Origin of the sequence: Mariprofundus ferrooxydans PV-1, assembly GCF_000153765.1 — a bacterium.
GTDB classification, from domain to species: domain Bacteria; phylum Pseudomonadota; class Zetaproteobacteria; order Mariprofundales; family Mariprofundaceae; genus Mariprofundus; species Mariprofundus ferrooxydans.
The window spans coordinates 1,414,121-1,460,048 of record NZ_DS022294.1; the positions used below are offsets into that span (position 1 = coordinate 1,414,121).

At 54.9% G+C, this 45,928-nt stretch carries 44 protein-coding genes and 1 riboswitch (1 of these 45 only partly in view); of the genes, 23 read left to right on the forward strand and 21 right to left on the reverse strand.

Annotated elements, in window-relative coordinates; genetic code table 11:
- Window positions 1–52, reverse strand: partial view of a M48 family metallopeptidase gene (locus SPV1_RS14510; protein ID WP_009850340.1) — the start only. The gene continues 290 nt to the left of window position 1, outside the view; only the first 52 of its 342 coding nucleotides appear in the window; it begins with the start codon at window positions 50–52; its stop codon lies off the left edge, out of view.
- Between the two features lie 96 nt (window positions 53–148).
- Here SPV1_RS14510 and lon point away from each other — a divergent pair, with 96 nt between their 5' ends.
- Entirely contained in the window at window positions 149–2,659 is a 2,511-nt protein-coding gene (gene lon / locus SPV1_RS06475) for an endopeptidase La (protein ID WP_009850341.1), read from the forward strand.
- Between the two features lie 83 nt (window positions 2,660–2,742).
- Here lon and SPV1_RS06480 read toward each other — a convergent pair whose 3' ends face one another.
- The 3 genes from SPV1_RS06480 to lspA form a co-directional block, all read right to left on the reverse strand.
- Window positions 2,743–3,444: a DUF47 domain-containing protein gene (locus SPV1_RS06480; protein WP_018294043.1), complete on the reverse strand. Its 702-nt coding sequence runs from the start codon at window positions 3,442–3,444 to the stop codon at window positions 2,743–2,745.
- A 1-nt stretch (window position 3,445) separates the two neighbouring features.
- The gene (locus SPV1_RS06485; protein ID WP_009850343.1) at window positions 3,446–4,498 is read right to left on the reverse strand and encodes an inorganic phosphate transporter; all 1,053 of its coding nucleotides are present in this window, start codon (window positions 4,496–4,498) and stop codon (window positions 3,446–3,448) included.
- Window positions 4,499–4,622: 124 nt separating this feature from the next.
- Window positions 4,623–5,099, reverse strand: a complete 477-nt coding sequence (gene lspA, locus SPV1_RS06490) for a signal peptidase II (protein WP_026195377.1) — start codon at window positions 5,097–5,099, stop codon at window positions 4,623–4,625.
- Window positions 5,100–5,264: 165 nt separating this feature from the next.
- On the opposite strand from lspA, the gene SPV1_RS06495 reads away from it, so the two are divergent.
- The 7 genes from SPV1_RS06495 (at window position 5,265) to SPV1_RS06525 (ending at window position 14,101) form a co-directional block, all read left to right on the forward strand.
- Window positions 5,265–6,686, forward strand: coding sequence for a TrkH family potassium uptake protein (locus tag SPV1_RS06495; protein ID WP_231288309.1), 1,422 nt, complete (start codon window positions 5,265–5,267; stop codon window positions 6,684–6,686).
- 96 nt (window positions 6,687–6,782) lie between these two features.
- A complete protein-coding gene (gene mutS, locus SPV1_RS06500) occupies window positions 6,783–9,371 on the forward strand; it encodes a DNA mismatch repair protein MutS (protein WP_231288310.1) in 2,589 nt (862 codons plus the stop codon).
- Between the two features lie 2 nt (window positions 9,372–9,373).
- Window positions 9,374–9,691, forward strand: a complete 318-nt coding sequence (locus SPV1_RS06505) for a DUF4156 domain-containing protein (protein WP_009850347.1) — start codon at window positions 9,374–9,376, stop codon at window positions 9,689–9,691.
- On the forward strand, window positions 9,669–12,257 hold the full coding sequence (gene glnD, locus SPV1_RS06510) for a [protein-PII] uridylyltransferase (protein ID WP_040881531.1): 2,589 nt from the start codon (window positions 9,669–9,671) through the stop codon (window positions 12,255–12,257). Before SPV1_RS06505 ends, glnD begins: the two co-directional genes overlap by 23 nt.
- 250 nt (window positions 12,258–12,507) lie before the next feature.
- Window positions 12,508–13,218, forward strand: a complete 711-nt coding sequence (locus SPV1_RS06515) for a nucleotidyltransferase family protein (RefSeq protein ID WP_009850349.1) — start codon at window positions 12,508–12,510, stop codon at window positions 13,216–13,218.
- 2 nt (window positions 13,219–13,220) lie between these two features.
- Window positions 13,221–13,679 carry a YaiI/YqxD family protein gene (locus tag SPV1_RS06520; protein ID WP_009850350.1) on the forward strand — a complete coding sequence of 153 codons (459 nt, stop codon included), beginning with the start codon at window positions 13,221–13,223 and terminating at the stop codon, window positions 13,677–13,679.
- The gene (locus SPV1_RS06525; protein WP_009850351.1) at window positions 13,676–14,101 is read left to right on the forward strand and encodes an HIT family protein; all 426 of its coding nucleotides are present in this window, start codon (window positions 13,676–13,678) and stop codon (window positions 14,099–14,101) included. The genes SPV1_RS06520 and SPV1_RS06525 overlap by 4 nt, the downstream gene beginning before the upstream one ends.
- A gap of 166 nt (window positions 14,102–14,267) precedes the next feature.
- Here SPV1_RS06525 and SPV1_RS06530 read toward each other — a convergent pair whose 3' ends face one another.
- Window positions 14,268–15,035 (reverse strand): TonB family protein, encoded by a 768-nt coding sequence (locus tag SPV1_RS06530; protein ID WP_231288311.1) that lies wholly within the window; start codon window positions 15,033–15,035, stop codon window positions 14,268–14,270.
- 38 nt (window positions 15,036–15,073) lie between these two features.
- Complete coding sequence (locus tag SPV1_RS14725) at window positions 15,074–15,199, reverse strand: hypothetical protein (RefSeq protein WP_268766532.1); 126 nt, start codon at window positions 15,197–15,199, stop codon at window positions 15,074–15,076.
- Between the two features lie 147 nt (window positions 15,200–15,346).
- Here SPV1_RS14725 and SPV1_RS06535 point away from each other — a divergent pair, with 147 nt between their 5' ends.
- Window positions 15,347–16,630, forward strand: coding sequence for an ATP-binding protein (locus tag SPV1_RS06535; RefSeq protein ID WP_231288312.1), 1,284 nt, complete (start codon window positions 15,347–15,349; stop codon window positions 16,628–16,630).
- A complete protein-coding gene (locus SPV1_RS06540; protein WP_009850355.1) occupies window positions 16,630–17,166 on the forward strand; it encodes a response regulator transcription factor in 537 nt (178 codons plus the stop codon). Before SPV1_RS06535 ends, SPV1_RS06540 begins: the two co-directional genes overlap by 1 nt.
- Here SPV1_RS06540 and SPV1_RS06545 read toward each other — a convergent pair whose 3' ends face one another.
- Window positions 17,167–17,391: a sulfurtransferase TusA family protein gene (locus tag SPV1_RS06545; protein WP_018294047.1), complete on the reverse strand. Its 225-nt coding sequence runs from the start codon at window positions 17,389–17,391 to the stop codon at window positions 17,167–17,169.
- Between the two features lie 83 nt (window positions 17,392–17,474).
- Complete coding sequence (locus tag SPV1_RS06550) at window positions 17,475–17,963, reverse strand: DsrE/DsrF/DrsH-like family protein (protein ID WP_009850357.1); 489 nt, start codon at window positions 17,961–17,963, stop codon at window positions 17,475–17,477.
- A gap of 250 nt (window positions 17,964–18,213) precedes the next feature.
- Between SPV1_RS06550 and SPV1_RS06555 the strand changes: the two genes are divergently transcribed.
- Both SPV1_RS06555 and SPV1_RS06560 read left to right on the forward strand, forming a co-directional pair.
- The gene (locus SPV1_RS06555) at window positions 18,214–18,753 is read left to right on the forward strand and encodes a YqhA family protein (protein ID WP_009850358.1); all 540 of its coding nucleotides are present in this window, start codon (window positions 18,214–18,216) and stop codon (window positions 18,751–18,753) included.
- A gap of 102 nt (window positions 18,754–18,855) precedes the next feature.
- Entirely contained in the window at window positions 18,856–19,455 is a 600-nt protein-coding gene (locus SPV1_RS06560; RefSeq protein WP_009850359.1) for a YqhA family protein, read from the forward strand.
- Window positions 19,456–19,588: 133 nt separating this feature from the next.
- Here SPV1_RS06560 and apbC read toward each other — a convergent pair whose 3' ends face one another.
- On the reverse strand, window positions 19,589–20,665 hold the full coding sequence (gene apbC, locus SPV1_RS06565; RefSeq protein ID WP_009850360.1) for an iron-sulfur cluster carrier protein ApbC: 1,077 nt from the start codon (window positions 20,663–20,665) through the stop codon (window positions 19,589–19,591).
- 49 nt (window positions 20,666–20,714) lie between these two features.
- A complete protein-coding gene (locus SPV1_RS06570; RefSeq protein WP_009850361.1) occupies window positions 20,715–21,434 on the reverse strand; it encodes a DUF1722 domain-containing protein in 720 nt (239 codons plus the stop codon).
- A gap of 242 nt (window positions 21,435–21,676) precedes the next feature.
- Window positions 21,677–21,807: riboswitch (SAM riboswitch) on the forward strand.
- A gap of 103 nt (window positions 21,808–21,910) precedes the next feature.
- Between SPV1_RS06570 and thrC the strand changes: the two genes are divergently transcribed.
- The 11 genes from thrC (at window position 21,911) to SPV1_RS06625 (ending at window position 34,787) form a co-directional block, all read left to right on the forward strand.
- Window positions 21,911–23,149, forward strand: coding sequence for a threonine synthase (gene thrC, locus SPV1_RS06575; RefSeq protein ID WP_026195379.1), 1,239 nt, complete (start codon window positions 21,911–21,913; stop codon window positions 23,147–23,149).
- A gap of 58 nt (window positions 23,150–23,207) precedes the next feature.
- Entirely contained in the window at window positions 23,208–23,486 is a 279-nt protein-coding gene (locus SPV1_RS06580) for a ubiquitin-like small modifier protein 1 (RefSeq protein ID WP_009850363.1), read from the forward strand.
- Between the two features lie 91 nt (window positions 23,487–23,577).
- A complete protein-coding gene (locus SPV1_RS06585; protein WP_009850364.1) occupies window positions 23,578–23,817 on the forward strand; it encodes an NIL domain-containing protein in 240 nt (79 codons plus the stop codon).
- Between the two features lie 181 nt (window positions 23,818–23,998).
- Window positions 23,999–24,931: a cysteine synthase A gene (gene cysK / locus SPV1_RS06590; RefSeq protein WP_026195380.1), complete on the forward strand. Its 933-nt coding sequence runs from the start codon at window positions 23,999–24,001 to the stop codon at window positions 24,929–24,931.
- Window positions 24,932–25,142: 211 nt separating this feature from the next.
- Window positions 25,143–25,964 (forward strand): molybdopterin-synthase adenylyltransferase MoeB, encoded by an 822-nt coding sequence (gene moeB / locus SPV1_RS06595; RefSeq protein WP_009850366.1) that lies wholly within the window; start codon window positions 25,143–25,145, stop codon window positions 25,962–25,964.
- Window positions 25,965–26,059: 95 nt separating this feature from the next.
- Window positions 26,060–28,405: a sulfurtransferase TusA family protein gene (locus SPV1_RS06600; protein ID WP_009850367.1), complete on the forward strand. Its 2,346-nt coding sequence runs from the start codon at window positions 26,060–26,062 to the stop codon at window positions 28,403–28,405.
- A complete protein-coding gene (locus SPV1_RS06605) occupies window positions 28,405–31,053 on the forward strand; it encodes a DASS family sodium-coupled anion symporter (protein ID WP_009850368.1) in 2,649 nt (882 codons plus the stop codon). The genes SPV1_RS06600 and SPV1_RS06605 overlap by 1 nt, the downstream gene beginning before the upstream one ends.
- Window positions 31,050–31,787: a phosphoadenylyl-sulfate reductase gene (locus SPV1_RS06610; protein WP_009850369.1), complete on the forward strand. Its 738-nt coding sequence runs from the start codon at window positions 31,050–31,052 to the stop codon at window positions 31,785–31,787. Before SPV1_RS06605 ends, SPV1_RS06610 begins: the two co-directional genes overlap by 4 nt.
- Before the next feature lie 62 nt (window positions 31,788–31,849).
- On the forward strand, window positions 31,850–32,758 hold the full coding sequence (gene cysD, locus SPV1_RS06615; RefSeq protein WP_009850370.1) for a sulfate adenylyltransferase subunit CysD: 909 nt from the start codon (window positions 31,850–31,852) through the stop codon (window positions 32,756–32,758).
- Entirely contained in the window at window positions 32,758–34,038 is a 1,281-nt protein-coding gene (locus SPV1_RS06620) for a sulfate adenylyltransferase subunit 1 (protein ID WP_009850371.1), read from the forward strand. The genes cysD and SPV1_RS06620 overlap by 1 nt, the downstream gene beginning before the upstream one ends.
- A 26-nt stretch (window positions 34,039–34,064) precedes the next feature.
- Window positions 34,065–34,787, forward strand: a complete 723-nt coding sequence (locus SPV1_RS06625) for an HPP family protein (RefSeq protein WP_009850372.1) — start codon at window positions 34,065–34,067, stop codon at window positions 34,785–34,787.
- A gap of 18 nt (window positions 34,788–34,805) precedes the next feature.
- On the opposite strand, the gene SPV1_RS06630 is transcribed toward SPV1_RS06625, so the two are convergent.
- The 11 genes from SPV1_RS06630 to alr form a co-directional block, all read right to left on the reverse strand.
- On the reverse strand, window positions 34,806–35,981 hold the full coding sequence (locus SPV1_RS06630) for an NAD(P)/FAD-dependent oxidoreductase (protein WP_009850373.1): 1,176 nt from the start codon (window positions 35,979–35,981) through the stop codon (window positions 34,806–34,808).
- An 81-nt stretch (window positions 35,982–36,062) separates the two neighbouring features.
- The gene (locus SPV1_RS06635) at window positions 36,063–37,175 is read right to left on the reverse strand and encodes an AI-2E family transporter (RefSeq protein ID WP_009850374.1); all 1,113 of its coding nucleotides are present in this window, start codon (window positions 37,173–37,175) and stop codon (window positions 36,063–36,065) included.
- The gene (locus tag SPV1_RS06640; protein ID WP_009850375.1) at window positions 37,165–37,689 is read right to left on the reverse strand and encodes a cyclic nucleotide-binding domain-containing protein; all 525 of its coding nucleotides are present in this window, start codon (window positions 37,687–37,689) and stop codon (window positions 37,165–37,167) included. Before SPV1_RS06640 ends, SPV1_RS06635 begins: the two co-directional genes overlap by 11 nt.
- 10 nt (window positions 37,690–37,699) lie before the next feature.
- Window positions 37,700–38,641 (reverse strand): PLP-dependent cysteine synthase family protein, encoded by a 942-nt coding sequence (locus tag SPV1_RS06645; protein WP_009850376.1) that lies wholly within the window; start codon window positions 38,639–38,641, stop codon window positions 37,700–37,702.
- Between the two features lie 39 nt (window positions 38,642–38,680).
- The gene (gene gluQRS / locus SPV1_RS06650; protein ID WP_231288313.1) at window positions 38,681–39,577 is read right to left on the reverse strand and encodes a tRNA glutamyl-Q(34) synthetase GluQRS; all 897 of its coding nucleotides are present in this window, start codon (window positions 39,575–39,577) and stop codon (window positions 38,681–38,683) included.
- Between the two features lie 19 nt (window positions 39,578–39,596).
- Window positions 39,597–41,453, reverse strand: coding sequence for a cation:proton antiporter domain-containing protein (locus tag SPV1_RS06655; RefSeq protein WP_009850378.1), 1,857 nt, complete (start codon window positions 41,451–41,453; stop codon window positions 39,597–39,599).
- Between the two features lie 73 nt (window positions 41,454–41,526).
- Complete coding sequence (locus tag SPV1_RS06660) at window positions 41,527–42,321, reverse strand: tetratricopeptide repeat protein (protein ID WP_009850379.1); 795 nt, start codon at window positions 42,319–42,321, stop codon at window positions 41,527–41,529.
- A gap of 1 nt (window position 42,322) precedes the next feature.
- Entirely contained in the window at window positions 42,323–43,231 is a 909-nt protein-coding gene (locus SPV1_RS06665; RefSeq protein WP_009850380.1) for an MlaD family protein, read from the reverse strand.
- Window positions 43,228–44,031, reverse strand: a complete 804-nt coding sequence (locus tag SPV1_RS06670) for an ABC transporter ATP-binding protein (protein WP_009850381.1) — start codon at window positions 44,029–44,031, stop codon at window positions 43,228–43,230. The genes SPV1_RS06665 and SPV1_RS06670 overlap by 4 nt, the downstream gene beginning before the upstream one ends.
- Window positions 44,028–44,801, reverse strand: a complete 774-nt coding sequence (locus SPV1_RS06675) for an MlaE family ABC transporter permease (protein WP_009850382.1) — start codon at window positions 44,799–44,801, stop codon at window positions 44,028–44,030. The genes SPV1_RS06670 and SPV1_RS06675 overlap by 4 nt, the downstream gene beginning before the upstream one ends.
- Entirely contained in the window at window positions 44,798–45,874 is a 1,077-nt protein-coding gene (gene alr, locus SPV1_RS06680) for an alanine racemase (RefSeq protein ID WP_009850383.1), read from the reverse strand. The genes SPV1_RS06675 and alr overlap by 4 nt, the downstream gene beginning before the upstream one ends.
- Window positions 45,875–45,928: the final 54 nt, after the last annotated feature.

Consider the following 45,928-nt stretch of genomic DNA (forward strand, 5'->3'; position numbering starts at 1 on the left):
ATACCAGTAAATTGGTGATAATCAGCATGAACAGGCCTTTAAAGCTTCGCATGAATCCTCCGGATTGTTACTATAGGTGCAAATGTGGAGGCGATATGCTGACTTTTCAAGCCTTGAAAATAGATGATTGTAGCCTTAAGTACCGTTCATGAATTCAGATACCATACACTCCCCCGAATCCCTTGATGCAGCCGCGGCTGCAGATGCGGAGAGCAATCATACAAATGACAGTGCTGCCGGCCCTGACACAGCGAAAGAAGGGACGCTGGTGCGTTCCGATGAGGTACTTCCGAAACAGTTGACCCTGCTGCCGCTGTCCAACAGGCCCCTGTTCCCGGGTCTGGTTGTGCCGCTGATCTATGAAGGCGGAGAGATGGGCAAGGTGGTGCGCGCGCTGGCCGATAGTCATGAGCAGTATGTCGGCCTGGTATTGGTGCGCGATGAGGGTGAGCCCTATGCGCCGCAGAACCTGTTTGAAGTCGGTGTTGTCGCCCGTATTGCCAAAGCGGTGGAGATCGAGGGGCACGGGTTGCATCTGGTGGTCGAATGCATGCGTCGATTCAGCATCGACGGCTTCATCACCAGTGAAAATCCGATCCGGGTAGCTGCCAGCTATCGTCCTGAAACTGCGTATGATGATAACATTGAACTGCGTGCCTATACGGTGGCAGTGATCAATACGATCAAGGAGTTGCTCAAACACAACCCGATGTATGAGGAAGAGTTGCGCCTGTTTGCCTCGCGTTTTGATGTCAATGAGCCGAACAGACTTGCCGATTTCGCTGCCAGCCTGACTACCGCCAGCAGGGAGGATTTGCAGGATATTCTGGAAACATACCCTATTTTCGATCGTCTGAAAAAAGTGGTGTCACTGCTGAACCGTGAACTCAATGTTAGCAAGGTGCAGACCCGGATACGCGAGAATATTGATGAGCGTATTTCCGAGCAGCAGCGCCATTTCTTTTTGCAGGAGCAGTTGCAGGAAATTCAGCGCGAACTGGGTATGAATGAAGATCCTCAGGAAAAAGTGCTGGATGACTTCCGTAAAAAGGCAAAAAAGTTGGATTTCAGCACAGAGGCCGGGAAAGCTTTTGACGAGGAGATGAACAGGCTGTCGATGCTCGATAGTACATCACCCGAATATAATGTAACCCGTAGCTATCTGGAGTGGCTGACATGGTTGCCGTGGGGCAAGTATTGCCGCGAACGCTATAATCTGAAAACCGCGTCGCGCGCCCTGAACAAGCATCACTCCGGCCTGGATGATGTAAAGGATCGTATCCTTGAGTTTATTGCAGTCGGCGCCCGCAAGAAAGCGGTGGGCGGCTCGATTATTCTGTTTGTCGGCCCGCCGGGTGTCGGTAAGACGTCGCTGGGTAAGGCGATTGCCGAGGCAGTGAACCGGCCGTTCTTTCGCTTTTCTGTCGGCGGTATGCGCGATGAAGCGGAAATCAAGGGGCATCGGCGCACCTATATCGGCGCGATGCCGGGCAAAATTGTGCAGGCGCTCAAGCGTGTGGAGGTCTCCAACCCGGTCATCATGATTGATGAAGTGGATAAAATCGGTTCCGATTTCCGCGGTGACCCGGCTTCAGCATTGCTGGAGGTGCTCGATCCGGAACAGAATTCGGATTTTATGGATCACTATCTCGATGTCCGGTTTGACCTGTCGCAGGTGCTGTTCCTGCTGACAGCCAATCAGCTTGATACCGTGCCGGGGCCGCTGCTGGATCGTGCCGAGATCATCCGACTGCCGGGCTATATGGCCAGCGAGAAGGTGGAGATTGCCCGCAAACACCTGTGGCCGAACCAGCTGAAAGAGCATGCGCTGGATCGTCAGGATGTCTCTGTCACGAGTTCTGTATTCCGTCATCTGGTTGAAGATTATGCCCGTGAGCCGGGCGTGCGCCGTCTGGAAGGGCTGATGAAAAAGATTCTGCGCAAGCTCTCGAGAAATCTGGCGGAAGAGAAGCTAGAGCTGCCGGTACGCATTGGCGTGTCCGACATCAAGGATTATATCGGTTTGCCGCGCTTTCGCGAACAGGCCATCAAGGAGGGAGTGGGCCTGGCAACAGGGCTGGCCTGGACCGCGATGGGGGGCACGACGTTGACGCTGGAGGCGGCGGTCATCCATCATGACCAGCGCGGCATGAAAATTACCGGTCAGCTGGGCAAGGTGATGCAGGAGTCATCCGATATCGCCTACTCCTATATATCAGCCAACCTGGAGCGTTTTGGCGCGCCGGCAGACTTCTTCGACAAGGCTTTTGTGCATATGCATGTGCCGGAAGGTGCTGTGCCCAAGGATGGTCCGAGCGCAGGCATTACCATGGCGACGGCATTGCTCTCGCTGGCACTCGGCAAGGCACCGGCTCACATTGCGATGACCGGCGAAATGACGCTGGTCGGCGAAGTGCTGCCGATTGGTGGTGAGCGCGAGAAGCTGCTGGCGGTCAAGCGCCTTGGCATTACCGAGGTGATTCTGCCTGTCGGCAATAAAGTGGATGTGGACGAGTTGCCTGAGTCGGTGCGTGAAGGCATTACCATCCATTATGCCCGCCACTTCAGTGATGTGGCCCGGTTGATGTTCGGTATCCGCATGAAGCCGGCAACACGGCGAAAGACGGCAATAGCGAAACAGCCCGAGGCTGCTTCCTGAGGTAATGAACCAACGTTGTTCAGTCGGGCTACCCGGGTTTTACGGCGTTTGACCATGGGGTGAATGGTTTTTGTTGCGACGTATCAGGAGATCTTGACGATGATATCGTTGAGCTTGTCTGCGGCATGGGCCAGTCGATCCGCTCCGTTGGACATGTGACGGTATATTTCGCGATGTTTGAAAATATCAATGATTGCCAGTGCCAGCAGTTGGTGTCCGTCGCCGTTGTTATCGCCGGGTATTTTTTGCAGCATGGCTTCAGTCTGAAACAGTTCGGCGATGGAGTGGCGATAGACGTTTTCAACCTTGCGTTCGGCTTTGCGCGCGGCCATTGCATCATGCTCGGCATGGGCCGGGTTGGTCGAGAGCTTGGCAAAACCGCGTTGCAGCGCTTCACTGCCTGCCCGTAATTCGATCGCCATTTCGAGCATGTGCCGATCCGGCTCCAGGCTCAGTACCTCCAGCTCGCGTATGGTGCTTTTTGCATAATTGATGATCTCATCAATACTGGTAATCGCATCATAGATGTCCTCACGATCCATCGGTGTCGTGAATGCCTTGTCGAGCACGTGATTGTTGCGTCGTTTGAGTTTGTCCCCCTGTTTTTCCAGGTGGCGGATTTCAGCTGCGGTATCGGCATCGCCCCGCTCCATATGGCTGACGAATACGGTCATCGTTTGTACGCACAGGTCACACTGCTCATTGATTAGTGAGAAAAAATCCGGCATCGGAGGGATTACCCTGTCGATCAGTCGTTTCAGAAAAGTTCCGATTGACGTGCTCATATCACCCGCCTCCTGTGTTTATGTTCAGTCCGTAGTTCAACAGCAGATAACCCGCCGCCGCGATCAATGCCGCGCCCGGAATGGTGATGATCCATGTGCTGACAATATCACCGGCTTTTCTCCAGCGAACCGAGCGGGGGCGCTCTGATGCGCCGATGCCCATGATGGATGAGGAGACCACGTGCGTGGTGGATACAGGCCCGCCCAACAGGGCTGCGGAAAAAATTACTACACCGGCCGTGATCTGAGCGTTTACGGCATGTAATGGTCTGATTTTGTATATACCGAAGCCTACCGTTCGCACAATGCGCCAGCCGCCGGACATGATGCCCAGCGTGATCGCCACGGCACAGAGCAATACGACCCAGAACGGCACGGCAAACTGAGGTATAAAACCGCCCAACAGCAAGACCAGCGTGATTACGCCCATGCTCTTCTGGGCATCATTGGCGCCATGGGCAAAGGCCAAAGCTGCGGTGGTAAGGAATTGCATGCGCCTGAGTGTGTGATTTACCTGCAGAGGTGCACTGCGCAGCAGCCATCCAACCCAGCGATGGATCAGAAAACCGCCCCAGAAGCCGATAATCGGGCTGATTAACAGTGCCAGCAACACCTTGAATACGCCGATAAGATGGCCATCGGCCAACTCTCTCACGCCCCATACGATATGCTCACTGCCTGCAGATACCAGGACAGCACCTACCAGACCGCCAACCAGGGCATGCGAGGAGGAGGATGGGATGCCAAAACGCCAAGTGATGATATTCCAGGTTACAGCAGCGCTTACGCCGCATAAAATAATGACCATGGCCGGCATGGCCTGCAACTCGGAAATGTCGACAAAGCTGCCGATGGTATCGGCGACGGCCGTGCCGCCAAGCAGGGGGCCGAGGAACTCAAAAAAGCCGACGATGAGCACGGCCTGTAGCGGCGTCATGGCGCGTGAGGCAATCGAGGTGGCAATGATGTTGGATGCATCATGAAAGCCGTTGGTATAGTCAAACACCACCAGCACGACCACCGTCACCGTCGCGATCACGATCAGACTATCCAACGTGCTCACCTCCTGCCCGAAGGCTGATCATACTCTTTGCGCAGGTTAACGGGCAACTGGAATGACTATTACTGAATGTAGATTAGCAGGTTGTGAAGTGTGAAACTCGGGCAGGGCGTGCGGGTCAGCTCTTTTTAAAACTGGTGATCAGCAGCAGGACGACGGCTACCGAGATGCAGGCATCTGCGATGTTGAAGGCGGGCCAGTGGTATTCGCTGCCGCCTATGCGTAGATACCAGTCGATAAAGTCAACGACGTAGCCCAGCTGGATACGGTCCCAGATGTTGCCTGCGGCACCGGCGAGAATCATCACCAGCAGCCATGAGGTGATGCCTGAGTGATGGCGCTCCTTCCACCACCAGAGAAGAACGGCAATGGCGATACCGATCGTGACTGCCAGCAGCAACCAGAGCCGAACGGCATCCGGCAGGTCGGCGAACATGGAAAATGCGACGCCGGGATTGTAGGCGCGAACGATGTTGAAAAAGCCGTCAATCACCGAGAATGCATGGAAATTTGCCTGCTGTATCCACCATTTGGATAGTTGGTCTGCAGTGACCAGCAGGGCAAATAGCCCGATCTGCATAGTTGTCCGATTCATCATCACTACCTCACTCTACGTGGCGCGAAGCATGGCATAACGCTATGGATATGCCAGCCGGAAGCAGCACAATCGTACAGTGAAATTGTTTTTCAATATAACGGAGTTCATGATGCGCCCATGAATCAGCATACGATGGCTTTCTTGCGGCCTATTATGACGGTTATGGCCTTCGTGCTTATGATGGGAGCGGCTTTGTGCGTTCCGTCCATATCACTGGTTGGACATGAAGGGTTGCATACAGCGCACAGTTTTATTTATTCGGCCATTGCATTTGCAGTTACGGGAGCCCTGCTGTTTCTCATCTTTCGGGCAGAGCGCTTTGAAGTATCGAGTCAGCAACTGTATCTGATTACTGTATTCAGCTGGTTACTTTTTGCCCTTATTGGCTCTATTCCGCTCTACTTCGGTTTACACGGACTCTCTTTTACCGATGCCTTTTTTGAGTCCATATCAGGGATAACCACTACCGGTTCAACGGTTCTTGAAAGACTGGATACGATGCCCCGCAGTATTCTGTTGTGGCGAGGCATTCTGCAATGGATAGGCGGCATTGGCGTGATTGTGGTTGGTATCGCCATTTTGCCGTACCTCAGAGTGGGTGGCATGCGTATGTTCTCCACAGAGTCATCTGACTGGTCGGACAAGACGCTGCATCATGCGCAAACGTTCATTCAGAATATCAGCCTGATTTATTTCACGTTCACGCTGCTGGCTTGTCTGTTGTACTGGCTGGCGGGCATGAGTCTGTTTGATGCCGTCGTACACTCGATGACAACGCTTTCAACCGGCGGCTATGCGAACCATGACTCTTCTATGGGATATTTTAATGATTATCCGCTGATCCTGTGGATTTCGAGTCTATTCATGCTGTTGGGATCATTGCCCTTTTCGCTCTTTGTCGGGGCCGCTCATGGTAAATGGCGCGAGCTTGTGCATGACAGTCAGGTGCGAGGCTTTATCGCATTTGTAACGATATTAATATTGCTGTTCAGTATTGAACGTACGATAAACAGTCACTTGAACTTTTTTCAGGTGCTCACACATGTGACGTTTAATGTCGTTTCGGTTATCACCACTACGGGCTATGCCTCTGATGACTATAGTCTGTGGGGGCCGTATGCCGTCATTATCTTTTTCTATATTATGTTCGTTGGCGGATGTTCCGGATCCACAGCCGGCTCCATGAAGTTTTTCAGATTCCAGGTGGCATTTATCCTGTTGAGAAACCAGTTGCATCTGATGCGGCATCCCAGCGCAGTTTACCCTTTGAAGTATAATGGTCGTTTGCTCTCCGACGATATCGTTCGCTCTATTGTCGCATTTTCATTCTATTTTGTTTTTACCATTGCGGCGATCGCACTGTTTCTGTCGCTGACCGGACTGGATTTTATCACCAGCCTGAGTGCTGCTGCCACCGCCGTCACGAATGTCGGCCCCGGCCTTGGGGAGACTGTTGGTCCGGCCGGTAATTTCTCATCTCTTTCTGATGCAGCCAAATGGATTTTATGTGCAGGCATGTTGATCGGGAGACTGGAAATCATGACTGTTATTGTTGTTTTCACCCGCACATTCTGGCGCATATGATGGCAGATGCTTAAAGCTGTAATCATAAACAGGAAGTTCACTCCCGTTCGATGATTCAGGCTTATGCAATGGCCATGCTCATGCTACATTGCGGGCATGGCAAAAACGTCGACTGACACCACGCACACACCCATGATGCAACAGTATCTGAAGATCAAGTCCGAGTATGCGGACTGTCTGCTGTTCTATCGCATGGGCGATTTTTACGAGATGTTTTTTGATGATGCGGCAGAGGCATCAAAAATACTGGACATCACACTGACCAAACGCGGGAAAGCCGGGGGTGATGATATCCCTATGGCAGGCGTGCCCTGGCATCAGGCCGAGGGCTATCTGGCCAGGCTGGTGGCAGCCGGTAAACGCGTGGCGGTGTGCGAACAGATGGAACCACCTGACGGCAGCAAGGGGCCGGTGCGCCGGGAGGTAGTGCGTGTGGTGACCTCCGGCACCATTACCGAATCCGAACTGCTGGATCAGTCGCGCTCAGCTCCTCTTGCCGCCTGTTTTCATCAGGGAGAGCAGTGGGGTATTGCGGCTGTAGACCTCTCCTGTGGACACTGGCGCTTGCTTGAGGGTCATGGCGACACGGCTTTTGAGGAGCAGTTGTCGGTGCTGGCTCCGGCTGAACTGCTGCTACAGAGCGGCGATGATATGGTGTTCGAAATGCCTGTGGCCAGGCCCGGTGACTGGAGCTTCTCGGTTGCAGTTACGCGTGAGCAGCTGGAGCAGCACTTCGGCATCAGCGACTGGCAGTCGCTGAATCTGGATGCGCATCCGCTGGCAGCTGCGGCTGCGGGTGCCGCGCTTGTTTATCTGGGCCAGACACAGAAGTGTGCGCTGGCACACCTGCAGCTGCCGGTGTTTATTGAGCAGGGCGAGGGGATGCGCATTGATATGCGTTCGCGGCGCAACCTGGAGCTCTACTGTTCTCTGGCAGGAGACCCGAAAGGGGGCATGATTGCCGTGCTGGATGACAGCTGCACGCCGATGGGCGCGCGGTTGCTGCGCCAATGGATTGACAACCCGCTGACGGATCTGGAGCGCCTGCGCCAGCGACAGGATGCTGTGCAGAGCCTGATTGATGACAACGAAATGATGCATGCCGCGCGTACACAATTGCGCGATGTACGCGATATGGAGCGTATGCTGACCCGTATTGTGCTGGCACGTGCGAATCCGCGTGACTTCAGGGGGATAGCCGAGGCATTGCTGGCGCTACCTGTACTGTACAACTTGCTGGGGGATCGCGGCGGTTTGTTTTCCGATATGATTTCTGCGTTGCAGGGACTGGAGACAATAGCCGGAGAGATGGATCGTGCCATCATTGAGATGCCTCCTGCACTGTTTCGTGATGGCGGCGTGATCCGGGAGGGCTTTGATGCGGAGCTGGATCGCTTGCGCGGGCTGGCTCGCGATGCCGGTGACTGGTTGCGCGATTATGAGGCGCGGGAGAGGGAGCGCACCGGGCTGACCAATCTGCGTGTTAAATACAATAAAGTGTTCGGTTACTTTATCGAGATTTCCAGAGCACAGGCCAGAGAAGCGCCGGCGGACTACGTGCGTAAACAGACACTGGTCAATGCCGAACGTTTTATTACCGATGAGCTGCATCAGTTTGAATCGGAAATCCTTGGTGCGCGTGATGCCGCCATGCAGCGTGAGGATGAACTGATTGAGTCGGTGCGCCAGTTGTTGTGCTCCCATGCTGCAAGTATCCAGCAGGCGGCGCGGGCTGTGGCCGAGCTGGATGTGCTGGCCTGTTTTGCGCATCTGGCGATTCGCCACCGGTATGTGCGGCCACAGGTGCATGCCGGACGCAATATGAAAATTGTTGCAGGGCGCCACCCTGTCGTCGAACGTCATCTGCAGGGCGATGAACCGTTTGTGGCCAATGACACGCATATGGATATGAAATCGCGCCGCTTTATGCTGCTGACCGGGCCGAATATGGGCGGTAAATCGACCTATATGCGACAGGTGGCATGGATTGTCTGGCTGGCGCATACGGGCTGTTTTGTGGCGGCGGACGAGGCGCGTATCCCGCTGACCCGGCGCCTGTTTACGCGCGTAGGTGCCGGCGATGAGCTGGCCAGCGGCCGTTCAACCTTCATGGTGGAGATGATGGAGACGGCGACTATTCTCAATCAGATGGGGCCGCGGTCGCTGGTGATCGTCGATGAAATCGGGCGCGGTACCAGTACCTGGGATGGTCTGGCTATTGCCTGGGCCGTGGCTGAGCGACTGATCGGTGCCAGTGACATACTGACGCTGTTTGCCACCCATTATCATGAGCTGACGGAACTGCCCGATACATGGGCTGAGGCGTTTAATGCTTCTGTCACGGTACGCGAGTGGAATGGATCGGTCATTTTCATGCATCAGGTGGTGGAGGATGCGGCCGACCAGTCGTATGGCATTGCCGTGGCGCAATTGGCCGGGCTGCCGCGTGAGGTGGTGAAGCGGGCAAGAGAACACCTGTTCCGGCTGGAGCATGGCTCCGAGCTGGTGGCGGAGTCGGGCAAGAATCAACTGGGACTGTTTGCTGTAGCTGAGAAGCGACAGCAGCAGGCGGAGCTGGATAGTTTGCGCGCGCTCAGGGAAAAGGTACGGCAGACTGATGTAAACAGTATGCGTCCGCTGGACGCGCTGACGTTTCTCGATAATCTGATCCAGGAGGTGAAATAGAAATGAGTTATATAAATAAGATCGCCATATTGGCGTTGCTGGCACTGAGCGCATGTACATGGGTGGAGCCGACCAAGGCGGGCGTAAATGTGCGCGTGGCCTATTTAAGCCAGGTTGACGGATGTAAAGAGCTGGGCAAGGCAACTGTGTCGGTGCTCGATAAAGTGCTGTTTGTTTCACGCTCGAAGGAAGAGGTCGCAGATGAGCTGGAGACGTCGGGGCAGAATGCGGCAGCTGAAATGGGCGGTGATACCATTGTGCCCATGAGCCGGGTAGTCAATGGCGAACAGGTATTTCGTGTCTACCGTTGCAGGCAGTAATTTGGAGCCCCGTCAGCAGCTTGAGAGTATTTATGATGCGGTGGCGGCCGCATTTGTGGCCGGAGAAAGCGGTTCTGAATTAAGCCGGCTGATGTGCAGCCGCGTGGATGATATGCTGATTCGTCTGTGGCAGGAGAAGGCCCCAACGGCATCCGGCTGTATCGATCTGATTGCCGTCGGCGGTTATGGGCGCGGCGAGTTGTCGCCGCATTCTGATTGGGACTTATGGTTTATTGTGCCCGATGTCTGCCCGCCGACGGTTGAGGAAGAGCTGCAGGCATTTCTGCTGTCGCTGTGGGATATGGGCGCGAAGATCGGGCACGCCGTGCGTAGCGTGAAAGAGACGCTGGAGCATGTGCAGGACGATTGGGCCAGTGCGACAGCCGCACTGGAATCACGCCTGTTGGCCGGCCCGGGTGAACTCAATGCGTTGTTGCAGTCGAAACTGGAACTGTTTTTCAGGAAACAACGCAAGGCCTTTGTGCAGGCCAAACTGGGGGAGCTGGAAGAGCGACACCGGCGCACCGGCGGCACGGCCTTCTGGATGGAGCCGGATATCAAAGAGGGGCAGGGTGGACTGCGGGATGTACAGGCAGCCTTCTGGATGGGCAAGGTCTGGTATGGTTGTGATCATATCGCCGGGCTGGTCAGTGCGGGGGGGATTTCGGCAAGAGAGCTGGAACAACTGTTGGCAGCGCAGGATTTTCTCTGGCGCTGCAGGGCGGCACTGCATATTGAGCTAAAGCGTGCAAATGATCGGATGGGCTTCGAGCAGCAGGTAGCACTGGCGGAGCAGATGGGGTATCAGTCTGCAGGCCATCGCCCGGCAGTGGATGCGTTTATGAAGGATTATTTCCGTCATGTCGGACGTGTGGCGCGCGTTACAGGGTTGCTGGTGATGCACTTTCAGGAGCAGCTGCACCCCCGGCGATTTACTTTCACCCGCAACATTGGTGATGGCTTTACCCAGGAAGGTTCGCTGGTTGGCATTCGCGATGCCGACGTGTTCAGAGAGGATCCGCTGCGCCTGCTAAGGGTATTCCACGTTGCCCAGCAGGGAGAGCGCAGACTCTCCAGTCAGGCGCTGCGCCAGATTCGTGCTGATGTGTTGTTGATTGATGATGCATTCCGCGACAATCCTGAAGCACAGCGCTTATTTTTGAAAATTTTACGCTCCAATCGCCATGTACACTGGGCCCTGAAGGAGATGAATGATACCGGCGTGCTGGGACGGTTTATCCCCCAGTTCCGCGATGTGGTTGGTCTGGGCCAGTTCAATCGTTATCACGCCTATACCGTGGATGAGCATACGATTCGTGCAGTCGGTGAGGCTCGCAATTTCTGGCATAGTGATTATCCGGCGCGGTTACCGCTGGCGCACGAAGTGTGTCATGCCATCAATCGTCCTGAACTGCTTTATATCGCCTTGATCTTTCATGATATTGCCAAGGGGTTGCCGGGCGATCATTCAGTAGAGGGGGCAAAGCTTGCACGCAGCTTCTGTCAACGGATGCATCTGGATGCGGATGCGTCTGAACTGGTCGAGTGGCTGGTGCAGGAACATCTGCTGATGGCTGTCAAATCGCAACGTTTTGATCTGGCGGACCCTGAGGTGATTCGCAGTTTTGCCGAGCGGGTGGGTAACCTCAACTACTTGCGTTATCTGTTGCTGTTGACCGTAGCCGATATTGCGGCAGTAGGCCCGAACGTCTGGAACGACTGGAAGGGCTCATTATTGCAGGAGCTCTACTGGCTTACCAGCCAGTATTATCAGAGCGATGAGTCGATCAGTGAATCATCCGAGCGATTGTGCCGGACCCGCATCAGGGCGGCGCTGGATGGTGCCGGAGGCGGGCGGGATGAGCTGGAAGCAGCTGTGGCACAGATGTCGCGTGGATGTATCATGCATTTTCCGCCGAGACATTTGCAACATATTGTGCAGTTGATTGCCTCCACCGACGGCGACGGCGTCAAGTACTGGGTCGACCGTGATCGTGGCCACAGTCTGTTCTTTGTTGTTGCCCGGGAGCGCAGCGGCCTGTTTGCTGCGTTGACTGCTACACTGACCTCCGGTCACGGCAGCATTATGGCGGCCTATGCTGATGAGCTGGCTGACGGTCGTGTACTGGACGTGTTTCATCTGCAGAGCGTAGATGGCTCGCCCTTTGACATTGAGAGCGATCTTGAACGGTTGCAATCCCGAATCACGCAATTACTGGCTGCTGACACGCTATCCCGCATGGCAATTGATGCATCTTTCAAAATCAATGTGTTGATGCGCCGGGTGGAAGTCAGGGTGCGCCAACTCTCCGAAGCCTCCTTCAGGGCAACGGCGATTGAGGTTTCTGCCGCCGATCAGCCCCGTTTGCTGGCCAGGCTAGCCGATGCTATTGCGACTGAGGGGTATCAGTTGCATAGCGCCACGGTATCGACCTTTGGAGAGCGGGCTGTGGATGTGTTCTTCATTACGGACAGTGACTCTCACCAGTTGAACGCTGAGCAGGTAGCGTCGCTCAGCGAGATACTCAGCGATGTTGCCTCCCTGCCAATGAAGCAAGCCGCATAGAGCAACGGGTGTTGCTCTATGCGGCGCGATAGTGGACTAAGAGGGAGCAACGGGTGTTGCTCTATGCGGCGCGATAGTGGACTAAGAGAGAGCAACGGGTGTTGCTCTATGCGGCGCGATAGTGGACTAAGAGAGAGCAACGGGTGTTGCTCTATGCGGCGCGATAGTGGACTAAGAGGGAGCAACGGGTGTTGCTCTATGCGGCGCGATAGTGGGCTAAGAGGGAGCAGCGGGTGTTGCTCTGCGGCGAATGATTATTTTGATCTCCTGGAGTGGTGAGATGAAACAGGTGGAGCGGGCCGTAATTCTGGCCGCCGGGTTGGGTACGCGTTTGAAGTGGCTGACGCACGGGCGTCCCAAGGCACTGATGCAGGTGGCAGGTTTGCCGGCGATTGCGCATGTGACCCGTTCTCTGGTGCGACAGGGGGTGCGTGATATTGTCGTCAATGTCCATCATCATGCCGAGCAGATGCGCTCATTCCTGGGCGATGGATCGCGGTTCGGCTGTCGTATTTCGATCAGTTATGAGCCGGTGTTGCTGGATTCCGGCGGCGGGGTGAAGCAGGCGCTGACGCTGTTGCCGGGGGATGGTCCTTTTGCCGTGTGGAATGCGGATGTGTTGAGCGATATCGATGTGCAGGCCATGACCACTCTGCTGCCGGAAGCAGGGGTGGTGATCGCACTGGTTGCCAATCCGGCCCATCATCCTGACGGAGATTTCGTGCTGGATCATGCTGTGGTCAGGGCAGGGGGCGATGAGCGTTTCACCTTTTCCGGCGTTTCTGTATGGCATCCGGATGGTTTTGCGGCTCATAATGTTGGCGATGTGTACTCCTTAACCGTGCCGATGCGCGCCCGCATCGCTGAAGGTCGGTGTGCCGGTGTTATGCACCGGGGCCAGTGGTTTGATATCGGCAGACCGCGCGATCTGATGCAGGCAAATCGGATGATGGGGAGCTGAATATGCGTATCTGGATTGATGCCGATGCCTGTCCGAAAGTCATCAAGGAGATTCTGTTTCGTGCGGCCGAGCGTGTGCAGATTCCGTTGACACTGGTGGCCAATATGAAGCTCCAGCATCCGAAATCTATCTATATTGATTCGGTACATGTGGCGGCAGGTGCCGATGTGGCAGATGCCTATATTGTCGATCATTGTGAGCCGGGCGATCTGGCCATTACCGCCGATATTCCGCTGGCGGCAGGCATGATTGAGAAGGGCGGGTTTGCGCTGAATCCGCGCGGCGAGCTCTACACGCCGGATAATGTGCGCAGGGCATTAAGCATCCGCAATATGATGGATGAGATGCGCGGTAGTGGTGTTATTACCGGTGGTCCGCCGGCATTCAGCAATGCTGATCGTATGGCCTTTGCCAACCAACTGGACCGATTTCTGACCAAACACCTGAAGGAGCTTTCATGATCCTGCATCCGCAACTGGAGAACGACTGCTTTGTTATCGGCCGATTTCCGCTTTGCGCACTGCTGCTACTCAATGACAGCCAGTACCCATGGTTTATTCTGGTGCCGCAGCGCGAAGGCATTACGGAGATTCACCAGCTCACTGAGGTCGACCAGCAGCAACTGATGCGCGAGTCATGCCAGCTGGCCGCAGCCATCGAATCCGAATTCAACGCCGACAAGATCAATGTCGCAGCGCTTGGCAATATGGTACCGCAGCTGCATATCCACCATATCGTACGCTATAAAACCGATCCCGCCTGGCCTGCACCGGTCTGGGGCAAGTTTCCTGCAGTTCCCTATGACACAGATGCAGTGGCTGAGGTTGCGGCTAAACTAGAAGGCTTACAGTCGTTTGTGCGCATGGAACCCCTCCGCACTTAGCAGTTAGTTTTCCGGCCAATCGGAGTCTACAGAACCCGAACTCACGAATAAATCTGGCAGGACGAGCATGGCGGTAGCACAGGATTGCGGTTGCTTGTTTCTTGGTTTTAGAGACGGAAACAGGGCGTGCATGAGTAAACAGGTTGCCGGGTGTAAACAGAGAGTGCTATCGCTCCAGCCGGTATTGCATCATGCAGTGACAGTGAATCGGTGCAGTCAGTACTTTCGGTAGCGGAGGCAACGGGCGTGAGGCTTGCAGGGCTTCCATGCTGGATGCGCGCAGGACGCTGGCTCCTCCGCTTATTTTGATATCGCTGACCCGACCGGATGGATCAATCATGAATGAGATATCGACATCGCCCTCGATGTGGCGGCGGCGGGCCGAATAGGGGTAGTGCTTGTGTGCTTCCAACTCTGCCATGATGGCGGCCAGATAATGTTTGCGCAGCCTGTTTAACCTATCCTGTTCGGCCTGGCGATCTCTGACGGTGGGTTGATGCATGATGGTCGGGGCCGCCTGTTGTACGGGGGTCGGTTCCGCCTGCGGGGCGACTGTTGGCGTTTGTGGTTCGGGTGAAACAGGGCGGGCGATTTTGCGTGGTTGTTTTTCCGACTTTTTCACAACAACCGGTTCTGGTTTTTTCACAGGCTGCGGTGGTTTTGCGATTGGCTCCGGTTTTTCCGGTTCAGGTGCAACTTCTTTTGTTGGTTCCACCGCCACGGCGGTTTTGACGAACTCGACTTCCAGCAGGGATTCCCGATGCGGTATCGCCGCATCGGGTTTGATCAGGTGCCCCAGCTGCATGAGCAGGGCGATATGAATGACGGCGGCAAGCAGCAGAGACGCAGGCCCATGCCATGCACTCTTCTGCTCCTCACGCACGCGTCCCTGCTCCGCGAACGAAAAATCGGCGGGCTGACTGACTGGTGTCACCGGTACTACCTTAGAGGCGTTGGCAGCAGCTGTGGCCATTAAAAGTTGGCACGTGCCTGCACATGGAAGCTGCGCCTCTCGTCGGCCCCGGCAATGCCGGAGAACAGCATTGCGGCTGTTAGTACTGTTGCGGATTGCTTGAGTGTTCTGGTTACAGCGTACATGCATCCCCCTTTTCCCTTGTTTGTGATGTGGCGTATGTTACGGATGAGGCAGGGTATACAGGGTGTGGCAAATTGTCGCATGTTCCTGAAGGGGTGCTATTGTATGCTTGGGGCAGTTTGTAGTGATATCTCGTGGCGGGAGAATGGATGACGTTAAGCGGGCTTCAACAACAGATGACGGGTGCAAGGGTGCTGCCGCGCAACATGGGACGACTGCTGTTGATGCGTACCGTGCTGATCTTCTGCCAGCTGATGCTGGTACTGGCGTCACTGCTTTATAACGGTATTACGCTGCCGCTGCCGGAGATGATGGTGGTGATCACGCTCTATATCGCGGTGAATGTCCTGTCGCTGGTTTTTCTGTTGCGCAACCGCGGTTTGAGTGAGCGGGTCTATTTTGGTCAGTTGCTGGCAGATGTGCTGTTTCTGACGGTGTTGCTCTATTTCTCCGGCGGTTATACCAATCCGTTTATTTCACTCTACCTGTTACCATTGATTGTTGTCAGTACCACACTGGGCAGGCAGCAGGCACTGATGATGGCTGCACTGATACTGGCCTGCTATACGCTGCTGGTCTTTAACTATTGGCCGCTGTTCAGCATGGGGATGGCCTCGGTTCAAACCTCGGGGTTTCACCTGCACCTGCTCGGTATGTGGTTCAGTTTTGCACTCAGTGTCGGACTGATTGTGTTCTTTATTATGCGCATGACGCGCAGTATCCGGGAACGGGATATCAGACTCTCCGAGATGCGGGAGAAGGCCGAGCGGGACAGCCATGTGCTGGCACTTGGCGCGATGGCCGCAGGAGCTGCGCATGAGCTGGGTACACCGCTGTCGACGGTAGCCATTGTTGTGCATGAGCTGGAGTGTGATTTTGCCGGGGAGACGGCGATCACCGGGCAGACGGCGATACTCAAGGCCGAGCTGGCCCGATGTAAGCAGGTGCTATCGCAGCTCTCGTTCACTGCAGGGCACTTGCGGGCAGAAGGCGGGCGGCGGCTCGGTTTTGATGCCTATATCAAAGATGTGGCGACACAGTGGAAACTACTACGTCCGCAGGTGGAACTCCGGTTGTCTGCGTCATCAGTAAACGACAGTTCACCGCAGCTGGTGGCCGATATCACACTGACACAGGCTCTGTTTAATCTGCTGAATAATGCTGCCGATGCTTCCGGGCAATCTATTGAGCTCGGCTATGGATGGGATGCGGACTCGCTCTGGCTGGAGGTTCGGGATGACGGACCGGGCTTTTCGCAAAGTGTACTCGAAAATACCGGGCAGCCTGAGGTTTCGACAAAAAGTGACGGTCGCGGACTGGGGCTGTTTCTTAGCAGGGCTGTTGTCGACCGGTTGGGCGGGCAGCTGCAGCTTAGTAATGCAGGGGGTGGCGGCGCATGCGCTCGCATCACGCTGCCACGGAGTGAATTCTGATGCGCGGAACACGGTTGTTGCTGGTAGATGATGATGAAATTTTCTGTCAGGTATTGGCAAAAGCGCTGGGTCGACGGGGTTTTGATGTGCTCACGGCTCACAGCATAGAGCAGGCGCTGAGGCAGCTTGATGAAACCGGGGTGCCCGACTATGCCGTGGTTGATCTCTCCATGCCTGGAGGGGGTTCAGGCCTCGTGCTGGTTGAGCAGCTGCACGCACGCTCTGCCAAGATGCGCATTGTGGTGCTAACCGGTTATGCCAGCATTGCGACGGCTGTTGAAGCGATCAAGCTGGGTGCAATACATTATCTGAGCAAGCCGGCCAATGCCGATGAGATCGTGCAGGCATTCGGAAAAGAGCAGGGAGATGCCGAAACGGTTATGGCTGAGCGTCCCTCTGTCAGGCGTCTGGAGTGGGAACATATTCAGAAGGTGCTAACGGAGTGTGAGGGTAATATTTCGGCAGCAGCGCGTGAGCTCGGCATGCACCGGCGCACCTTGCAGCGCAAGCTGGCCAAGCGGCCTGTGAAATCCTGATTATTTTTCGATCAATAGCAGGTGTTTGTTATCGTCTGTCGGCTCATTGGAGAGTACTTTGTAACCCTGCTCCTCGCATGAGCGGGGTACATTTTCCAGCGGTTCGCCGGGGTTGAGCAGGACCTCCAGCTGTTCGCCGGTGTCCATCCGCGCCAGCTTCAGTTTAACCTTCACAAAGGTCATTGGGCAGGTCTCGCGAGTAATGTCGAGGAAGTGTTTCATCATATTGTATCCTTCTCGGGCAGGTATGTGCCGCAGAGTATAGTCAAAAGCATTTTACCGCAGAGTTAAAAGTAAATGATAGTCTGTCAGATGAAGATGATATGAGCGTCTTCCGAGTCATTGAGGAATGTGGCAACACCGGCAACATCCTGCACCTCTTCAATCATGTCACTCCTGTCCACCTCCAGGATATGCATGGCCATTTCACAGGCGACGATACGTACGCCGAGTGCATGTGCGGCCTCGACCAGTTCGGGCAGGGTGGCGACATTGTGCTTTTTCATCATCATGGTCATCAGCTTCGGACTGGCACCTAAAAAATTCAGGCGCGACAGTGGCAGGTTATTCATGCCGCCCATGAGAAAATTGAAGGCTTTGGCCATCAGACTCTTGCCGGTGGCAATCCGCCCTTTCTTCTTTTTCAGCGCATTGAGTCCCCAGAAGGTGAAGAACAGGGTGACCTCCCGATTGGTGGCAGCGGCGCCGGTAGCGATGGTAAAGGCCGCTACCATTTTATCAAAGTCGCCGGAAAAGCAGACGATGGATATTTTTTTCTTGTCAGCGGGCAGGGTCATGATCAGAAACCTCGGTACATAAATTCGTCCGCGCAATCTAGTCCCTGACGAATAAAGGGCAAATTATCACTAAAGTTAACGGCAATTTCTGCGATATATTATACATGTAGTGATTAAGTTTTTTTGTGTTTTTTATACCAGCATAAAAATCAGAGGTAATGCATTACGCCAACGGGGTTATTCCACCATTCTGGCTGTTTCCTGCCGCAGCGTGGTATAACATGAGGGGAATCCAAGTATGCTTAAAACAATGAAACAACGCTCAGGTCTGGAAGCGGCATTTGAAAACACGTTATGGTATTCAAGGTGGGCGGTTCTTGTTGCCGTTATTAGCAGCGTGCTGGCTGCGCTGTTGATGTTTTACATGGCTGCAGTCGATACCTTTTATACGGTAGATCACCTGGTGACCTACGCCGGCATTGATGACTATGCCGATCGGGGCGAAATCAGGGCTGTTGCGGTTGCCCAGGTGGTAGAGATCATCGACATCTTTTTGCTGGCTATTGTATTGATGATCTTCGGGCTTGGTCTGTATGAGTTGTATATCAGCAAAATTGATCATGCCTACGAAGGGGATGATGAGGCTTCGCAACACATGCTTTCAATCACCAGCCTTGATGACCTGAAGTCGCGCCTCGGCAAGGTGATCATGATGATTCTGGTGGTGAAGTTCTTTGAAATGGCGATTGGCATGGAGGTTGATGACCCACTTACGTTGTTGATGTTCTCCGGCGGAGTGTTGATGACCGGTGCTGCGCTGATGCTGACGGAGATGGTGCATCGAAAGTAACCGTGGTCTGAGAGATTGTGTGATGAGTGCTGTATCACTGCGTTCGTAATCGTGAATGTATTGTGAGTATATCCGATAATGTTGAGAGGGGAGCATGGAAGAATGAATAAAAAATCAATGATTAGTGGGATTTTTGAGAATGGACTGTGGAAAACGCGCTGGGCGGTGCTGGTGGCGGTTGCATGCAGTATTCTGGCAGCACTGATCATGTTTTACATCTCTGCAGTGGATACCTTTTATGCGGTTAAAATGCAGGCGGATTATTGGCAGCTGGGCAGTCCGGCTGCCAGAGGCGTGATGCGGGCTGAGGCAGTTGGCCAGGTGGTCAAGGTGATTGATATTTTTCTGCTGGCAATTGTTCTGCTGATTTTCGGGCTTGGTATCTATGAGTTGTATATCAGTAAAATTGATCATGCTTACGAGGGAGACGATACATCCTCCGAGCATATGCTTTCGGTGTCTAGCCTGGATGATTTGAAGTCGCGCCTTGGCAAGGTGATTATCATGGTTTTAATTGTGAAGTTTTTTGAGATGGCGATCGGTATGGAGATCGACAGCATGAAAGACCTGCTGGTTTTCTCCGGTGGTATTCTGCTGATCGGTGGAACGCTCTATATGACAGAGGCTATGGCCCGCAAAAAAGGCGAGTGGAAAACCCGCGCATCCGACCGCATAGGCACTGTTGAGGATCGGGCCTCCTGACAAGGAAGGCTTCAGAAGCGTTTGTTTACGAAGCTTTCGCCAGCACTGGATAAGCGTTTCTCCGGGTTGACGCACAACAAATGGGCGCAGGCAGAACAGTGCGCCTACTTGTTGTGCGTCAGTCCTCTGTCACTTATCCCTGTACCGTAACCGGGATATCGATTTTTCGGCGATTGATAATGCTGATCTTGCGAGCAATTTCGCCGGCGAGCTGGCGATAGGCGACAGCCTGTTCGGAGTCGGGGAGGGCAGCAACAACAGGGGTGCCGGAGTCGGAGAGTTCGCGTATGCGCATATCCAGCGGGATATGGGCCAGTACGCCGGTTTTGTACTCCTGAGCGAGACGGTCGGCACCACCTTCGGCAAAAATCGGGCTGGACTCGCCGCAATGCGGGCAGATGAACTGACTCATATTCTCCACAATACCGAGCGTAGGCACGTGTACCTCGTTGAACATGTCGATGCCTTTGCGGCAATCAAGCAGGGCGATGTCCTGTGGGGTGGTAACCATGACTGCGCCGGTTACCGGCACCTTTTGGGTCAGTGTCAGCTGAGCATCGCCCGTACCGGGTGGCATATCGACAAACAGATAATCCAGTTCACCCCAGGCCACATCTCCCAGCAGTTGGCCCAGTGCACCGGCGACCATGGGGCCGCGCCAGATCATCGCCTTGTTTTCTTCCACCAGGTAACCGATCGACATGGTTTTGACACCGTAGTTCTCCAGCGGATAAATGGTTTTTCCTTCGACATCTACTTCCGGCCGGAAGCCGCTTAAGCCCATCATGCGCGGTACAGAGGGCCCGTAAATATCGGCATCAAGCAGACCGACGCGCGCTCCTGTCTGGGCCATGGCCACAGCCAGATTAACGGATGTCGTGGATTTGCCTACACCACCCTTGCCGGAGGCGATGGCAATAATATTGGCAATGCCGGGAATGGCGAGCTTGTCGCTGATGCCGGCCGTGACTCTGGAGGTCATGTTCACATGAACGCGTTCAATGCCTGTCAGTGCCATGACAGCCTCATCGGCCTGACGGCGGAACTCTTCCTTGACCGGGCATGCCGGCGTAGTCAGCTCGATAGTGAAAGATACGCTGCTGCCATCGATTTTCACGTCCTTGACGAATCCCAGGCTTACGATGTCTTTACCGAAATCCGGATCGATGATTTGTGATAGTGCTTTCAGTACTGCTGCTTCAGTTGTCATGCCAGTCTCCTCTGATCGGGTGGAATCGTCATAATCCCGAGTAAAAGTGTCAAGTATAAGGGGAAGAGGTTGCCCCCGTTCCTATCGCCGGTATCCATATCGAAAGCTCCGACAGGGCTGTGCTCTCCAGCAGGTAGCGCTTTTGCTGTACAATGGCTTGTTGCCGGATCAGTTGCATGAGTTCTCCGTCCTGTTCAGGCATATGATGCTGGCTGTCGGAAACATAGCCCCACATATGATTCAGGGCATTACGCAGTCGTCCGTTTTGCGGCTCTGGGCGCATGGTTTCTATCATCAGATTAACCAGTCCGCTCATATCATCACGGTATTTGCCATGTGCCACTTCCGAACCAAGGGTGGTGTAGAGGTGGGGGTCATGAGCCATGACGGAGTATTTATGCTGTGCCCACAGCTGTTGCGTATTGCGGGGAATCGGAATGCGGGCTGAAGTTTCATCGGCCTGTTTGTCTGCCAGCAGACGGAGCTGATCGACGGGTGTATCAATGAATATATCGGGCCAGGTACCGGGTGGGTTGAACTCCGGAACGGGAGAGTGGTGATTGTACCCACGCAGCATCATCTCTGATACCAGCAGTTGATGACGCGTGCATAGTGCGGGCAGATGTCCGACCCAGCGCAATGTTTCAGGGTGGCGGGCGTAGCCCCTTTTACCTTGGCTGATGATATTCACCAGTCCGTGCAGCTCCCTGTGCTCACCGAGCAGGCGTTTTCGGTCCAGGTAGCCGGGGTGCAGATCCCAGATGCGCAACAGTGATTACCTCCGTGGTTTCGTCGCTGCCTCACGCCGGGAAACGGGGCATTTGATGAGGTGTGTGCTGCCCGAGCGATGAGGGTGACGCTAGCTGTTGCCTGCCGGTCGGGGAAGAGACGTGGTCGCAGAAGATGCTCCCGTCGATACGCTGCGATACAGGGCTTGTCTGGTCGGGTGGAGAAGCGGGGGCTTGCGTTTTGAAAAAAGAGCATGATAATTCGGCCTCAAATATTAATCCGGCTTTATCAAGAGCGGTGGAGGGTGCAGGCCCTGTGATACCGCGGCAACCGGCCAGAGACTGAAAAACAGTACTCTGGAACATGGTGCCAATGCCTGCCTGAGAGGTTTTACCTCGAGGGAGCGATAAATGCGGGTTGTTCGTTTCATGTGCATTCGCGCATTATCTGACCAGCCTTCGCTTTTATCGCGGAGGCTTTTTTTTGCCTGCAAAAGCCGAGAATGGAGATAAACACATGAACATTGTTCGCGCCCTGAAGTGCCGTGAGTGTGGCCACGAGTATGAGATTGAGCCCACCCATGTCTGTGAGTTCTGTTTCGGTCCGCTGGAAGTGGTGTATGACTACGACAAGCTGGAAGGTATATTTACCCGTGAATTGATTGAGTCGCGTCCGCAGACCATGTGGCGTTATAAAGAGCTGCTGCCGATTAATGGCGAGCCGACCGTAGGTGCCCAGAACGGATTTACGCCACTGGTGCGTGCGAGGCGGCTGGAAAAGGTACTGGGTGTTAAAGAGCTCTATATCAAGAATGACTCGGTTTGCTACCCGACCCTCTCCTTTAAAGACCGTGTGGTGTCGGTGGCGCTTTCCAAGGCAGTAGAGTTCGGTTTTACGACCGTGGCATGTGCCTCTACCGGCAATCTGGCCGGTTCAGTGGCGGCCAATGCGGCGGCGGCAGGGCTCGAGTCCTATGTGTTTATTCCGCATAACCTGGAGCAGGGCAAAGTCCTGGGTGCGGGTATTTTCGGCACCAAAATCATCGGCATTGAAGGTGAATATGACGATGTGAACCGTCTCTGCTCGGAAGTGGCAGGTAAATACGGCTGGGCATTCGTTAACGTAAATGTGCGCCCGTTCTATGCCGAAGGTTCCAAGTCGCTGGGTTATGAGGTGATGGAGCAGTTGGGCTGGAAGGCGCCGAAACATGTGGTCGTGCCGATGGCATCGGGCTCGCTGTGCACCAAGGTGGCGAAATCGATCAAGGAGTTTATCCAGCTGGGGCTTGTCGAAGATAACGGCACGGCCATTTATGGTGCTCAGGCCACCGGCTGCTCGCCGATTGCGAAGTCTGTGAAAGAGAGTACCGACCTGATTCATCCTGTGCATGCCAACACGATCGCAAAATCGCTGGCAATTGGTAACCCGGCGGACGGTTATTATGCCAACCGGATTATTCGCGAATCAGGCGGCTGGGCGGAAGATATCTCCGATGAAGAGGTCGTGGCTGCCATGAAGCTGCTGGCTGAAACAGAGGGCATCTTTGCTGAAACGGCAGGCGGTGTTACGCTGGGCTGTGCGCAGAAAATGATCGAATCCGGTAAGTTGCCGCGCGATGAGTCCATCGTGCTGTGCATTACCGGCAATGGTTTGAAGACGCAGGAAGCGGTGGTGGATGCCATACAAAAACCACGTATTATCGGAGCCAGCCTGAAAGAGTTTGATGCGCTGGCCGAGGCCGATGGTGTAAAATAACGGGGCGTTTCCGGACCGTTGAGTGATAACTAAAGTATAAATGACAGGAGTTAAAACAATGAGTATATCTGTTCGTATCCCTACCCCGCTGCGCAAGCTGACCGGCGGTGCTGATGAAGTTGCTGTAGAGGCGGCCAATATCGGTGAGTTGATTGAAAATATTGAGGCGGCATACCCGGGTCTGAAAGAGCGGTTGTGTGATGATGCCGGCGAGATTCGCCGTTTCGTCAACGTCTATGTCAACGATGAAGATGTGCGTTTTCTTGATGGCCGTACAACAGTGCTGAAAGATGGTGATGAAGTTTCCATTGTACCGGCTATTGCCGGTGGTCGCTGAGTCTTTATTTGTATGCATGACTGCTGAACAAGTGCAGGCATTTGTGCAGTTCTGTCCTTGAGCAGAGATTGTTAATTTCCAGGAGCGGAATATGAAACTGAGAGTTTATCTGACGTTTAACACAGCTACCGTGCGTGAGCCGATCATCTGGAAGCTGGGTAAAACATTTGATGTGATGACCAATATCCGCACTGCGGAAGTGAAAGAGAACACGGGACTGGTCGGGCTGGAGCTGGAAGGCAAGTCTGATGTGGTTGAGGCCGCCGTGAAATGGCTGACTGAGCAGGGTGTGCATGTCGAACCCATCGAGCAGAATGTCATCGAAGGCTGAGTAGGTGTTCACCTCAGAGCAGACAGAGGGAAGGCAAGCGCAGCATAGAAGTGGTGTCTGTTCTGTGGGTTATAAGGGTCGTATTGACTGAAGGGTGAAGGCATACAGCTATTGCATGCAGTTGTTGCAGAGACTTAACCATGTCTCTCTGCGTCCACTGCGGTGAAAAGGAAGGTGAATGATGACGATATATAATAATGCAGCGGAAACTGTCGGTAATACTCCGTTGATTCGACTCAATCGAATTGGTGCGGGTCTTAATGCCGAGATTGTGGCCAAGTGCGAATTTTATAATCCGTTGAATTCGGTAAAGGATAGAATCGGCAAGGCCATGATCGAAGCAGCCGAAGCCGACGGCAGTCTGAAAGAGGGTGGCGTTATTGTTGAGCCTACCTCCGGCAATACCGGCATTGCGCTGGCGTTTGTCGCCCGTGCCAAGGGCTATCGCTGCATTCTGACCATGCCGGAGTCGATGAGCCTGGAACGTCGCAAGCTGCTGAAGCTGCTGGGGGCGGAGCTGGTGCTGACCCCGGCGGAGAAAGGCATGAAGGGCGCGATTGCCAGAGCCGCTGAAATTACTGCGGAAACGGACGGGGCATTTATGCCGCAGCAGTTTGAGAATCCTGCCAACCCTGCAATTCACCGGCTGACCACAGCCGAGGAGATCTGGCGCGATACCGATGGTCAGGTGGATGCACTGGTGGCCGGTGTGGGTACCGGCGGCACGATCAGCGGTACGGCGGAAGTGCTCAAACAGCGTAACCCTGATTTCAAGGCGTTTGCTGTTGAGCCGACCGATTCTCCGGTGATTTCCGGTGGCAACCCCGGTCCGCACAAGATTCAGGGTATCGGAGCAGGTTTTATCCCGAAAAACCTGAATGTCGATATTCTCGATGGTGTGGAGCAGGTCAGTAATGACGAAGCCATGATCATGGCGCGCCGACTCTCTGATGAAGAGGGGATTCCCGGTGGCATATCCTCAGGTGCAGCCGTTACTGCTGCGCTGAAGGTGGCAGCCCGAGACGATATGAAGGGTAAGCGCATCGTTGTGATTCTGCCGTCGATGGCCGAGCGCTATATGTCTACCGACCTGTTCAAGGGCATAGAAGTTTAGGTTTATAAGTAGTTGAAAATTTACCGCACAGGAGTAACGGGCGCAGGGTAAATGCACAGCAATGTTATTGAAAATGTGTTGCTATGCGTTGTCGTCTGGAAACCTTCAGTCGGTGTAAATAAGTACCCTCAAAGTGCACAGTGGCAGTTTAGAATTCAAAGGTTGAATTCACCTGTGGCCCCTGTGCTCTCTGTGGTGAAAAAGAGGTTTTATGATTGATTTTACAGAAGAACAGATTGAGCGCTATTCGCGCCATATTATTTTGCCGGAAGTGGGTGCCGAGGGGCAGTCGAAGCTGCTCGAGTCGAAGGTGTTTATGATCGGTGCAGGGGGGCTGGGCTCGCCTGTGGCCTATTATCTGGCAGCTGCCGGTGTAGGCACGATTGGCATTGCCGATGCCGATGTTGTGGATCTCTCCAATCTGCAACGGCAGATCATTCATAACCAGGACCGCGTTGGTATGCCCAAGGTGGAGAGTGCGCGTGAAACCATGCAGGCGCTGAACCCGGATGTGAAGGTCAATACCTACAACTACTTCATTACCGAAGAGAACGTGCGTGAAATTATCCGTGACTACGATCTGATTATCGATGGCTGCGACAATTTTCCGACCCGTTTTCTGGTCAATGATGCCTGCTATTTCGAAAAGAAACCGCTGATCTCAGGTGCGATGTTCCGTTTCGAGGGACAGGTGGCGACATTCAAGCCGCATCAGCAGAAGGGCGCGCCGTGTTACCGCTGTCTCTACCCTGAGCCGCCACCGGCAGGGCTCGTCCCTTCCTGTTCAGAGGCAGGCATTCTCGGCGCACTGGCCGGTGCCGTGGGTACCATTCAGGCTGTTGAGGCGGTGAAAGAGCTGCTCGGTATCGGTGATTCGCTGGCCGGCAAACTGATGGTGTTTGATGCGCTGCGCATGGAGTGGAAAAAGCTGAAGCTGCACAAGGATCCGGGTTGCCCGCTGTGCGGCGAGAACCCGACGATTACCGATCTCGTTACCTACGAGCAGGCGTGTGAGCTGAAGTTCGGCGAATAAAGATTTAACCATCAAGGCACAGAGGCACAAGAATAACCCTTTTTCAGGATTTTCTTTGTGGCTTTGTGCCTTTGTGGTTCCCAGAGGTTAAGAACATGAGTGAATTTGATTTTGCACATACATCCGACGTAGATGAGTTTGATGCTGGTTACAAGGCGTTCAAGGCAGGCACGATGTCCGAAGAGCGCTTTACGCCGTTTCGCCTGCAGATGGGTGTTTATGGCCAGCGCCAGGAAGGTGTGCAGATGGTGCGTGTCAAGCTGCCTGGCGGCAACCTGACTCCGGATCAGCTGGATGTGATCGGCGACTGTGTGGCGGATTATGCAGGCCGCTTGCCGACCGACGGCACATTGAGTGTGGCGCCGGAGAAATTCGCTCATGTGACCACCCGTCAGGATATTCAGGCCAACTTCGTATCTCTGGATGATGTGCCTGCGTTTCTGCGCAGGCTGGATGCTGCAGGGCTTACCACGCGTGAAGCCTGCGGTAATACGATACGCAATGTCTCCACCTGCTTTCTGGCCGGTTCCTGCCCTGCTGAGCATGCGGATGTATCGGTACATGCCCGCCGTTTCGCCGAATATTTTTTGCGTCACCCACTGGCTCAGCAGTTCCCGCGCAAATTCAAGGTGAACTTCTCCGGCTGCGCCACTGATTGCGGCCTTGGCGGTATGCATGATATCGGTTTTATTGCCACCGAGCAGAACGGTGTAAAAGGTTTCAAGGTATGGGCTGCCGGTGGTTTATCGTCCCAGCCGATGAGTGCACTGCTGCTCGAAGAGTTTATTGAAGAGTCACAGATTCTGCTGGTTGGTGAAGCGCTGATGCGCATGCACTTTAAGTTTTCCGACCGCAAACGGCGTGCCCGCGCCCGCATGAAATATGTGGCGCAGAAACTCGGTGCCGAAGGCTTTATTGAGGAGTATCGCAAGCAGCGTGCCGTAATTGAAAGTACCCATGCCGATGATGCAGGCTATCCTGAAGCAAACTGGCGTACACCAACCGGCGCGCTGCCGCATTCCGATTCCGGTGTGGTGGATCAGCATAATGGTCAGCAGGCGATCCTGCTCAATCTGTTTCGTGGCGACCTGACTCCGGCACAGTGCCATGCAGTAGCCAATGCCGCACGTGCGGCCGGTACTGAAAGCTTGCGCGTAACGACCGAGCAGGGCGTGGTCATTGCCGATGTGGATGCTGCGAATGTGGCTGCTGCACAGAAAGTACTGAATGACGCAGGGCTCTCGACCGACTATGCCCGTGGCATTGCCGATGTGGTGGCCTGTCCGGGTACGGAAACCTGCCGGCTCGGCATTACCTCCAGCCGCGGTCTGGCAGAAGCGTTGCAGCCGATGATGGCGGACCTGAAAAAGGATCCGACACTGGCCGGTATTACCGTCAAGGCTTCCGGCTGCCAGCACTCCTGTGGGCGCCATCATATTGCAGACCTGGGTTTTCACGGCATGGCCAAGAAAGTTGCCGGTCAGGCTGTGCCTCACTACCAGTTGCACGTCGGTGGTTCCGGCGTTGGCGGCTCTCCACTGGCATTTGCAACCGATCCGGTGCCGGCAAAATATGCACCTGAGGCCGGTATTGCCGTACTCAATGCCTACAAGGATGGGCGCGATGCCGATGAATCCGTGCATGACTGGGCATCCCGTATCGGCAAGGATGGTATTGCCGCCATTCTGGCGCCGTTTGCTGCCGATGCCGGTGAGGTGGAAGGTCTGATCTACGATTGGAGCGAAAACGAGGCATTCAACACCAAGGGCAACAAGAAGGGCGAATGTGCCGGTGCCGTGTTGTCGATGTCCGATGCACTGATCTCCGAAGCCGAGTACGAGCTGTTGCTGGCCCGTGCGCATACCGATGCAATGTTCTGGGCTGAAGCTGCTACAGCGCTGCGCCGCTCTGCTATCTCCACGGCACGTGCATTTCTGGTGGCATATGGCGAAGCGCCGGAAGATGATGCTCTGGTGTTCGGTTTGTTGATGGGGAACGCTACCTCCGATGCCGAAGTCATGACCGGTTTTAACGCCGTACAGTCGGCTCTGATGAATATCGACCTGGGTAATCCGGGGCCGGGTGTTACGAGTCTGAAGCGTGTTCAGAGTGACTGGCTGGCTTTGGCCCAGGTCCGTTTCGCAGCCGTACCTGCGGATGTACCCGTGCAGGAAGCGGTGGTTGAACCGGAGCCGGCGGTTGCTGCCGGCATGGTGGAGCTGGATCTTTCCGGCGTGGCTTGCCCGATGAATTTCGTCAAAACTAAAATCAAGCTATCCACGATGCCGGTTGGCGCCCAGCTGGCTGTCATCCTTGATGATGGTGCTCCGATTAACAATGTGCCGCTTTCTCTTGAAGAGCAGGGCCAGAAGATTCTGGTTAAAGAGAAACTGTCTGCCACCCAGTGGCGCATTGTCGTCGAGAAATCGTCACAGATCTGATGCATTCGACAGACCTTCATCCCTTTGCTAACTCCGGGCGTACCAAGCTGTCTCTGGTTAGCCGGGGGGTGGCACTGCCGGAAGGTCTGCCGGAATCATCACGTTGGATTGCACAGGCGAATGCGACGGAATCGGTTATCGATATCCGTCTCTCATCGGGGCATCTCTGTACGGTGCCTGTGGGGCAGCCGTATACAGAGCGCAGCACCTATAAACTGCTTTCGGATGATGAAGGTTTTTATCTGGACTGTGCGGGTGAATCCGAACGGGTGGAGCTGGTAGAGACCCCCGCTTTTTACCGTAAGAAAACCAGAAGTGGTGCACGTATGGGCAATATATCGTCGCTGCATGATCGGTTGCTGATGCTATATCCGACCATGGGCTGTGGTTTTTTTGCCATACCGGGAGCGGCCTGCCAGTACTGCCAGTATGATTCGATGCTCAATGAAGACGAGCCGCCGATGCGTGATCCGCTGGAGTTGGTGGAGGTGGTGCGTGCAGCGCTGGCCGAGCGCGCAATTGATACAGTCTACCTCTATAACGGCTTTTCACCGGCACCGGATGTGGGGCTTTCGCGGCTGTTGCCGGTTATTGCCTTGTTGCGCAGGCATCTGCCTCATCAGCAGATTGCGTTGGAAACCGTCGCTCCGCATGATCTCAAGATCATTGATGAGCTCTACGATGCCGGGCTGGATATTTTTGTCTGTAATCTGGAAGTTGCTGACACAGCACGTTTTGCAGCAACCTGTCCGGGCAAGGCGAGCCATGGCGGGCAGTCCCGTATTTGGGAAGCGCTTCGTCATGCGCGCTCGGTATTTCGCCCGGGTACAGTGGTGAGCCATCTGATTGTCGGGCTGGAGCCCTTGCAATCAACGATCGCCGGCATGAAAGAGCTGGTCCATGCCGGTGTGGTTCCGTTGTTGATCCCCTTTCGTCCGCTGCCCGGCACGCCGTTAAAGGATCAGCCGCTGCCCAGTCTGGACGATGTTGAACAGGCGCTGCTCAGTCACTCGGAGCTGGTGATCTCGTCTGCACTGCCGACGCACAGGCTGCGTGATATGGGGCGTGTGCTTACCCCGATGGAGAGCAGGGTGCTTGATGGTATCGAGCCATCACTGCAGCAGCGGTTTGTTATTTCATCCGTCGGCCGGAAGATCGAGGGCTGGTTTGACAGCCTGCGTCGCCATGTCTTGCTGAGCTACAAGCAACAGGGCCACCTTGAGCATACGCAACATGCCGGGAAACGGCAGCCGGCATCGTCTCTGTTGATGCGCCAGAGTGTCCCGTTTGTGCTGATGGCACTTATTGTCGTTACGGCTTACAGCCTGCTCAAGCTGCCTGCACCTGCAGGTCTTACCGAGGCCGGTTGGCACTCGCTGCTTGTCTTCGGGGTGTGCCTTGTGCTGTGGGTCAGCCAGTTGCTACCGCTCTCTGTGACCTCCCTGCTGGGCATGGCGCTTCTGCCTCTGGTCGGCGCAATGAGTTCGGCCGATGTCTATGCGCTGTTCGGTAATACGGCCGTGTTCTTTATTCTCGGCGCTTTTATTCTGGCGGCAGGCATTATGAAGTCGGGGCTCTCCGAGCATGTCGCACTGGCTGTGTTTAAACGATTTAATGCAAGCTCGCGTAAACTGCTCTTGAGTATGCTGTTGCTACCTGCACTTATGGCCTGTTTCATGCCAGAGCATGCCGTGGCTGCTGTTTTACTGCCGATTGTGTGGAGTATTGTACAGGGACTGGGGTTGAAGCCGGGCAACCGCTATGCCGCAGCTATTTTTCTTGCCATGGCCTGGGGAGCGGTGATTGGCGGTGTGATGACGCTGCTTGGCGGTGCTCGGGGGCCATTGGCCATGGCGATAGTCGGGGAGATGACCGGTAAAGGTTTCTCTTTTGTCGACTGGACGCTGGCGGCGGCTCCCATGGTGATCGGTATGTTACTTGTTGCGGTCGTCATACTATTGAAGCTGGTGCCGCATGACGGGATCGATATGCAGGGGGCCAGCCTCCGGATTGAGAAGCGGCAACTGGAGCTCGGCCATATGGACGTGCGCGGCAAGGCTATGTCGGTGCTGATGCTGGTGACAATGATGGCGTGGATATTTCTTGGAGACAGGTTCGGACTTGCCACGATCGCACTGGTTGCCGTCGTAGCTATGTTTGCGTTGCGGATTGTAGGCTGGAAAGAGATACAGTCGCACATCGACTGGGGCGTGGTGCTGATGTACGGCGGTGCTATTGCCATTGCCACGTCGCTGCAAAAGACAGGCGCTGCTGAATGGGTGGCCACGTCCTTCTGGCCGGATGGGGTGGCCGGTGTTGCTATCCTGATTTTGATTGCGCTGTTCACGATGCTGCTTACCGAGGGCATCAGCAATTCGGCAGCTGTGGCCATTATGCTGCCGATTGCGATTCCGATGGGTACGCTCTCCGGTATTGACCCGATTACCACGGCTCTCGCTGTCGGCATCGTTTCCGGTTTTGCCTTTATGTTGCCGATGGGGACGCCGCCCAATGCCATGGTTTATGGCACCGGGTATGTCCGCCTGGGAGATATGATCCGCTTTGGTAGTATATTGCTGTTCTCCACGCTGGTACTGTTTGCTCTGACTGCTTATTTCTGGTGGCCACTCTGGGGCTTTGCGGTATGACGATGGTTGATGATCTGGTGCAGCAAAAGGTTGATGCAAGCCTTCTGTTGTTGCGAGAGGCTGTTGCCCGCTACGGGGACAGGGTTGTCTATGCCAGCAGCCTGGGCTCACAGGCGATGGTACTGATTGATCTGATCTGTCGTTACACACCCGGCCTTCGCATAGTGACTCTGGATACAGGGCGTTTGCCGCAGCAGACATATGACCTGATGGATCTACTGCGTGAGCGCTATGGCCCGGTTCTGAATGTACTCTTTCCCGATGCGGGTGAGGTAAGGGCGATGGTGGATGAGCACGGTGTAAATCTGTTTTACCGCGCTGTGGCCAATCGAAAGTTATGCTGTGCCGTGCGCAAGGTGCATCCATTGCAGAAGGAATTGTCAGGCATGCAGGCGTGGATTACAGGTCGCCGAAGGGATCAGGCAAACCGGTCGCAGATCACTCCGGTTGAGGATGATCCGGTATACGGATTGAAAAAGTATAACCCGATGCTCGATTGGACGGAGGCAGATATCTGGGCCTATATCCGGGCTCATGACCTGCCGTATAACAGCCTGCATGACAGCCATTATCTGTCCATCGGTTGTGCCTGCTGTACGCGTGCAATCAGCGTGGGAGAGGACCCTCGATCAGGTCGCTGGTGGTGGGAAAACGAAGACACACTGGCAGAATGCGGCCTGCATGTGAGCTCTCTGGCCAGGCCGGGTGAGGGTGAATCCGGTGAAGGAATTTAACATTGAATAGTACAGGCGATCCATGTCAGCGTGGAGCCTGTAAACAGGAAATGGTGGAAATAATGTCAGAACACAAGTTAACGCAATTAAAAGCACTGGAAGCCGAGTCCATTCACATCATCCGTGAAGTGGTGGCGGAGTTCCGCAACCCGGTCATGCTCTATTCGGTGGGTAAGGATTCGAGTGTACTGCTGCATCTGGCCCGCAAGGCATTTTATCCGGCGCCGCTGCCGTTTTCGCTACTGCATGTCGACACCGGCTTCAAGTTCAAGGAGATGTACGAATTCCGCGATGCGTTCTGCAAGGAGATCGGAGCGAATCTGATCGTGCGCAGGAATGAGGATGCCATTGCCAAAGGCATGAATCCGAAAGACTTTGGCGTGGCGCGCTGCTGCGGCGCGCTGAAAACGCAGGGGCTGCTTGATGCGCTGGAAGAGGGCGAATATGACGCGGCCTTTGGCGGCGCACGTCGTGATGAGGAGCGCTCCCGCGCCAAGGAGCGTGTATTTTCCATGCGAGATGAATTCGGCCAGTGGGATCCGAAGAACCAGCGTCCCGAGTTGTGGAGCCTCTACAATGGACGTATCCACGATGGTGAATCGGTACGTGTATTCCCGATCTCCAACTGGACGGAGATGGATATCTGGCTCTATATCCGGGAAGAGAAGATCCCGATTGTACCGCTCTATTTTGCCAAAGAGCGACTGATGGTCGAGCGCAAGCATTTGCTGATTCCATACTATGAAGAGATGAAGGATCAGTTGTTGGAGGGCGAAGAGCCGAAGATGGTCATGAGCCGTTTTCGTACGCTGGGCTGCAGCCCCTGTACCGGCGCGATCCGTTCGGACGCCGTCAATATGGATGAAATAGTTATTGAAGCAGCAGCATCACGCCGCTCGGAGCGCGAGACACGTATCATTGATCACGGTTCCAATTCGATGGAAGACAAGAAAAAAGAAGGTTATTTCTAATGACTGAAGCTAATTTTAAACTGGTTGAAGAAGTTGAGCTGCTGCGTCTGGTAACGGTTGGCAGTGTGGATGACGGTAAATCAACATTGATCGGTCGCCTGCTGGTGGATACCAAAGGTGCGTTTGAAGATCAGTTACTGGCTGTGCGTAAGCAGAAAGGTCTGGATAGCATTGCAACCGCTGCCGATATCGATCTGGCCATGCTGACTGACGGCTTGTCAGCCGAGCGCGAGCAGGGCATCACCATTGATGTGGCATACCGCTACTTTGCCACGCCGAAACGCAAGTTTATTATGGCCGATTGCCCGGGTCATGAGCAGTACACCCGCAATATGGTGACCGGTGCCTCGACTGCCAGTGCTGCCATTATTCTGATTGATGCGCGTAGCGGTGTCATGCCGCAAACCAAGCGTCACACGCATATTCTCGGCTTGCTGGGTATCCCGCATCTGATTGTGGCGGTAAACAAGATGGACCTGGTCGACTTCGATCAGGCTGTTTTCGAGCAGATTCGCGCAGAGATGAACGAATACTGTGCCAAACAGGGCGTGAAGGATCTGATCTGTATTCCGATATCGGCGCTCGATGGTGATATGGTAGCCGTGCGCGGCAATAATCTGGACTGGTACGAAGGCAAGACACTGCTGGAAACACTGGAGTCGCTGCCCACACTGGGTGATGTTGACCGCCTGCCCTTCCGCCTGCCTGTGCAGTTGGTGAACCGCCCGCAGACGACGGAGCTACCCGATTACCGCGGATTTATGGGTACGATCGCTTCCGGTACCATCCGGGTCGGTGACGAAATCATTGCGGTACCCAGTGGCAATACCTCGACAGTCAAAGAGATTGTCACCTTTGATGGCAATCTGCAGGAGGCGTTTGCGCCTCAGAGCGTGACACTGACGCTCAATGATAATATCGATATTTCGCGTGGCGACATGATTACCCGGGTCGGTGAAAAAACAGGTGATTCCAAAGATCTGACAGCCAATGTCTGCTGGATCGGCGATGAGCCTTTGAGTGCGCGCAAGAAGTATATCATCAAGCATACGACGAACTCGGTGAAAGCCATGGTATCGAGTGTCGATTTCAAGACCGATATCCATACGCTGGATCACCTGGATGCTGATGAGCTGGCGATGAACGAAATCGGTCGTATCACCTTTAAACTGCAGAAGCCGCTGCACTATGACAGCTATGCGGATAACCGGGCGACCGGCAGCTTTATCCTGATTGATACCTTTACCAACAACACTGTTGGTGCCGGTATGATTGTCTGAATGATAAGCGGGTAGATTGAACCGACATGGAGCAACGAGGAAAAACGCTGCTGCACTGGTTGGGCGTGGATATGATCCATGTTGGACATGCCGAACGTTTGATCGCAGCTGCCGGTGCGCTGATTGGTATCGCCTGCTGTTGGAATGTCAGCCTGTATTTTGTCGGCCATGAATCGGCGACGCTGATCATCGCCTCGGTTGGCGCCGGTGCGGTGCTGCTGTTTGGTGTGCCACACGGCGCATTGTCGCAACCATGGCCTGCCACGGGAGGCCATCTGCTTTCGGCGATCGTTGGCGTCAGCTGTGCCCGATGGATCGAGCCGACATGGCTGGCCGGGTCCGTCGCTGTCGGGTTGGCCGTGCTGGTGATGCATTATGCCCGATGCCTGCATCCGCCTGGCGGCGCCACGGCACTGATTGCGGTAGTAGGGGGGCAGGATATCCATGCGTTGGGTTATGCCTATGTGTTGGAGCCGGTGATGCTTAATGCACTGATCTTGCTGTGTGTTGCCTTACTGTTTAATAACCTTGTTGCCAGTCGCAGTTATCCGGCTGCCTGGGTCAGGGCGGTCGCGAAGCCGTCACAGGTATCTGCATCAGGCAGGATTATGCCCGAGCATGTGCGTGCCGCACTGGCCGAAATGGATATGGTTGAGGATATCAGCGAAGAAGATTTGTTGGTTATCATTGCCAGAGCCGAGTTCTATGCATCCGGACAGGGTAAGGCAGCTGAACACGTCAAGCAGTAGAAAACTCTGTAGTGAGTGTCAGCGGATACGGCCCTTGAGTTGCTGGCTGCTGAAGGGGCCAGCCTCTGCAATGAGAGCACGCGCGGTCTCCATGTGTCCCCATGTGTTCCACAGCAATACGCCGCGGACGCGTTTTTCTTTCAGGTAATATATCACGCCCTTGCGGAACGGCTCCTGCCAGTCCTCGACCAATTCCATGCCGGCATCCAGCTCACCCACTGCCTCATATCCGAGGTCAAACAGGTCGGTATAAAAAAACGGTAAATGATCATAGGGGACGGCATCGCCCGCCATGTTTCTGCCGGCTGTTTCTCCCATGACATTGGCGTTGTCTTCGTGTTCGACCCGCATCCTGTTGCCGAGGGCAGGGTTGAAAAAATTGGCTGCGTCGCCCGCCGCATATATGGCGGGATCACTGGTGTGCAGGAAGTCATCGACGAGTATGCCGTTGTCCACCTTGAGCCCCGCCGCCTCAGCCAGCCCGCTGTTAATCTGAATGCCGATTCCCACAACCACGCCGTCAACGTCCAGTGTTTCGCCTGCCTGGGTGTTGAGTGTATAGCCATCGCTATGCTGTGTAATGGCATCAACTGTTTGGCCGGCAAGCATGTTGATGCCTTTCTCCTGATAATAGCGGTTGAGAAAATGCGCCAATGCCTCGGGATAGATGCGTGCACCGATGGCAGCCTCAGGATAGATCATTGTCACCTTGTTACCGTTGATGGTCAGTGCAGCGGCGATCTCGGAGCCGATAAAACCGCCACCGATCACGGCAAAGTGTTGGCCTGCTTCCGCTCTCGATTTCAGTTGCAGATAGTCATCGAGTTCGCGGAAATAGATCACTCCATCCACATCCCAGGGCAGGTGACGAGCGACGCCACCCGTGGCCAGTAGCAGATTGTCGTAGCCATAGACTGTGCCCAGATCATCCACGACCTGCTTGTTTTGGCGATCAATGCGGATAATGGATGTGGACTGGTGCAGATCAATATGTTGCATATCGATCTTTATCCATACCTTGTCGTAAGATATGCCTTTCCACAGTGCCTTGGAGAGGAACGGGCGTTTGTAAGGGGGGTGGGGTTCATCTGTGATGATGCCGATCCTGCCTGTGGGGTCCTGCTTGCGGATGCCTCGTATGGCTGCTGCACCGGTGATGCCGGCACCAATGATCAGGTACGGGTAATGTAGCATCTTCCCTCCTCTTGCAGCATTCGGGTCAGTTGTTGACGATGGCCGGCACAGGGTATGGGTGCTGTATGCTTTGCCGGCCGTTTATAGCATATGCGGCATGCTTTGTTTCAGACGAGCGACGACATGCTGTTGATGTGTCGGGCTGAAGTCGCGCAGGCCGCTGAAGAGTTCAGAGAATATAACCTTGCCGGAGAAGAGCAGCGGCACAGTGGCAATCAGACCGGTAAAGCCGAAGTAGTAACCGGCCAGGGATACGCTGAGCATGACGGTGACCGGGTGCAGGTTGGCAGATTTGGCTATGACGCGCGGCAGGATATAAGCGGTATCTACCAGCTGGGCTGCGAAAACGACAGCCAGTGCAAGAATCATTGAAGTCAAATCCGGCTTATCGGAAAGCAATACAACCAGTACCGGCGGTATTTTTGCCAGTGCAATGCCGAAGATAGGGATCAGGTTGAGTAGTCCGGTCAGAATGCCGAGCAACGGTGCGAAATCAATGCCGGCCAGCCAGAAGCCGGCGGTGCAGATTAGTGTAATGCAAACCATCTGAATGGTAATGCCTCTGAGATAGGCGTGCAGTTGTGAGCTGGTGGCGTTGTAGATCATCCAGCCCAGTTCGAAGTAGCGGTTGGGCAGGAGTTGCATGGCCTGATTACGTAATGAGCGAAAGTCGCGCAGCAGGAAGAAGGTGATCAGCGGTACCAGAAACAGGGAAAAAGCCACATCATCAAAATAGGATGTTACCGTTGCCTGCATGGTATCCAGGGAGTGGGTGACACTGTTGACCAGTTGAGCTGCCGTCTCCGCAGGATTAAAGCTGATATCCAGATAGCCAGTGGTAAAGGTATTCACCTGTAGCAGCAAACGTGTCAGGCGCACGTCGATGCTGCCGGTGCGAGTGGAGAGTTGATCGAGCTGAGCGGCAATCAACGGATAGAGCAGGGCACCCATCAGCAGGACAAAGGTAACGATGACGGTCATCACCATGACTACCGCTTGGGTGGGAGAGACGCCGCGGCGAATCAGATAGCTGGTCGTGGGAAACATCGCGGCGTAAAGCAGCGTGGCAACCAGCAGGGTGAACAGGAGGGGGTAAAACAGTGAAGCGGTCAGTGCCAGCGCAGTGACCAGCACGGAAAAAATAACAGAAGCCTGTAGCAGAGGGTGACTCAGCATGGTTGACTCACGAATCATCTAACGGAGAGGCAGTTTCTATCACTTCCAGGTTTCTCTCCATCAGTCGTTCGGCCAGCATGGTGGAGAGGTTAATCAGAAAATGGGATGCCTCCCTCGGTCTGCGCTCGATCCACTCATCCATATCGGAGCGCAGAAAGAAGACCAGACGACAATCTTTGCTGGCAATAGCCTGAGCGGTACGCGGTAATGGGGTCGCAAGTGAGACCTCTCCGAAAATATCACCGTGATGCAGTCTGGTCAGTTCCACGGTATCGGCCATGATCAATACCTCGCCGTCGAGAATCAGCATGGCGCTTGCACCGGCATGCGCCATCTCGAAGATGACTTCACCGCGCTGATACGTGCGCGGGTGCATATGGGATACAATATGCTGAACCGAGCGTTCGGCGATGCCTTCAAACAGACAGTGATCCAGACACAGTCGGGTGGCTTCCTCCACCCAGGCTACTTTTTTCCTGAACGGTCTGCTCCAGATGCGATTTAGTCGATTATCATCAGAGTCGGTAGTCATGGCTATTATTTTATATCCCTGCGCCAAAGCTGACGCGATCACTGCCGGCAAAGACCGGCGTGCTGAGGTACTTTTCTCCGCCATCCGGAAAAATGATGACAATGTTTCCCGACTCACCGCTAGCTGCCAGTTTTTCTCCTGTTACCAGAGCGGCAGCCAGTGCGCAGCCACATGACAGACCGGAGAGAATACCTTCCTCCCGTGCCAGTCGCTGGGTCAGGTCATAAGCGGCATCGGTGCTGATGCCGAGCAGCTCATCGTAAACGGATGGATCGTAAATGCCCGGTACAATGCCGGAGTCGATATGCTTTAGCCCTTCAATGCCGTGGAAAGGGGAGTCGGGCTCGGCGGCGATAACCTGTATGTCGGGATTCATGCGCTTGAGGTAGCGACCTGTGCCGACCAGCGTGCCGGAGGTGCCGAGCGATGCGATAAAGTGGGTCAGCTTTCCATCCGTATCGCGCCAGATTTCCGGACCGGTTGATTCCTCATGAGCGCGCGGGTTGGCCGGGTTATTATATTGATCCGGTTTGAAGTAACGCTCGGGGCAATCTTCAAAAATACGTCGCGCTTCCAGAATAGCGCCGTCAGATCCTTCCAGCGGATCGGAAAAAATAAGATCCGCACCGAAAGCCCGACAGATACGCTTACGCTCATCCGATACATTGCCCGGCATCACCAGGCGTACCCGGAATCCCATTGCAGAGCCGATCATGGCCAGTGCAATGCCGGTGTTGCCGGAGGTGGAATCGAGGATGATTTTATCCTTGTTAAGCAAGCCTTTATCCAGACCGTCACGGATCATCCACATCGCCGGACGGTCCTTTACCGAACCACCGGGATTGAATCGTTCCAGCTTGGCCAGAATACGCACATTGTCGGGCAGGTGGCTGGCGATGTTCTGAATCTGCACCAGCGGCGTATTGCCGATCAAATCGAGAATTGCAGTCACTTCATCACCTTTGAATATCCATTTTTCGCCACTCCTGTTTCACCCCAGCTCGGCCACTATAGCAGCTTCATCGCTATCCATAAACGGCCACAGATGCCGCTCTTCCTGCAGCAGGTAGCGCCGCAATCGCTCAGGGTTTACACCCATGTCGCGCAGGCTACGAAGTGTGGTTGAGCCAATGCGTTTGGCAAGTCTTTCTCCGGTCGGCGTTTTCAGTAGGCGGTGGTGCATGTATACAGGTTCCGGAAAGCCCAGGAGCGCCTGTAGCAGACGATGGATGCCGGTGCTGCCTTGCAGATCCTCGCCGCGAATAATATGGGTGACCCCCTGAGCCGCATCATCGACGACTACGGCCAGATGGTAGCTGTAAGCGATATCCTTGCGTCCGATGACGACATCGTGAGGAATAGATGCCGGGTGTAACCGGTTATCCGTATCGTGCCAGCCGGGCAGGCCTCCTATCAGTGCGGCGGCTTTGCCGACATCCAGTCGCCAGGCAAAGGGCTCCTGTTGCATTCGCTCTGTCTGTTCGGGTTCAGGTAGGTGGCGGCAGGTGCCTGGATAGGGCGGGGTGTTATCATCTGCATGCGGAGCTACGCCCATGCGGGCCAGTTCGTTTGCAATGGCTTTGCGGGTGCAGAAGCAGGGATAGATCACGCCCATATGCCTCAGTCTGTCGATAGCCTGCTGGTATTCAGCCAGATGTGCGCTTTGTTTGCGCACCGGCTGCTGCCATATCAGCCCCAGCCAGTTGAGGTCTGTCAGTATGGCTTCGGAGAATGGTGGCTGACAGCGCGTGTGGTCGATATCTTCGATGCGCAGGAGCATGGTTGCACCATGAAGCTTGGCCCAGCTCTCGCAGCAGAGGGCAGCATATGCATTACCTACATGCAGTAGCCCTGTTGGGCTGGGAGCGAAACGTGTTATCGCTTGCACAGAAAAAACGCAGTTGGCTTTAGTCTGTTACCGGAGCGGAAGCCGGTGGTAGCACCAGCGGCTGCCCCGGTTGCATGCGCTCCGGCCGCATCAGCATCTTGATGTCGTCTCCGCTTTGAAACACAAGCTCATCATGCGGGATCAGCGTCTGGCCGTTGCGGACAACAGCAATCGGCTGCACACCGTTCTGGATACGTGCATCGGCCATGCGTACGCCGGCCAGCGGAGAGTCCGGCTCAACCTCTCGGGTTTCGTAGGTCAGGCGTTTGCGGTAGGCCTGATCGTTCCAGTAGGTGAAGCTGTAGGCCTTGGCGAACAGGCGTTTTGCTTGCAACTGATGAATCATGCTGGCGTGTTTTTGTTCATCATTTTCCTGCAGGGCGATATAGATATCCGGTATATGGAACTGTTCATGGGCCAGACGGGCGATCAGCAGATTATGGTCGGATGAGCCGGTCATGATAATTGCGCTGCCGATCTCCTCGGCATGAATAATTTCCCAGTAGAGCGGGTCCAGCGCGTTACCGCATATCGCGTCATAGCCAGATCGTTGCATGGTACTGATTACTTCCGTGTTCAGATCGAGAAAGCGAACCTCCCGGTCTTCGCTCAGCGCACGGCCTACTTCGGCGCCGACCTGACCGCCGCCGATAATCAGTACAGAACGTTCGTCGCCGCCCTCAATACGCAGCCATCGCTTCAACGGGCTGGCCAGAAGGCTGTATACCAGTACCGATGTGATGATAATGATATAGACCAGCGCCATCAGCATCTCGGACTGGTGGGGATGACCCTTTTCCTGCAAAATCAGGGCAAACAGCGAGGTGATGGCGGCAGCCACCATGCCGCGAGGGGCCATGCCGGCCAGATATATACTCTCATTCAGATTCAGACGGCTGCCAGGGGTGGAAAAGAGGATAATCAACGGTCGCACCAGCAGAGCCAGAATGGCAAACAGAACGAGCCCCTGCCACAGGTAGGCTTGCATGACAGCCAGATTCATCTGTGCTGCCAGCAGCACGAAGAGTACGGATATCAGCAGCATGGAGAGGCTGCCTTTAAAATGTTTCAAACGCTGGATATCGGGGATATCCATGCGCTGGATTGTGGCGCCCATCATCAACATGGTCAGGAGTCCGGCTTGTGAGCTGATGGTATCGGCGAGAACAAACATGCCCCAGGCACAGGTCAGGGTCAGAATGGTTCTCAGCTCGAAGTCCCTGACCCAGTGGCTGGTCAGTCCCCAGGCGAGCAAGCGACCGCCTGCCAATCCCAGTGCGCTGCCGAGCAGCAGCTTGTAAAACAGAGATACGGCAAAATCCATGCCGGAGAGATTCAGGGTGATCGCTATCTGTAGAAATATAATGGCCAGAATTGCGCCGATAACATCGATCAACATTGCCTCGGCAGTCAGCACATGGGAGATATGGCGACCCAGACGCATCTGGCGCACGATGGGCAGGATCACCGTAGGTCCGCCGACTGAAATCAGTGCGCCGAATAGTAGCGCCACCGGCCAGTCCATGCCGACAATCACATTGGCTGCAACACCGCCGATGAGTATGGTCAACAGCGGTCCCATAATTACCAGTCGGCCCACTACCCAGCCGTTTTCGCGCAGGGCCTTCAGATTCAGGTTCAGCCCACCCTCAAACAGGATAATGGCCAGTCCTAGTTCAACCAGTGTATGCATGGCCGGCTCAATGGTCTCTATGCGCAGGATGTGCAGGCCGAATGGGCCCAGCGCCATGCCGGCCAGCAGCCATAGCAGAATGGGCGGAAAGCGGAATCGACCGGCCAAAATCTGGGCGACAGTGGCGATGACAACGGCAATGACAAAGGTGTTGGTTGGCGTGGTAAACATTGCGGTCAGCATGCCGCCGCTACTGCATTGCGGCAAGCACGATCATCGTCGTTGCACCGATATACTGAACAGTTGCGATGGGTGGCTATAGATTCGAATCAGCATGCTGGTACTTTTTCCAGGTATCCAGAGCCTGTTGCATGCGCGTGGCACGCTTATGCTCGCCCAGGCTGTTCAGCAGATGGATCAGTTGCTGACGTGTTTTAGCGTCAGGCCGGATGGCAAGGCTGTGCTGATAGGATTTCAGCGCAGCCTGCAACTTACCTGCGGCGAACAGGATATCTCCGGACTCTCTCCAGCAAGGGGCACAGTCAGGTAGCAGGTCTATAGCCCGGTCGACCTCTTTAATGCCCTTGTCGTCAATCTGTCGTCGTGATTGAAAACCGGCGAGGCGTAAATGGGCGAAACCATTGAGCGGGTCCGTGGTGACTGCTTTGCGATAGTTTTTCTCCGCGTCATGCATATGGCCTTCGGCTTCAGCTATGGATGCCAGCAGATACCATGGAGCTGCTTCATAACGCAGTTTTCCGGTGGCCTTTTTCAGCCAGCGCTTTGCCTGTACCGTGTTTCCCTCTTGCCGCAGAATAGCGGTAAGGTTGATGACGCTGGGCAGGTGCCATGCGATAGCCAGATTTTCTTCGTACAGTTTGGCCGCTTCCTTTTTCTGACCGATCTGCTGGAGCAGGACGGCCAGATTATAGCGTGCCTCGACATGCTTCGGATGTATGCGCAGCACCTCTGCAAGCGCTCTGCGCGCTTCGGGAATTTGACCTGCTTCGATGAGTTGGGCTGCTTCTTCAAACGGTGTTTTGGCCAGAGATGGCGATGGCGTCGCGTAGAGGGCTACCAGCAGGGCGACTGCATAAAGAGCGGTACGCATGTTATTTGCCGACCGGTTCCAGCCCCATGCTGCCGGTTGTCATCAGCATCTCTTCCATCCGCCTTTGTCTGGCACGACGGTCTGGTTTTACTTCCGGCTTTTCCTTCATCAGTTTCCACGGGTTTCGCCTTACATCATCGGAGAAGGCTGCGAGGTTTTCCGATGCCTGACGTAGTTCGAACAGGGTTCTGTAGATGTTTTCGCGATTATCCAACAGGGATGCGTTCAGGTTTTCAGAGGCCTTTTTTCCCTCTTCGAAGAACTGCCGACCGGCACGGGTGGTCTGGGGCAGCTCTGTTTCCAGCTTCTGCATGATGCGCTGCAGGGATGTGGTGATCTCCCTGACTTGCGTCCGGTTCTCCTTGACCATCATGGTTATTTCCTGTGCGGCGGTGTTGATGTTGGCAACCAGCTGCAGGAAGGACTCGTGTCCCTTGCTGCTCTTGCTTCCTGTAAGGGACTGGGTGAGGGCTCGGACGTCATCGGTGATGCCCGATGCCTTGGCGATAAAGGTGTTGATGTCTCCTGCAGGGTCGGATGGAATAATCGCTCCCTCCGGTAGTATTGTTTTGTCTCCCGCTTTGGCGGTCAATGCAAGGTTCTTCTCACCGACCAGACCGCGGCCGATGATGGTAGCGCGGGTGGAGCCGGGCAGTGTGACGCCCGGGTTCAGGGCGATACGTACCAGTGCACGGTTATTTTTCAGCAGGATTTGCTGTACGACGCCGATTTTTACGCCGGCCATGCGTACAGGGGACTGCACATCCAGCCCCAGCAGATCGTCGAATTCGGCTTCGACGATATGGCCCTGATGACTGGGCCAGACAATATCTCCGATCTTGCCGGTAGCAAAGGCGAGCAGGATCAGGGCAACCAGAACAAAGGCTCCGAGGCGAGCATGTGGGTTCATCGTTGGATAGCCTCCTCTATCTTTTTACCCCAGTGACTGCAGTTGATCGGACCCTGGGCGCGGCCTTCAACAAACTGGCGCAACATCGGATCCTGATCAGAGTCTAGCTCACTGGAGGGAATTTGCCTATGAATGCGGCCGTGGCAGAGCAGAGCAATGTGGTCGCTGATCATCGCAGCGCTTTTCAGGTCATGGGTGATGCTGAGCATCGTAGTGCCGGAATCCTTGTGCAGACGGACGATCAGACGATTAATCACATCCGACATGATCGGGTCCAGTCCTGTGGTTGGTTCGTCGAAAAAGACGATATCCGGCTTATGGCAGATGGTGCGGGCAAGCCCCACGCGTTTGGCCATGCCGCCGGAGAGTTCGGCAGGCATCAGATCGGCGATATCATGCAAGCCGACCCATTCCAGCACCTCAATCGCCCGCTCCCGTGCCTCCTCCTTGCCGGTGTTTTGCTGTAGTAGTGCGAAGGCGACGTTTTCCCAAACGCTCAGTGAGTCAAACAGGGCGGCGCCCTGAAACAGCATGCCGATGCGTCGCATGCGCAGCAGGAGCTCCTGCTCTTCCAGTTGCAGCCAGTTCTCTCCGTCGATCAGGATCTCGCCGCTGTCAGGCTTGATCAGGCCGAGAATACATTTGATCAGCACACTCTTGCCTGAGCCGGACATGCCGATAATGGTTGTGGATTGTCCGGGCATGATGTCCAGATCAACATCTTCAAGTACCACATTGCTGTTAAAGCGCTTGCTTAACCCGCGAATCCGGATGCGGGGCAGCCCGCTGCCGCCGCTCATGCAAACATCCATGCGGTGAGAAAATAGTCGGAGATGAGGATGCTCATGCAGGAGATTACTACCGCACGGGTGGTGGCTGTACCGACGCCTGCCGCGCCGCCTTTACAGTTAAACCCTTCGGTGCAGCCGATGATACCGATCAGTATGCCGAAGAAGCCGGCTTTAACCAGACCGGTATAGAAGTCGGAGAGTTCCATGTACTGGGTGGTGTTTTCAATATAGACCGACGGATTCTGGTCGAGCAGGTAGATACTGATGGCGTAACCGCCGTAAATGCCGATGAAATCGGCCACGACAACCAGCAGCGGCATCATCAGTGTGACGGCGATCAGGCGCGGCATGATCAGATAGCGGACCGGATCGGTGGATAGGGTCCACAACGCATCAATCTGCTCGGTGACGCGCATGGTGCCGAGCTCCGCTGCGAAGGCGGCTCCGACACGGCCTGCAACCATCAGGCCGACCAGCACCGGTCCCAGCTCACGCACCAGCGACATAGATACGACAAGGCCCGTCAGGCTCTCAGCGGCAAAACGATGGAATACGATATAGGATTGCAGAGCCAGTACCATGCCGGTGAACAGGGCGGTCAGCATCACCACCGGCAGTGACTGGACGCCGACCTCTTCGGCCTGCTGCAACAGCATGCGCAGGTGCCAGGGGCGGGAGCTCATGCGCCTGACCGTACCGGCAAATGTACTTGCGTAGAGTCCGATATGGATACAGAGCCCTTCCGTCAACTTGCCGGTTGCAGTCAGTAATTTGATCACACGGGTACTCTGCGAACCCGCTCGCCCACACCTGTGAACAGTGTGTAGCTGATGGTATCGATCATTGATGCCACGTCATTGGCGGCCAGCTCCATGCCCCAGAATTCCACATTATCCCCACTCTGAATATTCGTATCACTGACATTGAGCATAGTATAGTCCATACAGACGCGGCCGGTAACAGGCAGTAACCTGTCGTGGCAGCTGGCCTGCCCGCAGCCGGATAGGGCGCGGGGAATACCATCAGCGTAGCCGGCACTGACGATGGCAATGCGCATGCTGGTTTCGGCGGTGAAAGAGGCCGAGTATGAAACGGTTTCTCCTGCCTTGATGTCGCGCACCTGTATGACTCTGGCCGTCATGCGCATGACCGGTTTGAGTCCCATGGGCTTCTCTGCGACAGGTTCTGCGCCATACAGGGCGATGCCGGGGCGCACGACATCCAGACACTGATCCGGCATGCTGATGATGCCGGCGCTGTTAAGCAGGGAGCGCGGCAGTTGCGGGGCGGCTTGATCACACAGGCTGGCAAAGCGTTCAGCCTGCTGCCGGTTCATCGGGTGTAGCGGGGTGTCGGCACAGGCCAGGTGCGACATAAAGCCTCGAATCTGAATGCCAGCTTGCAGGCACTGCCTGATCAGCACCTGTGGTTCGGCGGCGCCGAGCCGGTTCATACCTGTGTCCACCTTGATCCACGCCGCACCATCAAAATCCGCGGCCTGCAGCATGTCACACTGTGCGCTGTCGCTGATGGTCGGGGTAAGGTGTTCAGTTGTTGCCAGACTCGCATCCCCGGCATCAAAGATGCCGGAGAGCAGTGCAATTTCAGTATCACCTGCCGGGTCATCACTGCGCAATATATTGCGCAGTTTTGCGCCCTCATCGGCATCGGTGACGGCAAACAGACGACAACCGGCCCGGAAGAGGGCGGGCGCAACCAGATTTAGTCCGTGCCCGTAGGCGTTGGCTTTGACCACGGCCATAACGCTGGCGTCTGTAGCAGCTTGTTGCAGCAGTCGGTAGTTATGGCAGAGGTGATCGAGGTTAATCCATGCAATGGCAGGTCGGCTCATGTGTTGAATATTGTCTGAAACTGATGCCGCGTCAAAGGTATATAATTTATAGAG

What these genes read in the sequence shown, in the direction of transcription:
- cysD (WP_009850370.1), top strand. Translation starts at nt 31,850, where the DNA reads ATGTCAGAACACAAGTTAACGCAATTAAAAGCACTGGAAGCCGAGTCC.
- SPV1_RS06495 (WP_231288309.1), top strand. Translation starts at nt 5,265, where the DNA reads ATGGCCTTCGTGCTTATGATGGGAGCGGCTTTGTGCGTTCCGTCCATA.
- SPV1_RS06520 (WP_009850350.1), top strand. Translation starts at nt 13,221, where the DNA reads ATGCGTATCTGGATTGATGCCGATGCCTGTCCGAAAGTCATCAAGGAG.
- SPV1_RS06660 (WP_009850379.1), bottom strand. Translation starts at nt 42,321, where the DNA reads ATGCGTACCGCTCTTTATGCAGTCGCCCTGCTGGTAGCCCTCTACGCG.
- SPV1_RS06600 (WP_009850367.1), top strand. Translation starts at nt 26,060, where the DNA reads ATGAGTGAATTTGATTTTGCACATACATCCGACGTAGATGAGTTTGAT.
- lon (WP_009850341.1), top strand. Translation starts at nt 149, where the DNA reads ATGAATTCAGATACCATACACTCCCCCGAATCCCTTGATGCAGCCGCG.
- thrC (WP_026195379.1), top strand. Translation starts at nt 21,911, where the DNA reads ATGAACATTGTTCGCGCCCTGAAGTGCCGTGAGTGTGGCCACGAGTAT.
- SPV1_RS06670 (WP_009850381.1), bottom strand. Translation starts at nt 44,031, where the DNA reads ATGAGCGGCGGCAGCGGGCTGCCCCGCATCCGGATTCGCGGGTTAAGC.
- SPV1_RS06540 (WP_009850355.1), top strand. Translation starts at nt 16,630, where the DNA reads ATGCGCGGAACACGGTTGTTGCTGGTAGATGATGATGAAATTTTCTGT.
- cysK (WP_026195380.1), top strand. Translation starts at nt 23,999, where the DNA reads ATGACGATATATAATAATGCAGCGGAAACTGTCGGTAATACTCCGTTG.
- SPV1_RS06625 (WP_009850372.1), top strand. Translation starts at nt 34,065, where the DNA reads ATGGAGCAACGAGGAAAAACGCTGCTGCACTGGTTGGGCGTGGATATG.
- SPV1_RS06630 (WP_009850373.1), bottom strand. Translation starts at nt 35,981, where the DNA reads ATGCTACATTACCCGTACCTGATCATTGGTGCCGGCATCACCGGTGCA.
- SPV1_RS06620 (WP_009850371.1), top strand. Translation starts at nt 32,758, where the DNA reads ATGACTGAAGCTAATTTTAAACTGGTTGAAGAAGTTGAGCTGCTGCGT.
- SPV1_RS06515 (WP_009850349.1), top strand. Translation starts at nt 12,508, where the DNA reads ATGATTATTTTGATCTCCTGGAGTGGTGAGATGAAACAGGTGGAGCGG.
- SPV1_RS06605 (WP_009850368.1), top strand. Translation starts at nt 28,405, where the DNA reads ATGCATTCGACAGACCTTCATCCCTTTGCTAACTCCGGGCGTACCAAG.
- SPV1_RS06640 (WP_009850375.1), bottom strand. Translation starts at nt 37,689, where the DNA reads ATGACTACCGACTCTGATGATAATCGACTAAATCGCATCTGGAGCAGA.
- SPV1_RS06580 (WP_009850363.1), top strand. Translation starts at nt 23,208, where the DNA reads ATGAGTATATCTGTTCGTATCCCTACCCCGCTGCGCAAGCTGACCGGC.
- SPV1_RS14725 (WP_268766532.1), bottom strand. Translation starts at nt 15,199, where the DNA reads ATGTACGCTGTAACCAGAACACTCAAGCAATCCGCAACAGTACTAACA.
- SPV1_RS06555 (WP_009850358.1), top strand. Translation starts at nt 18,214, where the DNA reads ATGAAACAACGCTCAGGTCTGGAAGCGGCATTTGAAAACACGTTATGG.
- mutS (WP_231288310.1), top strand. Translation starts at nt 6,783, where the DNA reads ATGGCAAAAACGTCGACTGACACCACGCACACACCCATGATGCAACAG.
- alr (WP_009850383.1), bottom strand. Translation starts at nt 45,874, where the DNA reads ATGAGCCGACCTGCCATTGCATGGATTAACCTCGATCACCTCTGCCAT.
- SPV1_RS06665 (WP_009850380.1), bottom strand. Translation starts at nt 43,231, where the DNA reads ATGAACCCACATGCTCGCCTCGGAGCCTTTGTTCTGGTTGCCCTGATC.
- SPV1_RS06655 (WP_009850378.1), bottom strand. Translation starts at nt 41,453, where the DNA reads ATGCTGACCGCAATGTTTACCACGCCAACCAACACCTTTGTCATTGCC.
- moeB (WP_009850366.1), top strand. Translation starts at nt 25,143, where the DNA reads ATGATTGATTTTACAGAAGAACAGATTGAGCGCTATTCGCGCCATATT.
- lspA (WP_026195377.1), bottom strand. Translation starts at nt 5,099, where the DNA reads ATGAATCGGACAACTATGCAGATCGGGCTATTTGCCCTGCTGGTCACT.
- apbC (WP_009850360.1), bottom strand. Translation starts at nt 20,665, where the DNA reads ATGACAACTGAAGCAGCAGTACTGAAAGCACTATCACAAATCATCGAT.
- SPV1_RS06550 (WP_009850357.1), bottom strand. Translation starts at nt 17,963, where the DNA reads ATGACCCTGCCCGCTGACAAGAAAAAAATATCCATCGTCTGCTTTTCC.
- SPV1_RS06610 (WP_009850369.1), top strand. Translation starts at nt 31,050, where the DNA reads ATGACGATGGTTGATGATCTGGTGCAGCAAAAGGTTGATGCAAGCCTT.
- SPV1_RS06560 (WP_009850359.1), top strand. Translation starts at nt 18,856, where the DNA reads ATGAATAAAAAATCAATGATTAGTGGGATTTTTGAGAATGGACTGTGG.
- SPV1_RS06585 (WP_009850364.1), top strand. Translation starts at nt 23,578, where the DNA reads ATGAAACTGAGAGTTTATCTGACGTTTAACACAGCTACCGTGCGTGAG.
- SPV1_RS06635 (WP_009850374.1), bottom strand. Translation starts at nt 37,175, where the DNA reads ATGATTCGTGAGTCAACCATGCTGAGTCACCCTCTGCTACAGGCTTCT.
- SPV1_RS06545 (WP_018294047.1), bottom strand. Translation starts at nt 17,391, where the DNA reads ATGATGAAACACTTCCTCGACATTACTCGCGAGACCTGCCCAATGACC.
- SPV1_RS06505 (WP_009850347.1), top strand. Translation starts at nt 9,374, where the DNA reads ATGAGTTATATAAATAAGATCGCCATATTGGCGTTGCTGGCACTGAGC.
- SPV1_RS06480 (WP_018294043.1), bottom strand. Translation starts at nt 3,444, where the DNA reads ATGAGCACGTCAATCGGAACTTTTCTGAAACGACTGATCGACAGGGTA.
- SPV1_RS06525 (WP_009850351.1), top strand. Translation starts at nt 13,676, where the DNA reads ATGATCCTGCATCCGCAACTGGAGAACGACTGCTTTGTTATCGGCCGA.
- SPV1_RS06535 (WP_231288312.1), top strand. Translation starts at nt 15,347, where the DNA reads ATGACGTTAAGCGGGCTTCAACAACAGATGACGGGTGCAAGGGTGCTG.